Genomic DNA, 57,671 nt, shown 5'->3' with positions numbered 1-57,671 from the left:
AGTCACAAAAAAATGAAGAAGGATTGTAACAGGAGGAAATTATGAAGCAAAAAAATGTGTGGAGATATGGACAGTCTATTGCTGGCGTCATTGGACTTGCCAGTCTGCTGTTACCGCTATATCAGGCGGAAGGAATCACTTATAACATGCCGATGCTTCTGCGCCTGGGGAAAAGCGCAGGAATACAGTACTGCATCATACTGGTGGCAGTGATCCTGCTGTCGTTGGCCGGAAATCTGCTGGTGACACTGTGGGAACACCGGACCACCGATCTGGCAGCGGGAATCATAAGGCTTGCCGCTGCGGTACTGCTGCTGGTGATACGGCTGGCATTCATGGAGCAGCTTACAGGCATCCCTCAAAGTGGATTATTGGATGGGGCGGGCCTTGGATTCTGGTTATTTCTGGCGATTCATACAGTATGTGGAATCTTTGGAATTGTGCCTGCTCGATCCGGAGCAAAATCTGCAGGCGTGAAAGAATCGGCTCCTATGTCTTCCGCGGATGCATCAGCAGAGGCGGAAAGGAAGAACGGTACGGTTGCCATACTGGAAGGTATCTACAAAGGAGAGGTGATTCCTCTGGAAGACATGCAGGCGCTGGTTGTCGGAAGAGATGCCGCTCAGTGCAATCTGGTGGTGGAAGGGGAGAAGGTAAGCCGGAAACATTGCAGTATTACCTACTGCGCAAGAACCGGTGGTTATCTGCTGTGCGATTATTCCTTTAACGGGACTTATTATCTGAATGGACAGAGACTTCCGAAGCATATGAATATGGAACTTCCGGAAGGGACAGAAATTTATCTGGGAGATAAGAGGAATATACTGCGTATGGGCAGATAGAGTGACAGAAAGGAAAGAGGCAGAATGATGAGGGATCCGGAGAGATTGTGTCTGGGATGATCTGAAGAAAGGGAGGTAAGGATCGTGATGAAGAAAGGAATTAAAGTACTTCTGTCACTGGCAGCTATTCTGTGTGCAGGAGGAATGATAATAGCTGGTCTGGGAGGAGCGGATCGGCAAAGCGTATCCTCCAATACATGTGTCGAGACTGTCCAAAATGAGAAAGAAAATGATACAGATAAGGAGGAGACCGTTGAACTGGAAAAAGTGGAGCTTCCGCTTTATGAGAATACCCTTCAGCCGGATACCTCAAGTGGTTCATATGTGCCGGGGGAAATCGTGGAAAGCAATGGAAGTCTGTACTATACCTGCGGGGATGCCGGCGTTACGGCTGTAGATCTGGACGGCACGAACAAGAGAACAATCGTAGATGTAATTGATGATAAAACAGGATATCTTATGATTACGGATCAATACATCTATGTGCGCTGTGACGGATATACGGTGAGACAATACAGTTTCGACGGCGAACTGATGGGGCAGGTTGGAGAAGTCCTGAATTGGGGGTATGTCTGTCACTGGTATTTTCAGGACGGATGCCTGTATTTTCAGGGAATGAGCTCGGATAATGAAATATATAGCGGGTTGTATCGGGTCGCTGTGGGCAGCGGTGATTATCCGGAGTGTGTGACAAAGAACTGTAAGAGTAATAGTGATACAGACGTGTATTTTTATGAAGACAAAATCTATTTTTTTGATAACGATATCAGCTTTTGCAGCATCAGAGATGACGGAACAGAAGAAACGGTTTTGAGAAAAAATAATGTAGAACCTGATAATGAGATTACACTGCATGGGGCGGAAACACAGTGGCTGACGCTGGGGCTGTATGCGCAGGACGGTCTGTATTATGCAGTGGATGGCGAAGATACGTATCGCAGACTGAATGTTCAGACCGCGGAGGATGAAATCTTACCATGGCAGTATATACAGGATGCAAGGCTGGGAGCTCTCATCGAGGGAGATTATATCTCGTACTGGGCTCAGGAAGACTATGTGCGATATATAAAAAGTTATCAGATCTCTACCGGAGAAGAGCGAAGTCTGAAAGAATTCGTGGAGCATCTCCCTAATAATCTGGTGGAGCGGGTGCCCTGCTATCTGGTGGAAGTTCCGGGTGCGACCAGAATCTATTATGTTGTGGAACTGGAAGGCGAGAAGGCATTCTATTCCATTACAGCAGACGGATCGGAAGAGAGAAAGCTGGATGCACTGGAAGAAACGATTCCGCATATATCGGCTGGTTACGGAGATTTTTGATTCCAGCGTGAATTGGCAAATAAAATCATAAAAACTTAAGAATATTCCGTCCATATATTAATATTTCCTTTTTATAATAATACACAGGAAAAAGAAAGGGGAATCAAGGTATGGAATATGTCTTAGGAGTATTGATGTACAGTCCATGTATCATATATCAGCTCATATTGATGCACAGGTATCTGAAAAAAGGAAAACAGAGTCCGGTAATATATTTCATCTGGGTAAATATCTTCCTGCTTTATCTGTATATGATATTTGAGGTGACCGGTATTGGAACACTGGGAGAACTTATTACAAATGGCACAAAATACATGAGCAGGAGTAATTTTATTCCATTTGATTCAGTGGGGATCAGTTTCTTTCTGAATATCATAATGTTCATGCCATTTGGATTCCTCGTTCCGTTTATCTGGAAGGAATACAGAAAAATAGGGAAAACAGCGGCAGTAGGAGCAATGTTTTCAATCATAATAGAAGTGTCACAACTCTTCAACTACCGAGTCACAGATATTGATGACCTGATAACAAATACATTTGGAACTATCATTGGATATCTTGTGTGGAAAACATTCGTACAAGTATTCGGATTACATTTGAAAACAGAAAATAAAAGTAAATGGGAACCGATCATATATGTAGTGCTGGCAATAACCGGTATGTTTATTTTTTTATAAATTGTAGAGGGGGACGGGGGATTTTTAAAAATCCCCCGTCCCCCTCTACAATTTATAAAAAATTCTGGAAATTTAATTGGCGTAAATTCTGGGTTTTTGGACAAAAGAAATAGATTATATAAGAAAAAATCGAAAAAGAATTGTATATGCATTTCAGAAAATATTAAAAAGGGACAGGTGAAATTGTCTATGGGGACGGAGGATTTTTAAAAATCCTCCGTCCCCATAGACAATTTCACCCCGCCTGAGTTACAATATCCAACAGACAATACTATGATTCAGACAAGGGAGTGTATGTTATGGGTGAACAGTTAACAAAAAATGATGTGGAGAAAATCAAGGAAGAGATTGAATATCGTAAGCTTGTAGTCCGCAAAAGAGAGCTTGAGGCTGTGAAAGAAGCCAGAGCGCAGGGGGATCTGAGTGAAAATTTTGAGTATAAGGCTGCAAAACAGGATAAGAACCGGAATGAGAGCCGGATTCGTTATCTGGAAAAAATGCTGAAGAATGCGAAGATTGTGTCGGATGTCTCCAACGCGGATGAGGTTGGAATTAATAATACGGTTGATGTGTATTTTGAAGATGATGATGAACTGGAAACCTATCGTCTGGTAACGAGTATTCGGGGAAACTCGCTGCAGGGGCTCATAAGTATTGAGTCCCCGCTTGGGAAGGCAATCAAGGGACATAAAGTCGGAGACCGTGTGTTTGTGAACACAAATGGAAATAACGGATATTATGTGACTATTAAGCGGATTGATAAATCTACGGATGATTCGAACGATACGATCAGAAAATATTAGTATGTAAAAAAGAAAAGGAAAGAAAATAAAGTGAAAAAACAATTATCACAAACTAACCCGATCACAGAAGGAGTGATCTGGAAACAGGTTTTGATTTTCTTTATTCCGATTGCGTTGGGAACGGTTTTTCAGCAGTTATACAATGTGGCGGATGCAGCAATTGTTGGCCGGTTTGTGGGGAAACAGGCTCTGGCCAGTGTAGGGGGATCGGCTGCAATGCTTACGAACATTGTAGTATACTTTTTCAGTGGACTTTCTACCGGTGCAGGAGTGATCATCTCTCAGTACTTTGGAGCAAAAAATCTGGAAAAACTACATAAAAGTCTGCATACAGCATATGCATTTTCAATCGTGATCAGCATGATGCTGGCGGTGATTGGCTGGTGTATCACGCCATGGATTCTTGAAGTAATGAAGACACCGGGCGATGTGATGACGGATTCGATTATATATCTCAGGATCTATTTCCTGGGATTGATTGCGACGCTCACATACAACATGGGATCAGCAATCATGAGAGCCGTCGGTGATTCCAGACGTCCGCTTTACTATCTGATCGTCTGTAGTGTGCTGAATGTTGTGCTGGATGTAGTTTTTGTAGTGTTTTTTCAGTTGGGGATTGCAGGAGCGGCGATTGCAACTGTCATATCACAGGCTGTCTGTGCGTTGATTGTCGCGAACACACTGATGAATTCTTATCCTGATATGAAACTGGTACCGGCAAGGATCGGGATTGACAGGAAAATTTTATGGGAAGAACTTCGGGTAGGACTTCCGGGAGGGCTGCAGTTTTGTATTTCCGGGGTAACCGGCATCATATTGCAGACTGCTATCAACAGTTTTGGAACGGATACAGCAGCGGCATGGGCCGCATATAATAAGATGGATATGATCTTCTGGACGGTCTGCAGCGCATTTGGAGCGACTGTCACAACGTTTGTGGGGCAGAATTATGGAGCGGGAAAGATGAAACGTGTCTTCCAAAGTATAAAAATATGCCTGGGTCTGGCGCTGATCGTCTGCGGTGCGGCACAGATGATGCTCCTCTGGTTCTGCCGGCCGATGTTCCATCTGTTTGTAACGGATGGAAATGTGATTGATATCGGTGTATATATGATTCATTACCTTGTCCCGATCTATATTTTATTTGTGTTTATGGAGATCCCTTCAGGGGCGCTCAGAGGACTGGGGGATGCAGCGATACCGACTGCCATCAATCTGGCGGGTGTTTTCCTGGTGCGTGTTCCGTGGATACTTCTGGTGCTTCCAAAGCATCATACGCTGGAGGTTGTGATGCTCTCTTATCCGATCTCCGGAATCGCATCCATGATACTGCTGATTGTTTATTATTTTATCCGGACGAGAAAAATAAAAACAGAAAACCGCGAAACGCTAAATTCGAAAGAAATATCAGAATGAATTTGCAAAATGTCTCAGAAGTAGTATAATGAATACTGTATATGAACCAGAACGGGGAGCCGGTACATGATCCGGCTGAGAGTAGGCTGAATGTGCCTTGACCCATAGACCTGATTTGGATAATGCCAACGTAGGGAAATATCGTGTATGGAATGACGGATATGCCTGTGACGGCATATCCGTTTTTTGAACTCAAATAATAAAAGCAAATAAGGAGGAATGGATGATGCTGGGAAATTGTATTGAAAATGTAAGAAGCACAGTACCACTGGTGCATAATATTACGAATTATGTGACGGTAAATGACGTTGCGAATGTGCTGCTGGCCTGCGGCGGAAGTCCGATCATGTCAGATGAGCCGGAGGATGTGGCTGATATTACATCGATCTGTGGAGGATTGAATATCAATATTGGAACTTTAGATCAGAGAAGTATCGAAGGAATGTTTGTGGCGGGAAAGAAAGCCAATGAACTGGGACATGTTGTCCTTTTGGATCCTGTTGGTGCCGGAGCAAGTGCACTTCGTACCAGTACAGCCATAAAATTAATGGATGAGATTCAGTTCGATGTGATTCGAGGCAATATCTCAGAGATCAAGACGCTGGTACAGGGAAGTGGAACAACAAAAGGTGTAGATGCGGATGTAGCCGATGCAGTAACGGAAGATACCCTTGACAGCGCTGTTGCATTCGTAAAAGAGTTTGCGAAAAAAGCAGGATGCATCGTGGCGATTACCGGAGCAATTGATCTGGTCGGTGACAAAGACCGGTGCTTCGTCATCCGCAATGGTCGTCCGGAGATGGGCAAAATTACCGGAACAGGATGTCAGCTGTCGGGTATGATGACGGCATTTGTAGTGGCAAATCCTCAGAATAAGCTGGAGGCAGCAGCGGCAGCTGTATGTACGATGGGGCTGGCAGGAGAGATCGGATGGAGCAGAATGCAGGAAGGTGACGGTAATTCAACATACCGCAACCGCATTATTGACGCAATCTACAATATGGATGCCAGAACGCTGGAAGAAGGTGCGAAATATGAAGTGCGATAAGAAGGACCTGCTATTATATGCAGTGACAGATCGTCACTGGCTGAATGGAGAAACTCTTTACAGCCAGGTGGAGAAGACGCTGGAAGGCGGGACAACGTTCGTACAGCTGAGAGAGAAGGAACTGGATGAAGAGAAGTTTCTGGAAGAGGCAAAAGAGATCAAGGAATTATGCAGACGCTATCAGGTTCCTTTTGTGATCAATGATAATGTGGATATTGCGCTGGCAATGGATGCGGATGGTGTCCATGTGGGACAGAGTGATATGGAAGCCGGAGATGTCCGTGCAAAGCTTGGACCGGATAAGATCATCGGAGTATCTGCACAGACTGTTGAGCAGGCATTACTGGCAGAAAAAAGAGGTGCGGATTATCTGGGTGTTGGAGCGGTTTTTCATACAGATTCCAAAGCGGATGCAGCAGACGTAAGTCATGAGACTCTGAAAGCGATCTGCGATGCTGTGAGCATTCCGGTGATTGCAATTGGTGGTATCAGTAAGGAAAATGTTTCAGAACTTGCGGGCACCGGAATATGCGGAATTGCCGTAATCAGTGCAATATTCGCACAAAAAGATATAAAAAACGCGACAAAAGAATTAAAATTATTGACAAAAGAAATGGTGGAAGCATGATAAAAGGAGCTGTATTTGATGTGGACGGAACACTTCTGGATTCCATGGAGATCTGGGAAGAGGTGGGAGTCCGCTACCTTAAGAATCAGGGGATCGAGCCGGAACCAGGATTAAGTAAACTTCTGTTCCCGATGACGGTGGAAGAAGCTGCCTGCTATATGAAAGAGAATTACCATCTGAGTCAGAGCGTGAATCAGATAATAGAAGGAGTCCTTCATACAGTTCGGGATTTTTATTATTATGAAGCGCCTCTAAAGCATGGCGTGGAGGAATTTCTGGAAGAGATGAGGCAAAGAAAGATCCCGATGGTGATTGCTACTTCAAGTGAAAGAGATCATATCGACGCGGCATTCCAAAGACTTGGGATTGCACATTATTTTGAAAGAATCTTTACCTGTTCCGAAGTGGGCGTCGGAAAAAGTCAGCCGCTTGTCTATCAGAAAGCTGCAGAGTATCTGGGAACAAAGCCAGGGGATACCTGTGTGTTTGAAGATGTGCTGCATGCGATCCGGACAGCAAAAAAAGCCGGATTCCATACGGTAGCTGTATATGACAGGTTCAGCGATGACGATCAGGAAGAGATAAAGAAAACTGCAGATCGTTATTATGCAGATCTGCGGATGGCTGAAGATTTCTGGAAAGAGATCTGACGGTCTACATGCGGCAGATTGGGGGCACCACCTTATGTCGCTTTATAAAATTAATGCGAAAGACGAAAGGAAGTAGAGATTATGAGAACAGCATTAACAATCGCTGGAAGCGATTCCAGCGGAGGCGCCGGCATCCAGGCAGATATCAAGACGATGATCACGAATGGTGTGTATGCCATGAGCGCGATCACTGCCCTGACTGCACAGAATACGACCGGCGTAACAGGAATCATGGAGGTGACTCCGGAATTTTTGGCAGAACAGTTGGACTGTATCTTTACAGATATCTATCCGGATGCAGTGAAGATTGGAATGGTTTCATCCAGTGAGTTAATCAAAATGATTGCAAAGAAACTAAAAAGTTACAATGCAAAGAATATTGTGGTTGATCCGGTTATGGTAGCGACCAGTGGATCCAAGTTGATCAGTGATGAGGCAATCGCTACATTAAAAGAATACCTGCTCCCGATGGCGGCGGTTTTGACTCCGAATATCCCAGAGGCAGAAGTTCTGTCGGGAATGCATGTAAAAACGGAAGATGATATGATATCCGCTGCGAAGTATATCAGTGAGACTTATCATTGTGCGGTATTATGTAAAGGCGGACATCAGTTGAATGATGCGAATGATCTGTTGTATCGCAATGGGGCATATCAGTGGTTTTATGGTAAACGAATTGATAATCCGAACACACATGGAACCGGATGCACACTTTCCAGTGCGATTGCATCAAATCTTGCAAAAGGATATGGTCTGGATGAGGCTGTGGAGCGCGCAAAGGACTATATTTCCGGTGCACTCGGTGCGATGCTTGATCTGGGACAAGGAAGCGGTCCGATGAATCATGGTTTTGATATCAGCAGTAAATATACGCAATTATGCGACGAAAAGGAGGAACGTTAATGATGGAAGAAAAGCGTACCTCTATCTTTGAAAATGGCCTGATCTGGTTTGGTGCAGGAGTATCCATTGCGGAGATACTGACAGGAACCTATCTGGCTCCGCTGGGATTTGGAAAAGGACTTCTTGCAATTGTTCTGGGTCATGTGATCGGATGTATCATGCTGTTTCTCGCAGGTGTGATCGGAGGAAAGGCAAGACGCAGCGCAATGGAAACGGTAAAGATGAGCTTCGGACAGAAAGGAAGTCTGCTCTTTTCTGTTTTGAATGTACTTCAGCTGGTCGGATGGACTGCAATTATGATCTATGACGGCGCACTGGCAGCAGACGGAGTGATCAGCACCGGCAGATGGGTCTGGTGTCTGGTGATCGGTGTACTGATCATTCTCTGGATCCTGATTGGCATTACGAATCTTGGAAAGGTAAATGTGGTAGCAATGACAGCACTGTTCATTCTGACACTTATCCTGTGTAAAGTCATCTTTTTTGGCGGTGGTGCAGTCGGAGTTGCATCAGACGAAAGTATGACGTTCGGTGCGGCAGTGGAGCTGTCTGTGGCAATGCCATTATCCTGGCTTCCGCTGATCAGTGACTATACCAGAGAGGCAAAAGAGCCGGTAAAGGCAACGGCTGTCAGTGCAGTTACATATGGAATCGTCAGCAGCTGGATGTATGTGATCGGTATGGGTGCCGCAATCTATACCGGAGAATATGATATTGCGCAGATTATGGTAAAAGCGGGACTTGGAATCGCAGGACTTTTGATTATCGTTTTCTCTACGGTTACAACAACGTTTCTGGATGCATATTCTGCCGGAATATCCAGTGAGTCTATTGTCTCAGTCTGGAATGGAAAGTATATTGCTGTCATAGTTACGGTCATCGGAACGATCGGGGCAATTATATACCCTATGGATAACATTACAGACTTTCTGTATCTGATCGGTTCTGTATTTGCACCGATGATCGCAATTCAGATTGCAGATTTCTTCCTGCTTAAGAAGGACGCAAGCAGTAGAACCGTAAATATCCCCAATATGGCAGTATGGGTGATTGGATTTGTTGTATATCGCTTCCTCATGCATGTTGATATGCCGGTTGGGAATACTCTTCCGGATATGTTGATTACCATCATTCTTTGTTTGATCGTAGACAGATGTACAAAAAAGGATGTGCAGGGATAACTTCTGATAAAGAGAAAAAGTGCGGATCATATATGGATCTGCACTTTTTAATTATATTAAATCTTTTGAAATTCAGAATCAAGCAATTGACCTTTTGCGGATAAGTGATGCAGAAGACTTGCTCTTTCTTTCGGTTTTTGATAATCTGGAAATAACAGAAAACGGACGTCAGACAGGAGGGGAACGGATGAATCAGAAGATGGTAAAGCTGTATACAAGACAGAACGATAAGACATTGTATCAGCTGGAACGAGACGGAAGGATTATCAATCACCGTGTCTATGTGGAGATGCATTTTGGGGATATTGCTCCGCTTTTTATGGAAAGTTATGACTGGTTTACACAAGAGGCGGCAAAGAGGGTGCCTAAGCCGGAGGATGTGCATGCACCAATCTGGTGCTCCATCAGTGTGGAGAATTGTCTGAAGCCGATTCCGGGAACGGTAGTGTATGAACTGGAAGTTCCGGAAGATCAGATCATATACTTTGATGATGTAAAATGGGACTATGTGCTGAACCGTATCTATCTTCCGAAGGATGCGGAGGATGAAAAAGCATATAAGCAACATCTCAAAGAGCTTGGGGTGGTAAATGGATTTGAATTCTTTGAAGGAAGATATAAGGGGATGTATCCGGAGGAAGTAAAAAGAATTCGGGAAAGCTGGAAGCGTGCGTTTGAGATTGATGAATGGACCATCTTTAATGTATGCGGCAATCTGTGGGAGATCAGGAAAGAGTGGGTCAGACGGATCGTAAGGCCGGGAGAAACGGTCGGAGAGAAAAAAGATTGTGATACATAACATGGGGAGTTTATGTCATAACTTCAAATTATGACTGGAAAAACGTATCTATATTATATATAATAGAATAACAGGTCAAAATACCAATGAAAAGGAGACGTATTCATGGAAATGTTATCAATTGAGAAAGAACTGCAGAGTAACTCTTATCCGGGACGCGGAATCATCATAGGAAAAAGCGCGGACGGAACCAAAGCGGTGACAGCATATTTTATCATGGGAAGAAGTGAGAACAGCCGTAATCGGATCTTTGTGGAAGACGGAGAGGGAATCCGTACGCAGGCATATGATCCGTCAAAGCTGACAGACCCAAGTCTTATCATCTATGCGCCGGTACGCGTATTGGGTAATAAGACAATTGTAACAAATGGAGACCAGACAGATACGATCTATGAAGGCATGGACCGGCAGATGACTTTTGAACAGTCATTGAGAAGCAGAGAATTTGAACCGGATGGTCCGAATTATACACCAAGGATCTCAGGTATTATGCATATTGAAAAAGGAAACTACAATTATGCCATGTCAATTTTGAAGAGTAATAACGGAAACCCGCAGAGCTGCAATCGCTATACATTTGCGTATGAGAATCCGGCAGCAGGAGAGGGCCATTTTATTCATACCTATCAGTGTGACGGCAATCCTCTTCCGAGCTTTGAAGGGGAACCGAAACTGATTGCGATTCCGGATGATATGGATGCTTTCACAGAGACGTTATGGAACAGTTTGAATGAAGACAACAAAGTGTCATTATTTGTTCGTTATATTGATATTGCAACAGGCACATACGAAACCAGGATTGTAAATAAGAATCAGTAAGGAGATCAGACATGAAAGAATTAGAATTAAAATATGGATGTAATCCAAATCAGAAACCATCAAAGATCTATATGGCTAACGGACAGGAGCTTCCGATTCAGGTACTGAACGGAAGACCGGGATACATCAATTTCCTGGATGCATTTAACGGATGGCAGCTGGTAAGTGAGCTTAAGAAAGCAACGGGACTTCCGGCAGCAACTTCATTCAAGCATGTATCACCGGCAGGTGCCGCAGTCGGACTTCCATTAAACGATACACTTGCCAAGATCTACTGGGTGGATGATCTTGGAGAATTATCCCCACTTGCCAGTGCATATGCAAGAGCCAGAGGAGCAGATCGTATGTCTTCTTTCGGAGATTTTATCTCTTTATCTGATGTATGTGACGTGGATACTGCAAAACTGATCAAGCGAGAAGTGTCTGATGGTGTGATTGCACCAGGATATGAGCCGGAGGCGCTGGAGATCCTGAAGCAGAAAAAGAACGGTAATTACAATGTGATCCAGATCGATCCGGATTATGTACCGGAGCCGCTGGAGCATAAGGATGTATTCGGAATTACATTTGAGCAGGGAAGAAACGAACTGAAGATCGATGATGACTTTTTTGCCAATATCGTAACAGAGAATAAAGATCTGACAGAACAGGCAAAGATCGATCTGGCGATTTCCATGATTACTTTAAAGTATACACAGTCCAATTCTGTGTGTTATGTAAAAGACGGACAGGCAATCGGTATCGGTGCGGGACAGCAGTCCAGAATCCACTGTACACGACTGGCAGGACAGAAGGCAGACAACTGGTGGCTGAGACAGGCACCGCAGGTAATGAATCTTCCGTTTGTGGATTCCATCAGACGTGCAGACAGAGACAATGCGATCGATCTGTATATCGGAGAGGACTATATGGATGTACTGGCAGACGGAGCATGGGAGAAGATCTTCAAGGAAAAACCGGAAGTATTTACAAGAGAAGCCAAGAGAGAATGGCTGGATCAGATGACAGATGTAGCTCTTGGATCAGACGCCTTCTTCCCGTTTGGTGATAATATTGAGCGTGCACACAGAAGTGGTGTAAAATTCATTGCACAGCCGGGCGGATCTGTAAGAGATGATAATGTAATTGAAACATGTAACAAATATGGAATGGTGATGTCCTTTACCGGAATCCGTCTGTTCCATCATTAGAGTTCAGAAAGTCTCAGAATAGATATGAGGGTGCAGGTGTGAATACTGCACCCTCTGTAATTAGAACACGAGTCCCGTATCTGATGTATTATGGGTTGTATATTGTGGAAAAAGCATATATAATAGATAGGGTGTAGATGCTGATTGTGCAAAAAAATCGGCAGATGTGTTAAACTGCATAAAGGAGATTAATCAATATGGGTAAATATTTTGGAACGGATGGGTTCCGTGGAGAAGCAAATGAAGTATTAACAGTAGAACACGCATTCAAGGTGGGAAGATTCCTTGGATGGTATTACGGACAGGATCATAAGGCAAAAGTAGTCATCGGAAAAGATACAAGAAGAAGCAGTTATATGTTTGAATATGCTCTGGTTGCAGGTCTTACAGCATCCGGTGCGAGCGCTTATCTGCTTCATGTAACAACAACACCAAGTGTGTCATATGTAACAAGAACTGAGAATTTTGACTGTGGAATCATGATTTCTGCAAGCCACAATCCGTTTTATGATAACGGAATCAAGGTAATCAACGGAAAAGGGCATAAACTGGAAGCAGAAGTCGAAGCAAAGATTGAAAGTTATATTGACGGAGAGATGGGAGAACTTCCGCTGGCTAAGAAGGAGAATATTGGCCGTACTGTAGATTATGCAGCAGGAAGAAACCGTTATATCGGTTATCTGATCTCACTTGCAACTCGTTCTTTTGAAGATATGAAGGTCGGGCTTGATTGTTCCAACGGAAGTGCATTTGCCATTGCAAAGAGTGTATACGATGCACTGGGAGCAAAGACGTATGTGATTAACTGCGAGCCGGATGGAACGAATATTAATACGAATTGTGGTTCCACACATATTGAGGTTCTGCAGCAGTACGTAAAAGATAATCATCTGGATGTAGGATTTGCTTTTGACGGAGATGCAGACAGATGTATTGCTGTTGATGAGAATGGAAATGTTGTTGACGGTGATCTGATTCTCTACATCTGTGGCAAGTATCTGAAAGAGAACGGACGTCTGAACGGTGATACAATCGTTACAACGATCATGTCCAATTTGGGCCTTTACAAGGCATGCGATAAAGTCGGACTGAAGTATGAGAAGACTGCTGTCGGTGATAAGTATGTATATGAAAATATGGTTCAGAATAACTATTCACTTGGCGGTGAACAGTCTGGTCATATCATTTTCAGCAAACATGCAACGACGGGAGACGGGATCCTGACCTCTCTCATGATCATGGAAGTCATTCTGGAGAAAAAGATAAGCCTCGCAAAGCTTGCAGAAGAAGTGACGATCTATCCGCAGCTTCTGAAGAATGTCCGTGTGGCAGATAAGAAGACCGCACGTGAGAATCCGGAAGTAGTAAAAGCGGTGGACGCAGTGGCAGAGGCGCTTGGAGATGACGGACGGATCCTTGTGAGAGAAAGCGGAACAGAGCCGGTGATTCGTGTTATGGTGGAAGCAGAAACAGATGAACTGTGTGCGAAATATGTAGATCAGGTAATCGACGTGATCAGAGATCAGGGATTGATTGTCGAATAGGGAATTCTGGTATAAAAAGAAATATGAGAAATAAAAAGCGGGTTGCACTCTAGACAGAGTGGAACCCCTTTCCTATAATTTCACTGGTATTGGATATCAGAAGAAATGCATCCGGTGTTGTGGCTTTGATAAAATTTCGAAGTTTTACAGCTTCTGTCGGACTTAATACGGTCAGGACGATGTATTTGTCTTCGCCGGAGAATGCTCCCTGTGCCAGAACGATCGTTGCACTTCTGTGCAGCTTATCTTTAATATAGGAACATATATCCTCAGGATTCGAGCATACAACGTTGAAGTATTTGGAGCGGTTCAGACTTTCGATGAAGCTGTCAATGAGCGTTGATCTCATGGTCAGTCCCAGGAAGGAGTACAGACCCGTCTGAATATCAAATACGAAGAAACCGGCAAGCGTGATTAAAAAGTCAGATAAAAGCAGAGCCTTTCCGATATCGACGCTGGTATACTTTTTCAATATCATGGCAATGACATCTGTTCCGCCGCTGGAAGCACCGATGTTGAACAGAATCGCGGAACCGAATGCAGGAAGCACGATGGCAAATATCAGTTCCAGAATCGGCTGGTCGGTCAGAGGTCCGTCCATCGGGCAGAGTCTTTCCAGCAAAGACAAAGACACAGACAATAAAATGCTGCTGTAGGCTGTCTTGATCGCAAACTTTTTGCCGAGAATGATGAATCCGAGCAGGAGAAGCAGCATATTAGCAATAAAAGTAAAGTCACTGGCTGAAAGTGGTGAAAATCTGGCGATCAAAACGGCCAGACCTGTGATGCCGCCAAACGTAAAGTTGTTGGCAAACTTGAAAAAATAGACACCTACCGCCATGATCAGTGTACTGACGGTAAGAAGAGCAAAGTTTTTTAATTTTGATTTCATAATAACATTCCCCAATGTAATTCTTTTGTAATGGAAAAACCATTCTTTTACCACATCCGATTGTAACGCTCACTATATGAAAAGTCAACGGAAATAATATAAGAAAAACCCGCATTATAACTATGCAATTCGCACATAATATTTTCTGTGGAAGGAGGAAATATGATGTATAAATATCTGCCGATTACAGATGTGTACGCAAGAGAAATCCTTGATTCCAGAGGAAATCCTACGATAGAAGTAGAACTGCTGGCAGGAGATGAATTCTGTGGAAGAGCAAGCGTTCCGTCGGGAGCATCTACAGGACAGCATGAGGCTGTGGAACTCAGAGACCACGAAAAACGATATGCAGGTCTGGGTGTTGAGCACGCTGCAGATCATGTCAACGCAAAGATCGCACCTGCAATCATCGGAATGAATGTATATGACCAGGCAGCATTGGATCAGATACTGATTCAGCTGGACGGAACGAAGAACAAGTCTAATCTTGGGGCCAATGCGATCCTGGGGGTATCGATGGCGGCCGCAAGAGCGGCAGCCACGGCTCTGGGAATGCCTGTGTATTCCTATCTGGGAGGTACCAATGCCAAGAGAATGCCGGTTCCGATGATTAATATCATGAATGGGGGCAAACATGCAGATAATACGATAGATATACAGGAATTTATGATCATGCCGACAGGAGCACAGTCGTATCGGGAAGGACTGCGGATGTGTGCAGAAGTATATCACAGATTAAAACAGCTGCTTAAAAGGGATGGATATTCGACTGCAGTTGGTGACGAGGGGGGATTTGCACCTGATTTGAAAGATGCGAAGGAAGTATTGCGGTATATTGTTGAAGCAGTAGGAGACGCAGGATATGAAGCCGGTGAAGATATGGTGATCGCGCTGGATGTAGCGGCAACAGAATTGTATGATAAGAACTTTAAGAAATATGTATTTGAGGGAGAAGGTAAGATGACGGGTAGAAAAGTGATCCGTTCTGTAGAGGAGCTGATTGACTATTATATCGATCTTACGGATGAATTTCCGATTGCCTCCATTGAAGATCCGCTGGACGAAGATGACTGGGAAGGATGGGAACTGCTTACAACCAGAATGGGGACGGATACGCAGCTGGTAGGAGATGATCTGTTTGTGACCAATACAAAAAGACTGGAAAAGGGGATTCGAAAAAATGTTGCCAATGCCATTCTGATCAAGGTGAATCAGATCGGAACACTGACGGAAGCATTTGATGCGATAACGATGGCCCAGAACGCCGGTTACCGTACGATCATTTCTCATCGCTCAGGAGAGACTTCGGATTCAATGATTGCAGATATAGCAGTTGCTTTTAATGCAGGACAGATCAAGACAGGAGCACCGTGCAGGTCGGAACGCGTGGAAAAATACAACCAGCTTCTGAGAATAGAGGAAAGACTTGCCGATGTTGCGGTGTATGAAAATCCATTTGCCGACGGGAGATAACAAATCGCTATAAAAAGATTATGCCACAATCCAAATTTGTCTTGCTATATCAGGCCTCCTGTGCTAGAATAAATGTGGTTTATCCGCAGGAGGTGTGAAAAGTGGAAATTTTAAAAATTGTTTTGATGATTATATTTGCAATAGACTGTATCGCATTGACAGCGATCGTATTAATGCAGGAAGGTAAGTCAGCGGGGCTTGGTACCATTGGTGGTATGGCTGACTCTTACTGGGGACAGAACAAGGGACGTTCTATTGAAGGTGCACTGGTGAAGTCTACAAAATTCCTTGCGATTCTGTTTATTGTACTGGCAGCAGTGTTGAATTTAAAAGTATTTGCGTAGGATTAGCATATTTTTAGGAAAATGGTGGGACACTCCTGTAAGGGAGTGTCTCTTTTGGTTAATGGGAGAAAAAGATAAGGGGGGACTGCGAAAGTATGGATAAGTTATATGAAAAACGAAAAAAAGTTGTCTATGACCTGATCTGTGACGACTTGTATGTACCCATGAAATTCAAGGAAATGGCCATTCTTCTGCAGGTCTCAAAAGAACAGAGGGATGATCTCAGAAAGATTCTTGAAGAATTGGAACTGGAGGGTAAGATCTATCTGTCCAAAAAAGGAAAGTACTGTAAGGGAGAGGCAAGGAGGCTGACAGGAACGTATCGGGCAAGCCTGAAAGGATTTGGCTTTGTTGTCATCGAAGGAGAAGACGCAGATGTATATATTGATGAAAAGGAAGACGGAGGTGCTCTGGACGGAGATAAAGTAGAGATTGTAATCATAAGGGAGCCGAAAGAACGCAGACGGGAAGGAAAAGTTGTACGGATTCTGGAACGGGGAGTTACAAAGGTCGTAGGGTTGTACCAGATGCGTCACGGGAAGAATTATGGCTTTGTGATTCCGGATAATCAAAGGATTGCACAGGATATCTTTGTGCCGGTTGAAAAGTCCAAAGGAGCAATGGATGGTCATAAAGTCGTGGTGGAATTGACTTCTTATGGTGAGCCTGGTAAGAAGCCGGAAGGAAAAGTGGTAGAGATCATTGGTCATGTCAATGATCCGGGAACGGACATTATGTCGATCGTGAAAGGATATGATCTGCCGGTAGGATTTTCGGAAAAGATCATGAATCAGGCCGATCGGGTTGCAAAGCCCGTAAGTGATGCAGACATGGCGGGGCGTAGGGATCTCCGGAACTGGCAGATGGTGACGATAGACGGCGAAGATGCAAAGGATCTGGATGATGCAGTGTCTGTGACGAGGGAAGAGGATGGATATCTTCTGGGCGTTCACATTGCAGATGTAACAAACTATGTGCAGGAGAACAGTGCGCTTGACCGGGAGGCAAAAGAGCGGGGGACCAGTGTATATCTGGTAGACCGCGTGATTCCCATGCTTCCACACAGGCTTTCGAATGGGATCTGTTCTCTGAATGAAGGAGAAGACCGGCTTGCACTCAGCTGTATCATGAAGGTAGATATGTCCGGACATGTAACAGACCATGAGATCGCAGAGACGGTGATCTGTGTGGATCGTAGAATGTCTTATACCAGTGTGAAAAAGATACTGGAAGACGAGGATGTGCAGGAAATCGAGAGATATCAGGAGTTTGTACCGATGTTTCGTCTCATGAAAGAATTGTCGGGGATCATCCGGGAGCGCAGAAAACGGAGGGGCTCTATTGATTTTGATTTTCCGGAGACCAAGATGATTCTGGATGAATCAGGGAAACCGATTGAAATCCGCCCTTATGACAGAAATGTGGCAACAAAGATCATAGAAGACTTTATGCTTCTGGCCAATGAAACGGTAGCTGAGGAGTATTACTGGAGAGAACTTCCGTTTGTATACCGTACACATGAAGCTCCGGATGAGGAAAAGATACGGGCACTTGCAACATTCATCAATAATTTTGGATATTCGATGCATGTGGGGACGAATGAGATCCGCCCGAAAGAAATTCAGAAATTGCTGGCGAAAGTAGAAAATACACCGGAAGAAGCACTGATCAGTCGACTGGCACTCCGCTCTATGAAGCAGGCAAGATACACGCCAGAGAATACCGGTCATTTTGGACTTGCAGCGAATTATTATACGCATTTTACCTCCCCGATCCGCAGGTATCCGGATCTTCAGATCCACCGGATCATCAAGGATAACTTAAGAGGCAGGATGACTCCGGAGAAAATGGAGCATTATCAGAGTATCCTTCCGGAAGTGACGAAGCATTCCAGCGAGATGGAACGGAGGGCCGATGAGGCGGAACGGGAAACGATCAAGCTGAAAAAAGTGGAATATATGCAGAAGCATATCGGAGAAGTATTTGAAGGAGTCGTATCCGGTCTTACCAAATGGGGAATGTATGTGGAACTTCCCAACACGATCGAAGGTCTGGTTCATGTTGTGAATATGACAGATGATCATTATGAATATGATGAAACACATTATCAGATGACAGGGATTCATACACATAAGGTGTATAAACTGGGTCAGAAGCTTAAAGTCAGAGTTACAGGTACTGACCGGCTGCTTCGGACAATAGATTTTGAGATTGCAGATGAAGGAGATATGAATTATGGCGAAAAGCAATGGTAAGATGGTTGCCAACAACAAGAAAGCATATCACGATTATTTTATTCTGGAAACGTATGAGACGGGAATTGCCCTGCATGGTACGGAGGTGAAATCCCTTCGAATGGGAAAATGCAGTATCAAGGAAGCATTTATCCGCATTGAAAATGGAGAAGTGTTCATCTACGGAATGCATATCAGTCCATATGAAAAAGGAAATATATTTAATAAGGATCCATTGAGGGTGCGTAAGCTCCTCTTACATAAAGCGGAGATCAACAAACTCATGGGCAAGACAAAAGAAAAAGGAATGGCAATTGTGCCGCTTAAGGTATACTTCAAAGGAAGTCTGGTAAAAGTAGAGATCGGACTGGCAAAAGGTAAGAAATTATACGATAAGCGTCAGGACATTGCGAAGAAGGATCAGCAGAGAGAAGCGCAGCGTGACTTTAAGGTCCGCAGCTTCGGTTAGGAGGATAAGATGGTACCAACGAAGAAAGAAGATCTGAGAAAACTGGTGACACAGACAACGATGGAAATATATGAAGAACTTACGCCTCAGCTGATTCAGCTGATTAATGAAACGAATCAGAATCCGTCACTTACAGAGGCGCAGAGGCAGGATGAGATATCGCTTCATATGATGGGATATGTCAAGTCCTGTACAAATGAGATCATGATTGAAGTACTGGCAGAGATTCTGGGATTGGAGGATTAAAAGATGGCATATTGTGTGAAATGTGGAAATAAAGTAGAGGACGGAACCAGGTTCTGTCCCAAATGCGGTGCTGAGATCCCGGTACAGACATCGCAGGAAAATGCCGGTGCAGGACAGAACACAGGACAGAATGCAGGAAATGGTTCTCAGGGAGGCTGCCGGCAGGGAAATACGCAGGAATATACCTATACGCAGAATACATATGAACAGAATACATATGGGCAGGGGCAGACACAGGAAGAATATTTTCCGCAGGAGGAAGTGCGACAGAATAAGGGGATGGGAATCCTGTCTTATTTTGGATTTCTGGTTCTGATTCCACTTCTTGCCGGGAATAAAAAGTCAGAGTATGTAAAACAGCACGTGAACCAGGGCGTTTCGCTGTTTGTGATCTCTGCGATTCTGGATCTGCTGGACGGTGAAGCTGTATTCGGATTGTATTCCTTTATCAACTTTGGAAATACAATGTTGTCCGGAATACTGGACGTTGCAGGCTTTGCAATTTTTATCATTGCGATCATGGGAATTGTGAGTGCATGCAAGGGGACGAAGAAAGAATTGCCACTGGTAGGAAATATTAAAATTTTCAAATAAATAATCCGGGATTTTTCGATTCATTAATTGATATAGTATGTGAAGTGAAAAAAGGACATTGTAATAGTATATTACAGGGTCCTTTTTTTTGTACTTTCTTATATTCTGAAGTATAGTTATATGTATAAAGGAATTTCAAGTGTAATAAAAAAACGAAAGAATTTATTAATAATATATTATAATTATTTTAAGAATTGTATTTTGGAATGAGGTGAATGGATTTTTTTTGTTTTATTGTGTAAACTCTCCCATCGAGTGGAATTCTAATGTGATATTTTCAGCGTTTGAATTTTACTTAATAGTAAAGAGGTCAAAACAGAGAAATGCGATCTGGTTTGGCTGGAAAGGAGAATGATTTGTCAGCTACATATGGATATATCCGTGTCAGTAGCCGTGATCAGAATGAAGATCGACAAGTAATTGCCCTGGAGGAGCAGGAGATTCCCAAACAGAATATCTTTATGGATAAACAGTCCGGAAAAGATTTTGAACGTCCTCAGTACAAAAGAATGGTATGCAGATTAAAAAAAGATGACCTACTGTATATTCATAGTATTGATCGACTAGGCCGAAACTATGAGGAAATTCTGGAACAGTGGCGTATCCTTACCAAAGAAAAAGGAATTGACATAGTCGTGTTGGACATGCCTCTTCTGGATACAAGACGAGGGAAAGATCTGATGGGAACTTTTTTAAGTGATATTGTTCTTCAGGTACTTTCTTTTGTGGCAGAAAATGAACGTAGCAACATTCGAAAGCGTCAGGCTGAAGGAATTGCAGCTGCAAAAGCAAGAGGAATCCGGTTCGGACGGCCGGAGATTCAGGTGCCGGAGTATTTTGGGCAAGTTGTAACGGCATGGGAGAAAAAAGAAATATTGCCGCAGCGGAGTCAGTGCGTTCTGGATAAACTGGAAAGGGGAAGTGTCTGACTGCGGTGTGGCAAACGACGACATTCACAGTCTTGAGAGGGAAAGCTTTGCAGATGCGTGGAAAGCAATTTCACGCTATACAAAAGAAGTACAGCTTTCAAAGAAGTGCAGCACCTGCCGATATCTTGGCATCTGTCCTGTCTGTGCCGCCGGAGCATACTGTGAGACCGGAGCAATTGATGGGGAACCGGAATATCTATGTGAATTCTGCCATTACTATTCAGCTCTTCTTCAAGAGGAACTTACACAGCTTAGGAAAGCGGAGGAATCACTATGAGCAGCGAAGCCTATTACCGGATTGCAGATATTGTATTACGCGTGGTATTTGATTTTGTTTTCCCGGCACAAAACAGTTATATGAGAGAGTTCCTTGTGGAGCCATGTGAACCCGACTATACATTAAGATTTTGCCAGACGGATAATATTCCTTCTTTCTTAGAGAAAACCCCTGTTTTTGTCGGAGAGATAGCCAAGTTCCATTACTATCAAAATCAGGAAGGGACGGAAGCCTGCTTTCATGTCCATGATGGATATTATCATGCCGTTACCATTCTGGGAACAGACAGTGGAGTCTGCCATTATCTGAGTGTGGAATGGCTGAAAGAGGAAATAGAACGGGGGAATCATCTGGAAAACTTTTTTGCATTGAAAAGCTGCTGATGAGATTTGATGCCATGATCCTGCACAGCTGTCATATACAAAAAGATGGGCAGGCGATTCTGTTCACAGCTCCTTCCGGTACGGGAAAATCAACGCAGGGAGATTTGTGGCGGATTTACAGAGGCGCAGAGATCATTAACGGAGACCGTACGATCATCCGCAAAAGAAACGGTACCTGGTATGCGTATGGTGCGCCGTTTTGCGGTACATCCAATATTCATCTGAATCGTCAGGCACCGATCAAAGCCATTGTCGTTCTACGGCAGGCACCAGAAGATCACGTAGAACTAATTTGCGGGCATCGAGCCTTTTCTGCAATTTACAGTGAATTAACAGTTAACAGCTGGAATGACGTATTTGTTCGAAAAGCCTTGAATTGGGTTACCGAATTATCGGAAGAAATAAAGATCTACCGTTTTCTGTGTACGAAAAATCCGGGAGCAGTAGATACGTTAGAGAGTGTTTTATATGAAGGATCTGCATTGAAGTCTGTGTAGATGATAGAAAGCGGAATATTATCCGCACAAAAAAGATGGGAGAATCAGAGACCATGAAAAGAAATAAAAATTTTATCCTCCGAAAGATCGCCGGGGAATCGATTATCGTTCCGACCGGGGAAGCTACTAAAAAATTTAATGGATTATTCTCGCCTAATCGCGTTGCAACATTTGTTTGGGAGCATATCGACGAAGTGGCTGATACAGAAGAAATGATCAGGCTTGTGTTAGAACATTTTGATGTAGATGAAGAAACTGCCAGAACGGATGTCGAGGGACTTATCAGAGAGCTGATATTAATGGGATTTGTAGAAGAGTAAAAACCGGGATGGCGGTAGAAAAGTTTCTTAAATATTTTATGGCTGACAACTCAATATACATGGAGATTGAGAAATGAGAGGGAACGACCTGACGGGAAAACGATTCGGAAAGTTAACGGTTCTGGAGCCGACACAACAATGTGTGCGGAATGCGGTAGTATGGCGCTGTCGCTGTGAATGCGGAAATGAAATTCTGGTGGAAAGCCGCCGGTTAAAGCCGGGCGTAATCTTCAGCTGTGGCTGTGAACCATCTGCCTACGATGGGGTCAAAGATTTAACGGGATATCATTTTGGGAAACTGCATGTCAAAGGCCGATCCGGCAATAAGGCAAAAGATGGAAATCCCCTCTGGCTCTGTCAATGTGAGTGTGGGAAAGAAATAGAGACAACAAAGCGGAGACTGATTACAGGCGGAGTGAGAAGCTGCGGCTGTGGGAAAAGACCGCCCTTAAAAGACTGGGTGGGAAAACGCTTTGGAATGCTTACCGTTCTTTCATACGTAGAAAAAGAAAAGGGATTTCATGTCTGGCACTGTCAGTGTGATTGTGGAAATACTGTGGATGTACGTCAGTCCAATCTGCAGAGCGGATGGACAACCAGCTGCGGCTACCAACGGAATCCTGCGAATCACATGCATTATGTGGACGGGACTTGTGTGGAAAAGCTTCAGACAGATACTATGTATAAGACCAACACAAGCGGAGTGCGGGGGGTGTACTATAACAAAAAACGTAATAAATGGATCGCACAGATTATGTTTAAAAAGAAATGCTATAATCTTGGCGGCTATAAGACGCTGGAGGAAGCTGCACAGATCCGTGCCATTGCAGAAGGAAAAATATTTGGAGATTTTCTGCAGTGGTATGAGATAGAATATCAGAAAAAAAGAAGAAAAAAACAGAGGAATAACTCATTTCTATACGTTAGGAAAAGAGTTGTTCCTTTTTTGTATAATATGGGAATTTCTTGTTGACAACTATAGTTGTCAATGCTATGATACATATGACAAGAAAAGTTGTCATAATGAAAAATAAAGTTGTCAATTTGACATTGCGTGAGGAGGTAGACGAATGGGATTGGAGAATCGCCTGAAAGAACACCGGGCCAGAATTAATGTGAATCAGACGACTCTTGGAAAGATGGCAGGAGTATCAAGGCAGACGATCAGTCAGATTGAGAGAGGAGATTATTCACCTTCAGTAACGCTGGCATTAAAGCTCGCAAAGATATTTCAGGTACCGGTAGAAGAGATATTCATATATGTAGAAGATGAGGAGAATAAAGATGAGTAGAGAAGTGAAAAAAGAAAAATCAAAGAAAATGAATTCTTATATTAAGATGCTGTTGTTTATGGCCCTGGGAGGTGTGATCGGAGGTGTCGGAGGATATGTGTCCATCTATTATGAAGATGGCGTTGCGGGAATGATGGGAGCATTATCTGGATGGATCACGAAGCATGTATTGATCATTATGGTTGTTCTGACTTTGATCGTCCTGATATTGTGTATACTCTGCTATTGGAAGAGTGGAATGATTATCCGCTCTATGGAAGGGCAGGAAGACGATGAACTGCAGGATCGTATGGATAAAAAGTTTGATTTCTGGGGAACCGTTGGAGTGATGGTTAGCAATATCGGTATGTGTCTGGGGATGATATTTCTGGCATTTTCTTTTCAACTGGACAGCAAAGGAGCTGCCGGCAGGATGCTGTACTGTGCAGTGCTGCTGATTGTATGCACTGCCATCTGTGGAATGTACCAGGTGGCTATGGTAAAGCAGATCAAACAAAAGGATCCGATGAAGAGAGGGGAGGCTTCAGATATTCATTTCCAGAGAGATTTCCTCGCAAGCTGTGATGAGGCAGAACGCAAAGTGATCTATATGGCAAGCTATAAGACGTTTATGTTGATGAAAACAATGCTGATGTTAGCTATAGTGATAGCAATGATCGGACATCTGATCTGGCAGACCGGACTGATTGCAGTCATACTTCTTGGAATTTGTTATGGACTTATGACGGTTACCTACGGGATCTATACAGTACGACTTCAGAAGTGCAGGCTGGATCTGTAGAAGAAGCAAACATATCTTTACAATTGGAACAGTAATATTAATCTTTGTGTTGCCCGGTATCATCCGGGCACATTTTTATGCTGCTCTCGATAAGATCAGCTTGTAAAAAAGCAGGAGAAGCATTATGATGAAAATACCATTTCCCGACAGGTCATCCGGCAACTACCATCTAATATTTCAAAAACGTATTCTATACATGCAAAATTTTGAAGAGAAATCCATCACAAAAACAAATGTCAAATTTATACATGAAAAAATCGAAGAAAAATACCATCAAGAAATCCAATATCAAGTCTATGCATGAAACTCAAAAAGAAAAATACCATCAAGAAATCCAATAATGAATCTATACATGAAAAGCCCCAGAAAAAATACCATCAAATATACGGAGGTTGATATATATGCTTGAACACAATCAATTTAAGGAATATTTAGTCAGGGAAATTGATGAACTGCAGGAAACCCAGAAGCAGTTGAAGGCCCGGTTGACCGGTGCACCGGAGGGAACGCTGAATCTTTTGCAAAAGAATCAAAATGTGCAATATTACATTTATAGGGAAGGCAGGAAGAGGCAGTATCTTTCCAAAAAGAAGAAAGATCTGGCGGCAGCACTTGCACAGAAAGCATATGACAGTAAAGTATTGTCTATCGTAGAGGCAAGATTAAAATATGGCAAACGCATGCTGGATGAATATCACGTGTCGATTGATGACATGTATCAGGCAATGCCTGCGGCGAGGCAGGCATTAGTTTCACCATGTATTCCGGCAGAAGAAGCATATGTCAGAGAATGGTATGAGAAGAATCCGGGCAGAGAAAATCCTTATCCGATTTTGCAGAAGATTTTTTCTGAGAGGGGTGAGCCGGTGAGGTCTAAGTCGGAAAAGATTCTTGCAGACTTATTTTACCGAAATCAGATTCCTTATGTCTATGAGCCGAAAGTATGGATGCAGGACGGTAGGATTGTATATCCGGACTTCCTGCTGTTGAATGTCAGAACCCGTAAGGCATACGTGTATGAACATTTTGGCATGATGGATAGTCCGGAATATTCCCAAAAAGCAAGTGAGAAGATCAATTATTATATGGAAAATGGATATCACTACGGAGATAGGTTTCTGTTCTCTATGGAAACAAGTAAGACTCCGTTGAATACAAAAACAGTGGAAAAGATAATTGTAAAATTTCTGATATAATATGAAATAAAAATAGGGTATATGAAAAAAACTGATGGAAGAGAAGTATTGTGAAAAGGGCCCGGTTTCTGATTCGTAACGGAAAAAAGATTGATTGCCAGAAAAGAAAATGGAATTATATATTTGCATGGTGGATGACCATGTATCCAATTCGCAGGTATATATTTTGGATGTGGTTTAAAATCAGAAAAATAAAATTGAGGATTCCTTCCGTGCTTTTTTGGCTGGCTATAGCAAAAGCCGCTGGCGGGCAACAGATAAGGTGTCTGGTGACTACCATCTTATATTTCAAAACGTAATCCATACATGCAAAATTTTGAAGAGAAATCCATCACAAAATCAAATGTAAAGTTTATACATGAAAAATTTGAAGAAAAATACCATCAAGAAATCCAATATCAAGTCTATGCATGAAATTCAAAAAGAAAAATACCATCAAGAAATCCAATAACGAATCTATACATGAAAAGCCCCGGAAAAAATACCATCAAATATACGGAGGTTGATATATATGCTTGAACACAATCAATTTAAAGAATATTTAGTCAGGGAAATTGATGAATTGCAGGAAACCCAGAAGCAGCTGAAGGCTCGGTTGGCTGATGCACCGGAGGGAACGCTGAATCTTTTTCCAAAAAAAAGGGTGCCGCAAACCATCTCAAAATCAGATGGTTGCGTCCCCTTTCCTAAAGAGAATCTGGTGCAGAGGATAACTTTGAAGAGCTATCCATGCTATTATTCAATGGTGATCATTTTAGGCTGATCTTCCGGCTTTTTGATCTCTTTCGGGAACTGCAGGCACAGGACACCGTCTTTAAATGCTGCCTTGATATCCTCCTGAGACAGTTCTTCTCCTACATAGAAGCTGCGGTTGCAGGTTCCGGTGTAGCGTTCTTTGTGGATGCATTTGCCTCTGGCTTCTTTTTCTTCCTTGGTCTCATTCTTGTGAGCTGTAATGGTAAGATATCCATCTTTGAGATCCGCTTTGATCTCTTCTTTTGCATATCCCGGAAGTTCCATCTCGATGATGTAATTGCCGTCTTTTTCATGGATATCGGTTTTCATTACCTGAACGGATGTGTTGTCATACCGACGGGTGAAGAATGGGTCATCGAACATCTCATCAAATAAATTATTAAATCCTCTGTTTGTAAGTAACATAAGTCATTCCTCCTTAAAATGTATCTGAATGTTTTAGTTGTTTTATTTGCTATAGTTATTATATAACATATATTGTTAGCACTGTCAATAGGTGAGTGCTAATTTTTTGAATAAATATGAGTGCTAATTTTTTTGATAAAAAAACAGAGGAAAATAAAGAAGAAAAATATGATATAATATGGAAGAGGTGATGAAGTAATTATGAATATCCGGGATTTGAAAGTATTTATAGTAGTAGCCGAGACACGCCATCTTACAAAAGCATCAAAACTTCTTTATATGACTCCGCAGGGAATCAGCAGAGTGATAAAGAATATGGAAAGCGAATGCGACTGTACGCTGTTTCTGAGAACCGGAAGCGGAATGGAACTATCGGAATGTGGAAAGCGTTTTCTGGAATATGCGAAAACCGAACTTGAGGAATATCATAACATGAGAAATGATATTCTGCGAATCAGACAGCAGGAGCATGGTGTGGTTGATCTGCTCTCTGCTTTTGGCATTCTTCGTCTTGTCACACCGGAATGCCTGCTGGATTTCAAAAGTAAATATCCGGAGATTGAGCTCCATTACAGAGAATGTCCGGACCTGCAGATCGAACGCTGGTTTCAGACAGGAGAGGGAAATGTGATGTTTACTCTGGCTCCGTGTGATGAAGAGCTGTATGAAGTGCTGGAACTGGAATCGTTTCCGGTCAAGCTTCTGGTCAATAAAAAACATCCCCTCAGTAGCAGAAGCTCTGTTACCATACAGGATCTGAAAGATGAACCATTATATATAGAAAGCCGGGAATTCAAGATTCATCATCTGATCGTTGATAAATGCCGCGAAGCCGGATTTGAACCGAATATCATGTTTGAGGCAAGCGGATTCAGTCTGTGCCACAAGATGGTCAGAGAAAATAAAGGGATCTCTGTTACGGTGGATTTTGTGTCGGATGATATGGGACATGATGATCTGGTGCTGATTCCGTTTTCAGACGGCATCTATGAATGGAAGATCTGTATGGTGACAAGAAAAAATGAATCGATAGGAAATGGTGTTGACATCTTTCAGAAACATGTAAAAAGCTGGATGGACAGAATTAATACAGGATCTATCACCAGATAATTGACAGATGGTAACAAAGTGTTGATAAGGCTCTGAAAATTTTACTTTTTCTACAAAAAAAGAAAAATTTTCAGAGCCGTTTTTTGTATTTATTTATAATTATAGTATATTTGAATATGTTTATAGATAATACTGATAAAGAAAAAGAAAGAAACTATGATAAAATATAAACAAATATATTGTAAGATCAGGAGGAAAAATGATGAATATTGGAGTAACAGAAATCAGCCCAAGAGCGGTACAGCAGGTGGCAGAGAAAAAATTTAAGGATGGTTATTATTGTTGTGAAGCACTGATCAGTGCAATTCGTGATGAATTTAAGCTTGATGTGCCGGAAGAGGTTATTGCAATGGCATCCGGTATGGCGGTAGGTGCAGGAAAGTCCGGATGTGTCTGTGGTGCATTTAACGGAGGAATTCTCGCATTGGGAATGTTTTTTGGAAGAACAGAGCAGGATGGTCCTACGAATCCGAAGAGTGTGAAATGTATGGAGCTGACCAAAGAACTTCACGACTGGTTCAAAGTGGCAAATCAGAAAAACGCAATCTGCTGCAGAGTTCTTACGAAGGAATTTGATAAAGGACGTGGAGAGCATAAAGAACAGTGCATTTTCTTCACAGGATTGTGTACATGGAAAGTGGCTCAGATTGTCTGTCGTGAACTGGGAATCAAAAATCTTGATGAGATCGATGAACCGGCACCGAGACGGGCGATTGCAGAGATCTGATCAGGGTTGTTGTGACAATTTTTATTGAGACAGAAAGGAATTCATCAATATGAAAGACATAATTAAAAAAGTTCCGATCCCTCTTTGTGGTGTTATGCTGGGATTGGCAGCGCTTGGCAATCTGCTGCAGAGCTATGGGGAAGGCATTCGTTCTGTGTGCGGTATTGTAGCGGCGTTCTTACTGATACTGGTATTGCTGAAACTGATCATGTTTCCGCAAATGATCAAAGAAGATATGCAGAATCCGATTATGGCCAGTGTATCCGGAACATTTCCAATGGCACTGATGCTCCTCAGTACTTATGTAAAACCGTTCATTGGACCGGCGGCAATGTATATCTGGTATTTTGCGATTCTTTTACATATCGTACTGATCGTTTATTTTACAGTGAAGTTTATTCTGAAGCTTCAGCTTCCGAAGGTGTTTGCAAGTTATTACATTGTATATGTCGGAATTGCAGTAGCGGCAGTTACGGCACCTGCTTATGAAAAGACCGGAATCGGATCAATCGCTTTCTGGTTTGGTTTTGTAACACTGATTCTTTTGCTTGTGCTTGTGACGATACGCTATGTCAAGTGTCCACAGGTTCCGGAGCCTGCACAGCCGCTGATCTGTATCTATGCGGCGCCTACAAGTCTCTGTATCGCAGGATATGTACAGTCTGTAATGCCAAAGTCAAGAGGATTTCTGCTGGCAATGCTTGCAGTAGCAACGGTTCTTTACCTCTTTTCACTTGTAAAGGCGATTGGATATCTGAAATTAAAATTCTATCCGAGTTATGCTGCATTTACATTCCCGTTTGTAATCAGCGCGATCGCTACGAAGCAGACGATGGCATGTCTGGCCAATATGGGAACACCGATGCCGGTGCTTCAGTACGTTGTACTTGTTGAAACGGTAATCGCAGTTGTATTTGTGGTATATACACTGATCAGATTCCTAGGATTTATATTTGCATCCAATAAATAAAGTACATTAGTAATTGAAAAGAGGGACGGCTGCAGAATGATATATTCCATTCTGCAGCCGTCCCATTATGTATTAACGTTCGTCTATGGCATGAAATTCGCTGTGTGTTCCTACATACTTATAAGCAGGACGAATGATCTTGCTTGCGTTGATCAGTTCTTCCAGACGGTGTGCACTCCATCCCGGCATACGTGCGATTGCAAAAATCGGAGTGAAGAGTTCCTGCGGAATACCCAGCATGGAATATACGAAGCCGCTGTAAAAGTCTACGTTTGCACATACGTTTTTAAAAAGCTTGCGATGTTCCATGATCATCTGTCCGGCCAGTTGTTCTACCAGTTCGTAGAGTGCGAATTCTTCCGTCAGTCCCTTTTCTTCTGCCAGAGCTTTTGCAAATTTTTTCAGAATGACTTCACGTGGGTCGGAAAGCGTGTAAACGGCATGTCCCATACCGTAGATCAGACCGGAATGGTCAAAGGCTTCCTTGTTCAGGATCTTCTGAAGATATGCAGACACTTCTTCTTCGTTGGTCCAGTCGCTGATGTGTGTTTTGATATCGGCAAACATGTTCTGGACTTTCAGGTTGGCACCGCCGTGGCGCGGTCCTTTCAGAGACCCGATCGATGCGGCAGTGGAAGAATATGTATCGGTACCGGAGGAGGTGACAACGTGTGTCGTGAAGGTTGAGTTATTACCGCCGCCGTGTTCTGCATGTAGAATCAGTGCAATATCCAGTACCTTTGCTTCCAGTTCTGTATACTGGCCGTCCGGACGAAGCATCAGAAGGATGTTTTCGGCCATAGACAATCCCTTTTGAGGGTTGCGGATCAGCAAAGTATCATCTTTACGAAAATGCCGGTAAGAATGATAGGAGTAGACCGCGATCAGAGGAAGCTTAGCGATCAGATCCAGGGACTGCCGAAGTACATTGGCAGGTGATATGTTTTCCGGATCAGAGTCATAGGTGTAGAGTGTAAGGATGCAGCGCTGCATGGCATTCATGATGTTTTCGCTGGATGCTTTCATGACAACATCTCTGAGAAAACGTCCGCTCAGTGTCTGCAGTTCGAACATGACATCCAGGAACATGTTCAGTTCTTCCTGATCCGGGAGTTTTCCGAACAGGAGCAGATAGATGGTTTCTTCAAAACCGTACTTTCTTCCACGCAGACCATTTATCAGATCTTTCACGTTAATTCCCTGGTAGTAGAGTTCACCGTCTGCCGGGATCATACGTCCGTTCACAAGGTTGTAGGCACAGACATCAGAGACTTCCGTAAGACCGGTCAGTACACCTTTTCCGGCAGAGTCACGGAGACCACGTTTTACGTCATACTCCAGATAAAGATTCGGATCGATCCGGTGGCTTTTCATAAGTACCTTCTCTAATTGTTCCATATTCACTTTCAGGCTTTCTGTCTGCTGCGATTCGTTTAGATTCATAATGTTGTTTTCCTGCATACTTGTTCCCTCATTTCAAAAATAATAAACGAAAAAACACCTATTACAATACGTCATCGTAATGGTGTTTTTTTAGTGGACCTGGCGGGAGTTGAACCCGCGTCCGAAAGCCCATCCATCGAAGCATCTCCCATCACAGTCATTATATTAACATTCCCTCCGTCCGTCACCTAATGACAGGTTACGGACTTTAGTAGCTTCATAAGTTCTTCCATTCCCTCAAAGCTTTGGAAACGAAGTGCTCCGCCTCGTTGAAGCCGGTGACCCAGGCAGCGGATGACCCGGGGCCGACTGCCGCCAAATTAGGCAGCGTACGCTAATTCTCTATTGTCTGCGTTTATATTTAATTGGAACTTTTATCGTAGTGTCCCGCTACGGATGGCTTCTCCAACTTCCAGACCCCCGTCGAAACCAGTACAAGCCCTGATATATGTGCTGTTGCTGGCTCGCAGACTGTCTTGCATCAGTTGAAATTAATTATATAGAATGAATGTTTTGTTTGTCAAGGTTTCTGCTTTATATTATTTCTTTTATTCTATTCACACAAATGACATATTTTCCTGTTATGATAGAAAAAATGAGACAATAGCGTCAATATGGAGGCGAATGACATGGATAAAGTAAAGATACTGGTGGTAGATGATGAAAGCAGAATGCGGAAGCTGGTTCGGGACTTCCTGGAAAGAGAAGGCTATACTGTTCTGGAGGCAGGCGATGGAATGGAAGCGATGGAGATATTCTATGAGGAAAAGGACATTGCACTGATCATTCTGGATGTAATGATGCCAAGGATGGACGGCTGGCAGACCTGCAGGGAGATCCGTGAATCTTCACAGGTTCCGATTATCATGCTGACTGCAAGATCAGAAGAGCATGATGAACTGCAGGGATTTAACCTCGGTGTGGATGAGTACATCTCAAAACCGTTCAGTCCGAAGATTCTGGTTGCAAGAGTCGGTGCGATCCTAAGAAGGGCTCATGCGATCGGATCAGAAGAAGAGCTGGATGCAGGAGGCATCGTGATCGACAAGGCGGCTCATCAGGTGAGAATCGACGGAAAAGAGATTGAACTTAGCTTTAAGGAGTTTGAACTGCTGACTTATTTTGTGGAAAATCAGGGGATCGCACTGTCCAGAGAGAAGATTCTGAATAATGTATGGGATTATGATTATTTTGGAGATGCGAGAACGATTGATACACATGTGAAAAAGTTAAGAAGTAAGCTTGGAGAAAAAGGAAATTATATTAAGACTATCTGGGGAATGGGATATAAATTCGAGGTGGAAGCATGATCTCTCTGAAAAAACGTATGGGCAGACATTCTGCAGGGCATTCGATCAAGCATCAGATGATCGCCGCTTTTGTGGGTTTGCTTGCCTGCATGATGCTGGCTCTTCTGGTTATCAATGGGAATTTCCTGGAGCCATATTATATCAGAAATAAACAGACACAGTTTATCGATATATACGGGAAACTGAATGAGGCAATTGAAAAAGGGACTCTGACTGATGAAAAAGTGGCGAACAGTCTGGTTCATCTTGCAGAAAAAAGTAATACTTCTTTTCTGATTCTGGACGAAAGCAGCGGAACGGTTTTTACAAATGTGTATGATAAGGATATGCTAAAGAATCAGATGTTTGGATATCTGCTTAATCAGGCACAAAAAGACAGTAAGGTTCTGAAGTCTACAGATGATTACCGGATCAGTCAGTCCTGGGATCCCTGGAACCAGAATTATTACATTGAGATGTGGGGATATCTCAGTGACGGGAGTCAGTTCCTGATTCGAAGCCCGTTGGAAGGAATCAGGGAAAGTGCGGCGATATCCAATCGTTTTCTGATTTATATCGGTAGTGTGCTGATTCTGTTGGCCGTAATCTTTATCTGGTATTTTTCCAAACGGATTACTGATCCGATCCATGAACTTGCCCTTTTGTCGGACCGCATGGCGAATCTTGATTTTGATGTAAAATATACCAGCGGAGGAAAGAATGAGATCGGAGAACTGGGCGAGAACTTCAACCGGATGTCAGAAAAGCTGGAAAGTACGATCTCAGAGCTGAAAAAAGCGAATAACAGCCTGAAAAAAGACATTGAGCAGAAAGAAAAGCTGGAACAGATGCGCAATGAATTTCTTGGCAATGTATCGCATGAACTTAAGACACCGCTGGCATTGATCCAGGGATATGCAGAGGGGTTAAAAGAGGGCGTCAACGAGGATGCACAGAGCCGTGAGTTTTACTGTGATGTTATCATGGATGAAGCAACAAAGATGAATCAGATGGTAAAAAACCTTCTGACGTTGAATCAGCTGGAATTCGGAGATGAGGATATCTCGTTTGAGCGGTTTGATCTGACAGAGCTGATCAGAGGAATTCTTCAGAGCATGGAGATTCTTGCACAGCAGGAGGAGGCAGAAGTCATCTTTCGCCAGGAAGCTCCGGTCTATGTATGGGCGGATGAATTCAAAGTGGAACAAGTGGTACGTAACTATGTAAGCAATGCATTTCATCATGTGAGCGGTGCGAAAGTAGTAGAGGTGAAGATCCTGACAGACGAAGAAAAGGCGAAGGTCACCGTCTTTAATACCGGTATGCCGATTCCGGAAAAAGATATCCCTCACATCTGGGATAAGTTTTATAAAGTGGACAAGGCACATACCAGAGCGTATGGAGGAAACGGAATCGGCCTTTCTATAGTAAAAGCAATCATGGAGTCTTTCCATCAGAAGTATGGAGTGAATAATTATGATAACGGTGTTGAATTCTGGTTTGAACTTGATGTAAAATAAAACAATACAGTACCAGATGAAGAAAGGCAGGTTAAGACATTGATTGCAATTATTGATTACGATGCAGGAAACATTAAGAGCGTGGAAAAAGCCATGCAGTTGTTGGGACAGGATGTGACGATTACAAGAGACAGAGAGACAATTCTTAATGCGGATAAGGTGATCCTTCCGGGAGTAGGAGCGTTTGGAGATGCGATGGAAAAGATCCATCAGTATGGGCTTTATGAAGTGATTCATGAGGTGGTCAGAAACCGTACTCCATTTCTTGGAATCTGCCTTGGACTTCAGCTTTTATTTGAACGAAGTGATGAGACACCGGGAGTTGAGGGACTTGGAATATTAAAAGGGGAGATCTTACGGATTCCGGATCAGGAAGGCCTTAAGATTCCACACATGGGATGGAACTCTCTGGAATTTCATAATCAGGGAAGACTGTTCCGGGGACTTCCGAAGGATCCATATGTATATTTTGTACATTCCTATTATCTGAAAGCAGAAGATGAAAGTATTGTAACCGCAACGACGCAGTACAGTACAAATATTCATGCTTCTGTGGAACAGGACAATGTGTTTGCGTGCCAGTTCCATCCGGAGAAGAGCAGCGATGTGGGAATTCAGATTCTGAAGAATTTTGTGGAATTATAGACGGAGGGGACAATATGCATACAAAGAGAATTATTCCGTGTCTGGATGTCAATAACGGACGTGTAGTAAAAGGCGTGAATTTTGTGGATCTCAGAGATGCCGGGGATCCGGTCGAGATTGGAAAGGCTTATGATAAGGCGGGAGCAGATGAACTTGTGTTCCTGGATATTACTGCATCTTCCGATGCAAGGGAAACTGTGGTAGACATGGTACGCAAGGTTGCGGAGACGGTGTTTATCCCGTTTACGGTTGGCGGAGGAATCCGCACGGTAGATGATTTCAAAGCACTTTTGAGAGAGGGTGCAGACAAGATATCAATCAACTCTTCTGCAATCAATACACCGAGGCTGATCTCAGATGCGGCAGAGAAGTTTGGCAGCCAGTGTGTTGTCGTTGCGATTGACGCAAAGAGGCGTGCGGACGGAAGCGGATGGAATATCTATAAGAATGGCGGCAGAATTGATGTGGGAATCGATGCGCTGGAATGGGCTGCAAAGGTGGAAAAGCTTGGGGCCGGAGAGATCCTTCTTACCAGTATGGACTGTGACGGTACAAAAGCAGGATACGATCTGGAACTGACCAGAGCGATTGCAGAAGCGGTGTCAATTCCGGTCATTGCATCCGGAGGCGCCGGAACGCTGGAGCATTTTTATGATGCACTGACGGAAGGAAAGGCGGATGCAGCACTGGCAGCGTCTCTGTTTCATTATAAGGAACTGGAGATCCGGGAAGTAAAAGAATATCTGAGAGGAAGAAACGTGTCTGTACGTTTATAGATATGAAGGGACAAAACGATGGCAGCAATTAATAATGACTGGCTGGAGGCTCTCCAGGGAGAATTTAAGAAGCCGTATTATAAAAAACTATATGAAACAGTAAATCAGGAATACAAAACGCATCAGGTGTTTCCGCCGGCAAATGATATATTTAATGCATTTCATCTGACTCCGCTCCATGAAGTGAAGGCAGTGATTCTGGGGCAGGATCCATACCATAATGTCGGACAGGCTCACGGATTGTGCTTTTCAGTTCAGAAGGGTGTGGATATTCCCCCTTCTCTTGTGAACATCTATCAGGAACTGCATGATGATCTGGGATGTACGATTCCGAATCATGGTTGTCTTACAAAGTGGGCCGGACAGGGAGTACTGATGCTGAATACCGTTTTGACGGTGCGGGCACATCAGGCTAATTCGCACCGTGGAATTGGCTGGGAGGAATTCACGGATGCTGCGATTATGGCACTGAATGGGCAGGATCGTCCGATTGTCTTTATCTTATGGGGTTCTCCGGCACAGCGGAAGGAACGGATGCTGACGAATCCGAACCATCTGATCCTGAAAGCACCACATCCGAGTCCGTTGTCTGCATACAGAGGTTTTTTTGGAAGTAAACCATTCAGTCAGGCAAATACGTTCCTGAAAGAGCATGGAGTGGAGCCGATTGACTGGCAGATTGACTAGAGGGGGAAGTTGTATGGAAAAGCAATATGATCTTGTAATCATCGGAGCAGGTCCCGGCGGATATGTGGCCGCAAAAAAAGCAGCAAAGCTGGGAATGAAGGTTGTGATCATTGACAAAGGAGAGATTGGCGGAACCTGTATCAACAGAGGCTGTATTCCGACGAAGGCACTTGTACATGCCGCAACCTTGTATCATGAGATGAAGGAATGTGAAAAATTTGGACTGACGGCGGAAAAGGTGGGATTTGATCTTCAGAAGATCTATGAGTATAAAGATGATTCTGCTGCAAAGATGCGGGAAGGACTTGAAAAAGAATTTGCTGATCTGGGAATCACATCGGTAAGAGGACGTGCAACCATCCAAAGCGACCGCAAAGTGAGAGTAGTCACGCAGTCTCAGGAAACGGTGTATTTTACAGGAAAATATATTTTGATCGCGACGGGTGCAAAGGCACGTATGGTAGATATTCCGGGAATGGAGCTTCCCGGTGTTATGACAAGTGAGGAGCTGCTTACATCCAATGAGAGCCGGTACAGGCGACTGCTGATCCTGGGAGGCGGTGTGATCGGGATTGAGCTTGCAACCGTGTTCAATGCTCTGGGGAGTGAAGTGACGATCGTAGAATTATCAGACCGTCTGCTTCCGAACATGGATGTGGAGTTTTCCGATACTCTGGAAGAGATACTGACCGGAAGAGGCATTCATATCTATAAGGAGAGTATTCTTGAAAAAGTAACGCAGAAAGAACAGGGCCTGGAATGCAGATATGTGTACCGGGGAATCAATCAGCATGAAGAAGTGGATGCGGTTCTGGTATCGGTAGGAAGAACAGCCAATACAGAAGGGCTGTTTGATCCGGATGTCCCGATCCGGACTGAGAATGGAAGAATTGTTGTAGATGACTTTTATATGACCAGTATGAAAGGAATCTACGCGATCGGGGATGTGATCGGAGGAATCCAGCTGGCGCATGTAGCGTCCGCGCAGGCTGCGTACGTGGTGGAACGTATGAATGATCTTCAGCCATCGGTGATCATCGAGATGGTGCCAAGCTGTCTGTTTACACCGATATCAATCGTTCCAAGCTGTCTGTATACAGATCCGGAGATTGCATCTGTGGGAATTACGGAAGAAAATGCAAGAAAGAAGGGAATTCCTCTTCGCTGTGGAAAGTATGTGATGGATGTAAACGGACAGGCGGTTATCTCACAGGAAAAGCATGGATTTATCAAGCTTTTATTTGCAGCGGACAGTGATGTGCTTCTTGGAGCGCAGATGATGTGTGAGCGTGCAACGGATATGATCGGCGAGATGGCGACTGCGATTGCGAATGGTCTTACGTCTGCTCAGCTGATGTATGCGATGCGGGCGCACCCGACATTCAATGAAGCGATCTCCTGTGCAGTCGAAAACAGCAGGGAAGATCAAAGGCGCTGGTAGTGAAATTCGAACATTGACAGAACATTGACATAACAATATATATTCTTGATTTTAAACAGCACTTCAGCTTATAATAATACAAGGACGATTATTGAAGTCAGAAGTTCCACCGTAAAAAGAAGTCCTATTATATTTGATGGAAAGGTCGCTGTAAAGACGGATTCCGCTGAGCGTGAAGGAATGAAGCATGTGGAGGATCCAAAAGCCTTATTTGCAGAAGTTTTTGCAGAGGGACAGAGTGATGTCTATGAGATTCAGAAGAAGTTTCGCATCTCCAGAATCTTTGACGGTGAGAACGAACTGATGGGAAAGCTTGCAAATAAGAAAAAGAAATAATCATATTTGAAATCGCGTATTATGAGGCAGGCATGGGGACCTGCCTTGTTTAATGCAACAGGAAATATTAATTACAGAGAGGGAAAAAGATGGGACGTATAAAATGTGTATTACTCACAGTCATTGTAGCGGTATTGGTGTTCGGCTGTGGAAAAAATCCTGCAAAGCAGGGAGTAGAATATCTGGAAGATGGAGAATATAAGAAAGCGATAGAACAGTTCGAGGAGGCAATAGAGAAGGAGAAAAACGTGGGAGACGCCTATCGTGGAATCGGAATCGCAAAGTGGGAGATGGAAGATTATGAAGGGGCGTGTGAGGCATTTAAAAACGCACTGGAGAATGATGCAAAAAAAACGGGCACGATCTATAATTTCCTTGGAAGCTGTGAAATGAAACTGGATCATCCGGAGAAGGCATTGAATTTTTACAATCTGGCGCTTGAGGATGAGGATAACAGTGAGGAGATGGAACAGGAGATCCGTTATAATATCATTGCAGCCTATGAACAGACAGGAGACTGGGAAAGTGTGAAGGTAAAGCTTGAGGAATATCTGGAAGATTATCCGGATGATGAGGATGCAAAAAAAGAAGCGGAATTTCTGGAGACAAGATAATTATGGCACATATGATTGATTTGGAAAAAGAAAAAGAGAAAGTGATTCTGGTGGGAGTAAGCTTATCCGATCAGGATGATACCCTGCAGTCTCTGGAGGAACTGAAGGATCTGGCATCCACAGCGGGGGCGGAAACGGTTGGAATATTGATTCAGAACAGGGAACAGATCCATCCGGGAACTTATGTTGGCAAGGGGAAATTACAGGAACTGAAGGATCTGATCTGGGAACTTGAGGCAACCGGAATTATCTGTGATGATGAATTATCACCGGCACAGATGAAGAATCTTCAGGATGAACTGGATGCGAAGGTGATGGATCGTACGCTTGTGATACTGGATATCTTTGCTTCGCGTGCATCCACCAGTGAGGGAAAGATCCAGGTAGAACTTGCACAGCTTAAGTATCAGCAGACCAGACTTACCGGGTGGGGAACTGCCATGTCCAGACTGGGTGGTGGAATCGGTACGAGAGGCCCCGGAGAAAAGAAGCTGGAGATGGATCGAAGACTGATCAAGAACAGGATTGCTCAGCTGAACCGCGAACTGAAGGATGTGAAAAGGCATCGGGAAGTGACAAGAGAGCAGCGTAGTAAAAGCCGTGTTCCGGTGGCGGCAATTGTGGGATATACGAATGCGGGAAAGTCTACGCTTTTAAATACACTGACAGGAGCCGGAATTCTGGCGGAAGATAAGCTGTTTGCCACACTGGATCCGACGACAAGGGAACTGAAGCTTCCAAGCGGTCAGTCGATTCTTCTTACGGATACCGTAGGTTTTATCCGCAAGCTTCCGCATCATCTGATCGAGGCTTTTCGCAGTACGCTGGAGGAAGCCAAATATGCAGACCTGATTCTGCATGTGGTAGATGCCTCCAATCCGCAGATGGATGAACAGATGTATGTTGTATATGAGACTCTGCAGAATCTGGGAGTGACAGATAAGCCGGTCATCACCGTATTCAACAAGCAGGATAAAGCAGAGAATGAATGGAATGTAAGAGATTTTCATGCGGATTATACTGTGAAGATATCTGCAAAGACGGGCGATGGAATTCAGGAGCTGTTAAAGACGATCGAGGCGGTACTCAGACAGCAGAAAGTTGCCATAGAAAGTTTATATTCTTATCAGGAAGCCGGAAAGATACAGCTGATTCGAAAGTATGGGGAACTTCAGGAAGAAGAATACAGAGAAGAAGGCATCTTTGTAAGGGCATATGTGTCCCCGGAACTCTATGAAAGAGTCAGAGTATCCCGGGGTGATTCCTGAAACAGTCGTTTGTAGGCTCTGGAAAATGTAGAATAATCCTTAAAGCCACAGTCGTAACACACCTGTGTAACGGCTTCACCGGATAAAATCAATTCTTTTGCGAGCAGGAGCCGCTTCTGGGAGATGTATTGTCCCAGCGTATAGCCGGTCTCCTGCTTGAATAATCTCATCATATAGTATTTGCTGATATAGAATCTGTCAGCAATCGCATCGATCGTGAGGTCTTCTCTCAGATTTTCATTGATATAAAAAAGAATGTCCTGAATCTTTGTATTGCAGATATCCGTATCAATGAACTCCAGCCGGTTTTTTCTTGCGGCGCGGTTCAGGTGGATCATGAATTCAAGAAACATGACCTGCCGATACAGATCTGCGGCATAGCCTTCGTCTGAAAAAGATGCTTCCAGACGGGTGATGGAACGCAGAAGAGAGCTTTTTTCGGGCGTAGCGATGCGAAGAACGTTGGAATGTTCAGATTCAGCTTTCTGAAAGCAATAACTCAGATCATAGGAATCAGTCTGGTAGGCATCTATAAAATTGGGAGAGATGTAGACGATGATCCGTTCATATGGAACTGTGTTGTCAACGGTCAGACGATGGATATCATTATGTTTGACCAGTACGATATCGTAAGGTTTCAGCTCATATGATTTTCCTTCAATCGTATAGACGACATGCCCACGGATGAAGATGGTGATCTTGTCGAAATCGTGGTAATGATATTCTACCTCCCGGGTTTCTTTGTCTGTCAGATGAAATAACCGGAACTCGCTGTTCAGATATCCTTTTTTGCTGTACTGGTCCATGGGAATGCTCCTTTCGATGTCTGGGATGCTTCTTTTTTACTTTCTTCATAGTATCGCAAAACAGCATTATTTGCAATATTATCAGCATTATTTGCCTTGAAACGGGAAATGTTGCCTGATATCATGTAATTAGATGATCAGGGAATACTGCGCCGGCAGGAGACTGAGACGATGGAGGTATGTTATGAAGGTTGTATTAGAGAGATATCATGGACTTGGCAATGATTATATTGTATTTGATCCGAATAAAAACGAACTGAAACTGACACCGGAAAATGTAAAAATGATCTGTGACCGTAACGAGGGAATTGGGGCAGACGGTATCCTGGAGGGACCGATTCTTCAGGAGAAAGGAATGTATGTAAAGGTATGGAATCCGGACGGAAGTGAATCAGAGACCAGCGGAAATGGAGTTCGTATCTTTGCAAAATATCTGAAAGATGCATCTTATGTTCAGAAGAAGAATTTTAAATTATATACCGGCAACGGACCCGTTGAAGTAACCTTCTTAAACGAGGATGGAAGCCGTCTCAGAGTGTCTATGGGAAAACTTTCTTTCTGGAGCGATGATATTCCGGTGACCGGAGAGAGAAGAGAAGTGATCAATGAAGATATGGTGTTTGGAAGAACACTGTATCCGGTTACCTGTGTATCGATCGGTAATCCGCATTGTGTGATCCCGATGCGGGAGATCTCAAAACCTCTGGTATGCAAGATCGGTGATTATTCCGAGATTGCAAGATATTTTCCAAACCGTATCAACACGCAGATCATGAAGGTGATCGATAAAGAGCATATTGCGATTGAGATCTACGAAAGAGGAGCCGGCTATACAAGGGCATCCGGAACGGGAGCATGTGCGACGGCAGGGGTTGCATATAAGCTTGGAATGACGAATAATAAAGTGATCGTCCATATGCCTGGCGGAGATCTGCAGGTGGAAGTGGAGGATGACTGGAGCGTCTACATGACCGGCGATGTGTTCTATGTTGCAAAAATGACATTGAGTAATGAATTTGCAGAGAAACTCAGGACATTATAAAGTCCGGGCATTATATTTCCTGTCAAAAGAATATCGTGATCATATAATATGAATAAAACCGGCAGTGTTTCAGCCATCATAAGAGTGGCATACATCGCCGGTTTTTTTCTGTATTCCGGGGATGAGGAGGGGACGACCAGAATCTGTCATTGTGGTCGGAAAAAGAAAATGTTAAAATAGACCTGATCTTGTATGTTTTCAGGAGGAGTTTTATGCCGTTACAATTTATTTTCGGACCTTCAGGTTCAGGAAAATCAACATATCTATACCAGCATGTGATCGAGGAATCCATGCGTTTTCCGGAACGTAATTATATTGTTCTTGTGCCGGAGCAGTTTACCATGCAGACGCAGAAAGATCTGGTGATGATGCATCCGAGGCATGGGATTATGAATATCGATGTACTGAGCTTTGGGAGACTGGCATATCGTGTGTTTGAAGAGACGGGAGGAGAGACACTTCCGGTTCTGGACGATGAGGGAAAAAACCTGATCCTTCGTAAGATTGCAGCAGATTATGAGGAAGAATTAAAAGTCCTGCGCGGCAATATGAAGAAGCTTGGTTATATCAGTGAGGTAAAATCTGTTATCTCTGAATTTACTCAATATGATATTCGGGAAGAAGAGCTGGAACATATGATGGAGTCTGCAGGGAAAGATTCCAGATTATACTATAAATTAAATGATATCCGCATCCTTTACAGAGGATTTCAGGATTATCTTGAGAAAAAATATATTACGAAAGAAGAACTTCTGGATGTACTGAGCCGCGTGGTGGAACGGTCAGATATCCTGAAGAACAGTACGGTGGTGCTGGATGGGTTTACGGGATTTACACCGGTTCAGAATCGTCTGCTCCTGCAATTGTTCATACATTGCCGTAAGGTGATGATCACGGTGACAATGGATGAACGGGAAAATCCATATTCTTACCGCCATCCATATCAGCTGTTTGCACTGAGTAAGCAGATGGTGACGACTCTGATACAGCTTGCAAAAGAAAAGAAGATAGCAATAGAAGATCCGGTCTGCTTATATGACAGACCCGTATATCGTTTTCGTGAAAATGAGCCGCTTGCGTTTCTTGAGCGCAATCTGTTCCGTTATGACAGCGATATTTACGAAAAGCCACAGGATTCTGTCAGGATCCATGTTGCGAGAAATCCAAAAGAAGAAGCGGAAGCTGTGGCGGAGGGAATCCGGAGACTGGTGAGAAAGGAAGGACTCAGATATCGTGATATCGGTGTGATCGTCAGCAATATGGATGTATATGGAGATTATCTGGAACGGGCATTTTCCATGTATGAGATTCCGGTATTTATGGATCATAAGAGAAGTATTCTGCTGAATTCGTTCGTGGAATATCTCCGAAGTCTTCTGAATATGGCAGAGCAGAACTTTTCGTATGAAAGTGTCTTCCGGTTTTTACGCACGAATCTGGCGGGGTATACTTTTGATGAAGTGGATGAACTGGAAAATTATGTGATCGGTCTGGGAATTCGCGGATATAAAAACTGGCAGAAAAGATGGATCCGCCGGTTGAAGGGAATGAAAGAAGAAGAACTGGAACACCTGAATCATTCCCGTGTAATGCTGGTTGAAAAGGTGGATGCACTGATGTATGTGCTGAAGCAAAAGCAGAAAACAGTACGTGATATTACATTGGCAGTCTATGAATTTATGGTGAAAGAGAACCTTCAGGACAGACTGGCTCGTCAGGAAGAAGCGTTTCAGGAAGCCGGAGAACTGGCCCTGGCAAAGGAATATGCGCAGGTCTATCGGATCGTGCTCGAATTATTTGACAAGTTTGTAGAACTTCTGGGGGATGAGAAGGTTTCTCTGGATGAATATTGTAAATTGCTGGATGCCGGCCTTGAAGAAGCCCGTGTGGGAGTGATCCCGCCGAGCACTGATCAGGTAGTGGCAGGAGATATGGAGCGGACCAGGTTAAAAGATATTAAGGCCCTGTTCTTTGTTGGGGCGAATGACTCCCAGCTTCCGGGATCTCTGCTTCGGACGGGACTTTTGTCTGAGAGGGACCGGGAGAAGTTTGCCATAGAGAAGTTGCCGCTGTCTCCTGGAGGAAAAGAAAAAGCGTATGTACAAAAGTTTTATCTTTATATGAATCTGACCAAACCTTCGGAAAGACTGGAGATCTATTACAGTAAGGTATCCTCGGAGGGGAAGAGTATGCGTCCTTCTTATCTGGTACAGGAACTGAAAAAGCTGTATCCGCTTCTTGTGCAGGAAGAGGAAGAAGACAAAACGCTGACAGATCATGAATTTACGGAAAAACAGGGAATCGAATACCTGATCCGGGGATTCCAGGGAGGATATGAGGCAATGGATCAGGTGTGGCAGGAGCTGTACACCTGGTATAAAAAGAATCCAAAGTGGCAGCAGAAGGTAGATGAGCTTCTGAATGCCGGATATTACAGGTGTCCGGCAGACGGACTGACAGAAGCCGTTGCAAAGAAGCTGTATGGAGAGCATTTTGAAACCAGTATTACACGCATGGAAAAATATGCTTCCTGTGCATATGCGCATTTTCTGGCATATGGATTGCAGCTGAGTGAGCGTCAGGAATATGAGTTTCAGGCAGTTGATCTGGGAAATGTCTGTCACAGTGCACTGGAACAATATTCCAGAAGGGCAGCAGCGCAGCCGGAAGGGTGGATCGGCATATCTGAAGAAAAGAGAAAACAGCTGATCGATGAGAGTGTGGATGTGGCGATTACAGATTACGGAAATTCTGTACTCTATAGTTCTGCAAGAAATGAATACATGATCATGCGTATGAAACGGATGCTGGAGCGTACCGTATGGGCTCTGACAGAACAGCTTAAGGCAGGAGATTTTCGTCCGGAGGCTTATGAGATGCGGTTTTTGGGCGGTAAGATCGACCGGATTGATACATGCGAGGATGGAGATAAGATCTATCTGAAGGTTATGGATTACAAGACCGGAAGCAAGTCATTTGATGTGGTGGCGCTGTATCATGGGCTTCAGCTCCAGCTGATGGTTTATATGGAGGCAGCGGTGCAAAATGAGAGCAGGAGACATCCTGAGAGGGAAATCATTCCGGCCGGTGTGTTTTACTACCGGATACAGGATCCGCTGGTGGAGCAGCAGGAAGAACAGCTGGAGAAAGCAATTTTAAAAGCATTAAAGCCGGATGGAATCATTAATCTGAGTGAAGATTCGCTTGCACATCTGGAACATCGAAAAGAGGGAGAATCGCTTGCGGTTCCGGTCAGATACAATAAAAACGGAAGTCTGGCAAAAAGTTCCAGAGTGGCTTCGGACGAAGAGTTCCGGGCGATGATGTCATATGCAGTGCAAAAGGTTGAAGAATCCAGGAGAAAGATATTAAGCGGAGATACGATGCCTTCCCCTTATCTGAGAGGTCAGGAGACGGGATGTGATTACTGCCCGTACAGGCATGTGTGTGGATTTGACCGGAAGATTCCGGGATATGAATACCGTGACATTGGTAAAACGAGTAAGGAAGAGGCAATGGCCACTATGATCAGAGCGCGGCAGGGACAGCAGGAGAAAGGAGACGGACAGGCATGAGTATGACTTGGACAAAAGAACAGCAGAAGGTCATTGACCTGAGAAACCGGAATATACTGGTCTCTGCCGCAGCCGGTTCGGGAAAGACGGCCGTGCTGGTAGAACGTATCATAGCGATGCTTACCAGAGACCGGGAGCCGGTTGATGTAGATCGCCTGCTGATTGTGACATTTACTGAGGCGGCTGCTGCGGAGATGAAAGAAAGAATCCGGAATGCCATTGAGAAAAAACTGGAGGAATGTCCACGGGATGAACACCTTAAGCAGCAGGCAACACTCATTCACAATGCGCAGATCACTACAATTCACAGCTTCTGTCTGTCAGTGATCCGGGATCATTTTCCTGCGATCAGTATTGACCCGGGATTCCGGGTTGGAGAAGAGGGGGAATTAAAACTTCTTCGCCATGATGTTCTGGAAGAGATACTGGAAGAAAAATATCAGGAAGCGGATCAGCGATTTCTGGATTTTACAGATGCTTATGGCGGCGGAAAGAGTGATAAAAAGATCGAGGAGCTGATTCTGAAGATCTATGAATTTTCCAGAAGCTATCCGGATGCTGACGGATGGCTGGATTCCTGTGTAAGAGCTTATGAGGTGGAGACGGTATCGGAGCTGGAGAATAGCCCGGGCATCCGGACAGTGATGAACAACGTAAGAAGTTATCTGGAAGATGCGAAAGCTATGGTGGAACAGGGACTTTTGATATGCCAGTCAGAAGACGGACCGGCGGTTTATGAGAATGCTCTTCTCAATGACCATCAGCTGGTCGAAGAACTTCTTAGTATAGGAGAATATAGGCACCTGTCAGAAAAAATGCAGAAGATCAGCTGGGTGAGACTGGCTCCGCTTCGGGATAAGAGTGTGTCTGAAGAAAAAGCAGAACAGGTAAAACTGATTCGTGAAGAGGTAAAAGGTGTGGTGAAAAGTCTGGCCCAGCAGTATTTTTATCAGGATCCACAGGTGATGATCCGCGATCTGAAAGCATGTTATCCTGCGGTACTTGAACTGACCGGTCTGGTGAAACAGTTTGCAGAGCAGTTTGAGCAGAAGAAGCGGGCTCAGAATATGATCGATTTTTCGGATATGGAACAGTATGCACTTCAGATACTGACCCGAAAGACAGAGGAAGGTCTGGTGCCTTCTGTAATTGCGGAAGAATACCAGCAGCAGTTTGTGGAAATCATGATTGATGAGTATCAGGACAGCAATCTGATTCAGGAAACGATATTGAACAGTATCTCAACCTGCAGATCGGGCCGATATAATGTATTTATGGTTGGAGATGTCAAGCAGAGTATCTATCGGTTCCGGCTTTCCAGACCGGAATTGTTCCTTGAGAAATTTAACACCTATGATGTAGAAGACAGCCTGACACAGAGGATTGATCTTCATAAAAATTTTCGAAGCCGCAAAGAGGTGCTTGAAAGTGTAAACGATATCTTCCGTCAGATTATGACAAAAAATCTGGGTGGGATCATATATGACGATCAGGCGGCATTGTATCCGGGTGCAGAGTATCCCGCAGGAGAACATCTGGATACGGAAGTTCTGGTGATTGACCGTGATGTTGATGCATGGGAAGAGGAGCTGGAGACAGAATCTGCAGCATCAGATACGGATAACCGGAATATGTCCGCGAGAGAATTAGAGGCAAGGGCGATTGCAGGACGGATCCGGACCCTGATTCGGGAACAGAAGGTGGTAGACAAGAGAACAGGAAAGCTTCGTCCGGCAAGGTATTCTGATATTGTAATTCTTACCAGAAGTATTCGTGGATATGCAGACGTATTTACTGAAGTGCTCAGCCGTGAAGGGATTCCGGCATGTGCAGGCACCAGAGAAGGATATTTTGGAACACAGGAGATCGGAGCGATTCTGGATTACCTGCGTGTTCTGGATAATCGGATGCAGGATATTCCGTTTGCGGCAGTTCTGTCTTCTCCGGTCGGGGGCCTGTCAGAGGAAGAACTGGCAGTCATAAGAAGCTTTGACAGAGATGTGCCTTTCTATCAGGCCGCGTCAGAGTACCGGGTGAATGGTACACAAAAACAGATCCGGGAAAAGCTGGATAGATGTCTGGGGCAGATGGAGCGGTTCAGGAAAGTCGTTCCATATACGCCTATGCATGAGCTTTTGTGGAAGATACTGGAAGAAACCGGGTATGGAGACTTTGTATCCGCTATGCCGGGAGGAAGCCAGAGGCGCGCGAACCTTGAGATGCTGATTGAGAAAGCCAGAGCCTTCGAAAGTACCAGCTATAAAGGATTGTTCCATTTTATAAGATACATCGAACAGCTTCAGAAGTATGATGTGGATTATGGTGAGGCAAGCATGGAAGATGAACAGTCGGATACGGTGCGGATTATGACGATCCATAAAAGTAAGGGACTGGAGTTCCCGATCGTGATCGTGGCAGGTATGGGAAAACGCTTTAATCTTCAGGACGCCAGAAGCAGTGTGGTATTGCATGCCGGGCTGGGAATCGGGCTGGATGCGGTGGATCTGGAACGCAGAACAAAAAGTCCGGGAATCATAAAAAAGGTAATTCAGAAAGAGGAAGTACTGGACAGTCTGGGAGAGGAGCTTCGTGTTCTTTATGTTGCTTTTACCAGAGCTAAAGAAAAGCTGATTCTTACAGGAACACTTTCCCATGTGAAAAAGAAAATGGAAGATTACGGAATGGCCCGCTGGCAGGAAGGAAAAGAACTGACATTTGAACGTCTGAGTACGGCATCTTCTTACTGGGACTGGGTGCTTCCGGCGCTTCTGAGACTGAAGACGGACAGTCCGATTACATTTCAGATTCTGACGATAGAGGACATAGTTGGAGAAGAGGTAGAAGAAGAAGCTGCTGCGAGGATGACGAAAGAGGTGTTGGAACACTGGGATACGGACAGAGTATATGATCAGGAGGTCGCCTGGAAGATACAGGAACAGTTCAGTTATGAATATCCGTACGCAACCGGCTCTTCGCAGAAAATGAAATATACAGTCTCTGAATTAAAGAAACGGGCTTATGCAATGGAACAGGCGGCAGAAGCCGATGAAGAACAGGGAGAGCTTCTGTATGAGGAGCCGGAAGCAGTTCCTCTGATTCCGGGATTCCTTCAGGAGGAAGAAGAACTGACCGGTGCTTCCAGAGGTACGGTTTACCATCGCGTGATGGAACTGCTGGAGTTTTCTGAAGTATACGACGAGGCGGCGCTGAATCAGCAGCTGAAACGATACGTAGAAACGGGGAAGATGACGCAGGATATGGCAGATTGTATCAGAGTGAAAGATATTCTGTACTTTTTGAATACGAAGACGGGACAGAGAATAAGATACGCTGCCGGCCGGAAACGATTGCGAAAGGAGCAGCCATTTGTACTGGGAGTGGATGCGGATGAACTGTATCCGGGAGAGAAAAGTGGAGATCTGATTCTGGTACAGGGAATCATCGATGTATATTTTGAAGAAGATGATGGACTGATAGTTCTGGACTATAAGACTGATAAAATCTATGATGCGAAAAAACTGGCAGACAGGTATCGAGCACAGCTGGATTACTATGCAAAGGCACTGACACAGATGACCGGAAAGCCTGTAAAGGAAAAGATCATCTATTCATTTACCATGAAAAAAGAGATATTTCTATAAAAAAAGGACAGGATGAAAGAATTCGGATTCATCCTGCCCTTTTTTTGATGTAACAGAGGGCGCAATCTATATATAAATATTTTCTCAAAGAAAATATAATATATGTTGACAAAATATATTATACGACATATAATATAGCTAACAAAATAATATTATTTGAATATGTAATATGTAATATGTTTTGAAAGAGCAGCATAATCTGAGAAAGGAGTGAGCTTATGGTATTCAATGCCGGAGCTGCCCTGTTGGATGCGATTGTACTGGCAGTTGTGTCCCGGGAAGTGGAAGGAACGTATGGATATAAGATTACGCAGGATGTAAGACGGGCGATAGATGTATCTGAATCGACGTTATATCCAGTGCTCAGAAGGCTTCAGAAGGATGAATGTCTGGAAGTGTATGACCGGCAGTTTGACGGTCGGAACCGCAGGTACTATAAAGTTACAGAACGGGGAAGAGCACAGTTGAATTTATATGAGTCAGAGTGGAAAAACTATACAAAGAAGATTAATGAGTTGTTTGAGGGAGGTGCAGATGCATGACTCGCGTAGAATTTATGACAGAACTGGCAGCACTGCTGCAGGATGTACCGGAATATGAACGTGTGGATGCAATGAAATATTATAATGATTATTTTGACGATGCAGGAGAAGAAAATGAACAGGAGGTGATCCGCGAGCTGGAAAGTCCTGCAAAGGTTGCGGCCAATATTAAGGCGGATATAAGCGGACAGGCAGAGAATACTGTGGAGAATCCTGTGGTGGAGTATCCGAAGGAATCAAAAGAGAGCGAAGAGAAAGCGCAGGAAGGATATCAGTATCAATATCAGGAGGCGGAACAGGATCAGAGAACAAGCCGGCCGGATGCAAAGACAAGCAGGGGACTGAAGATTCTTCTGATCATTGCGATCATTCTCGTTGCGGCACCAGTTGCCATACCGCTGCTTTTGGGAATTGCGGCAGTAATATTAGGGGGTCTGGCAGCAGTATTCTGTATCTTTATTGCAATTGTGGTTGCATTTGCCGCAATTACAGTTGCAGGAGTGACACTGATATGTACCGGTATCTTCAGCATGATTCCGACGATCGCAGTAGGGCTTGCTCTGTTTGGAACAGGGCTTATCCTGACGGTAATCGGTGTGATTGGGACGATTGCCGGGTTCAGACTCTGTACAATTGTATTTCCGGGCATCATCAGGGGAATTGTGTGGTTGTGTCGTCTGCCATTTCACAGAAAGGCGGTGGCTTAAGTTATGAAAAAAGGGTGGAAAATATTCTGGATCGTATGCGGTGTTACCGCGGCAGTAGGACTTATATGCTGTATTGTTTCGCTTATGATGGGAGTTACAACAGAGATGATTGAAGAACGGTTTCCGAACGGGATCGGTTGGATCAAAGAAGATGATCACAGGGACAGCGACGACAACGATGGTGCCGGATCCGACACAGAATCAGATATTTTGGCATCTGATTCCGTGCAGAGATACAGCAATATCAGGGAGATTGAAGGCGAATTATTTGCCGGTAATATAGTGGTGACAGTTGTGGATGATACAGAGATTACCGTAGAGACAAAGGGAGTCAGTGAACGGCTTGGATTTTATTCTTATGAGGAAGATGGAACGTTATATCTGGAGACAAAGAAGAATCTGAAGCAATGGAGTAATATGAATGTAGGGACAATTACTGTCTCTATTCCGCGGGATATGATTTTTGAAGAGGTTTCTCTGGATATAGGAGCAGGAAAGATGGAGCTGGAATCCATCTGTGCCAACAGCTTTTCCGTTGATGCCGAAGCCGGTGAAGTCAATATTCAGTATTTTGATGCCCGCGATGCAGAGATTAGCTGTGGAGCAGGAAGTGTTACAGCATATGGAAGAATATCAGAAGAGATGGATATGGAATGCGGGATCGGTCAGATCAGTCTCACAATGGACGGATGTGAAAATGATTACAATTATGATATAAGCTGTGGAGTCGGAGAGATTGTATGCGGAGACAGACACTATTCGGGAATCGGTCATGATGATTATGTCAATAACGGAGCCGGAAAAGAGATGAGCCTGGAGTGTGGAATCGGACAGATCAAGATTGATTTTCGGGAAATAGAAGAAAGTCATCACGGATTATAAGGCCAGGGTATTCATGTACAGAGAAAAGAGGAGAAAACAATATGGAACAGAAACGATTATATCGATCAAGAGACAACAGGATGATCTGTGGAGTATGTGGAGGATTAGCGGAGTATTTTAATGTGGATCCAACATTAGTCAGACTTGCAACAGTGCTGGTTGCATGCATGGTGGGATCGGGAATTCTCGCATATATCATTGCGGCGATTATTATTCCGGATCAGCCGTTCTGATAAAAGCGAGAAGCGTCAGACTATACAGGAGTCTTTGGAAGATGAGGTAATAAGACCTGGATATCTTCCAAAGGCTCTTTTTGTATATTCTTCAGGAAAAAGGAAATACTTACTTAAAACGAAAGGGGTATCAATATGGCAGCAAATAAAGAAAAGCCCGTCAAACTGGATGAACTGACGCAGGAAGAAAAGATGAAATATGAAATTGCAGATGAACTGGGACTGTTGGATCTGGTCCTTCAGGAAGGATGGAAGTCTCTTTCGTCAAAAGAAACCGGAAGAATCGGAGGGTTGATGACGAAGAGAAGACGGGAAATGCAAAATCATGACAAAAATATTACGAATGTTAATTAGTGTGAATATTTAATCCAAATAGTTGAAAACAGAATATTCATTTGCTATAATCGAAAAACTGGTAATACTATTGGCAGGTGAAGATATGGACAACAGGATTAATATATTGGACATGGAGATAGAAGCCTGTTCTGCAAAGGAAGCTATGAAAAGATCCATGGAATATCTGGTATCCGATCCCGTAAATATTGTGGAGTTTGTAACGATAGACAGTCTGATGCGGATGGACGATCTGCCGGAATTAAAGGAGAAAGTTGGAGAATTCGACCTGGTTCTGGCCGGAAATAAGACGATTCTGGAGGCGGCTGATATTTCGGATCGCAAGTACCTTCAGGAGACGGGAAAACAGGTATTTCTTAAAATGTTTATGAGATATCTCCATAAGAATCATAAGAGAGTGTATCTTCTGGTTGAGTCGGAAGAAGAAGGACAATCGGTTTATAATTGTCTGCAGCATTCTTATGGAGGAATGCAGATCATCGGGCTGGCAAAGGTCTCTGCACAGAATCGGGCAGATGATATGCTGGTAAATGCGATTAATGGTGGAGAGGTTGATTGTGTGATTTCAGCACTGTCTTCGCCGCTTCAGGAAGAGTTTATTGTCAGGAACAGACAGCTTCTGGATATCAGAATATGGATGGGAGTGGGAAAGTCGGTTTCGTTTACCGGAGATGTATCTCTTGGACATGGGCCGATCGCTCAATTTTTTTTACGTCATATTCTGAAGCGAGAACTGGAAAAGAGAAAAAGAACAGATTCAATTTCAGGCTGAATCATAAGAAAAAAATAAGAAATTACTTTTCGTCACTATGTACATGCTGAAAAACATGTATTTTCTGTGAAAACATGAGGAAATCAACAAAAAAGTTTGATTTCCTCTTTATTTTTTTGGTAATATATATTAGTATAATACATGAAAATCCGCATTTCGCACGAAAGGCACTTTGTTTCGTTGTGAAAAGTGCATATTGAAAAGAGTGGAGGAGATAGATATGATATCTAATCAAATACTTCAAAGTACAATTGAAGGATTGAAAGGAATTACAAGGATTGATTTCTGTGTAATGGATACGGACGGGAAATCCCTTGCAAGTACGTTTCCGGATGAAGAAAATTATGCAGGAGAAGTAGTTTCTTTTGTGGAATCTCCGGCAGACAGTCAGGTCGTGCAAGGATATCAGTTTTTTAAGATTTTTGATGAGCATCAGCTGGAATACATTCTTCTTGCAAATGGTGGCAGTGATGATGTCTACATGGTTGGAAAGATTGCAGCTTTCCAGATCCAGAATCTTCTGGTTGCTTATAAAGAACGATTTGATAAAGATAATTTTATAAAAAATCTGTTGCTTGATAATCTGCTTCTGGTAGATATATATAATCGTGCCAAAAAATTACATATTGACACAGAAGTAAGACGTGTTATCTTTATTATTGAAACAAAGCATGAAAAAGACAGTAATGCGCTGGATAATGTCCGTAACCTTCTGGGAAATCGTATCAAAGATTTTGTGACTGCTGTTGATGAGAAGAATATTATCGTTGTAAAGGAACTGGAGCCGGGTGACGGTCATGTAGAACTGGAAAAGGCAGCTCAGAATATGTATGAGCTTTTGAAAGAAGATGGGGAAGAGGATATTCTGATCGCGTACGGAACAGTTGTAAATGATATTAAGGAAGTATCAAAGTCATACAAGGAAGCAAAGCTTGCACTGGATGTTGGCAAGATCTTCTTTGGAGATCGGAATGTGATCGCATACAGTGCGCTTGGGATCGGGCGCCTGATCTATCAGCTGCCGATTCCTCTCTGTAAGATGTTCATACGTGAGATTTTTGAGGGGAAATCTCCAGATGACTTTGATGAGGAGACATTGACGACGATCAATAAGTTCTTTGAGAACAACCTGAATGTGTCAGAGACATCCAGACAATTGTATATTCATCGTAATACGCTGGTTTACCGACTGGATAAGCTCCAGAAGAGTACCGGTCTTGATCTGCGTGTGTTTGAAGATGCCATTACTTTTAAGATTGCGCTTATGGTTGTAAAATATATGAAGTATATGGAGTCGTTGGAGTATTAATAATTAGGAGGACAGTATGATTGAACTAAGAGACGTGAAGAAAGAGTACTCAAAAGGGGTTGCAGCACTCAATGGCATAAACCTGAAGATCGAACAGGGAGAGTTTGTGTTTATTGTAGGTGACAGTGGATCCGGGAAGTCGACATTGATCAAGCTTATCATGAAAGAGCTGGAGCCTACGTCCGGAACGATTATTGTAAATGGATGTAATCTGAACAGAATGAAACATCGCCAGATTCCGATGTATCGAAGAGGAATCGGAGTTGTATTTCAGGATTTCAGACTTTTGAAAGATAGAAATATCTATGAGAATATTGCATTTGCACAGAGAGTTACTGAGACATCGAGCCGTGTGATCAAGAAAAAGGTACCGGCTGCGTTGTCACTGGTAGGACTGGCTCAGAAGTATAAGTCCTATCCGAAGGAGCTTTCCGGTGGCGAGCAGCAGAGAGTAGCGATTGCAAGAGCGATTGTAAATGAACCGACGATTTTGCTGGCAGATGAGCCTACAGGTAATCTGGATCCGACAAATTCATGGGAGATTATGAAGCTTCTGGAGGAGGCGAATGACAGAGGGACAACAGTTCTGGTAGTTACACACAACCAGGAGATTGTAAACGAGATGAAGAAGCGCGTCGTTACGATGAAGAAGGGAGTCATTGTAAGCGACGAGAAAAAAGGTGGGTATAATAATGAGAATTAGTACGTTGGGATATTCAATGAAACAAGGGGTAAAGAACATTAAGAGAAACAGTATGTTCTCAATCGCATCTATTGCGACGATGGCAGCATGTATCTTTTTGTTCGGCTTGTTTTATTCTATTGTAGTGAACTTTAACTACATGGTGGAAAAGGCAGAAGAAGGGGTTGCCATAACCGTATTTTTCGAAGAAGGATTGTCAGACAGTGAGAAAAAAGAGATCGGAAAAGCCCTGGAGAAGACGGATGGAGTTCTGGAAGTAAACTATGTAAGTGCAGATGAGGCATGGGACAGTTTCAAGGATGAATACTTTGGAGAATCCGCTGATCTGGCAGATGGTTTTAAAGATGATAATCCGCTTGCCAATTCTGATAACTATGAAGTATATATGTCAGACGTGTCCAAGCAGAAAGAGGTCGTGTCTTATGCGGAGAGTCTGGATGGAGTGCGTAAGGTAAAGAGATCCGATGTTGTGGCTAAGACGCTTACCAGTGTAAATAAACTGGTGGGATACGTGTCAGCAGTCATTATTGCGATTCTTCTTGCTGTATCGATCTTCCTGATCAGTAATACGGTAACGATGGGAATTACTGTCAGACGGGAAGAGATTGCAATCATGAAGTATATCGGGGCAAAAGACGGATTTGTCAGGGCGCCGTTCGTGATAGAAGGTCTGATCATTGGAGCTGTGGGAGCACTGATCCCTCTGGTTTTATTGTTCTTCCTGTATGATAAGGCGATTACCTATATTATGACAAAGTATAGTCTGTTGAGTAATATTGTGGAGTTTCTCCCGGTTACAAGTGTATACAGGACATTACTTCCGGTCGGAGTCCTGCTGGGTGTCGGAATTGGTTTCCTGGGAAGTTTCTTTACGATCCGCAAGCACTTAAAAGTGTAACAGGTATATTCCGGAAAGGAGATACATATGATACGAAGAAAGAGGATGATCAGTTTTCTGCTGATTCTGGCGCTTTCTCTTGGTACTGTGATGCAGGCGGACGCCACGGAGATAGACGATACGAAAAAGAAAGCGGAGGAATTAAAAAAGAAGAAGCAGGACGCGGAAAACGAAAAAGCATCTCTGGCAGAACAGCTGGAATCTGTAGTGGCAGAGATGGAGGATACAAAAGGTAAAATTGAAGAAAAAGAAAATGAGATAAGTACAAAAGAAGAAGAACTGATTCAGGCTAAGATTGATGAAAACGATCAATACGAAAGCATGAAGAAAAGAATTCGTTATATGTATGAAAGCGGAAACTCCCAGTTTATTGAAATACTCTGTGAATCGAAAAATATCAGTGACTTTTTGAATAAAGCGGAATATATATCAACGATCTCGTCTTATGACAGGGAAATGCTGGTGGAATTTCAGGAGATTGTTCAGCAGGTAGAAGAACAGGAGACTTCTCTTCGGGAGGAGTACGATGATCTTCAGACGATGCAGGATGATCTGATCGAGAAACAGGAGAATGTAAAGGAACTGATTGCCAGCAAGGAAGAGGAAATCGGGCAGATTGAAAGTGATCTTGGAGATACGCAGGATAAACTTGCGGAACTGGAGGCTGCTGCGGCAGAAGCGCTGCGTAAGCAGCAGGAACAGCAGCAGGCGGCAGGTGGTTCCGGCGGAACTGCGGGAGGATCGGTCATAACCGGTAACGGTACATTTACACATCCGTGTCCCGGATACAGTTACATATCCAGTAATTTTGGATACAGGGAACAGCCTTTGCCCGGAGCGAGTACCAATCACAAGGGAATTGATTATGCGGCTGCAACAGGAACACCGATCTATGCTGCGGCAGGCGGAACTGTAGTTTCTGCGGGATATTCCGGAAATGCAGGAAATATGATTGTAATTAACCATGGAAATGGGCTGACCACTTATTATATGCATTGTCATCAAATATTTGTCAGCGCGGGGCAGACCGTGAGCAAAGGACAGAATATTGCTACGGTTGGAACCACTGGTAATTCTACCGGTCCGCATCTTCATTTTCAGGTGAATTTAAACGGAATGCCGGTGAATCCGGCGAACTATTTTTGAGAGATAAGGTCATAGTCGTATGAAAGAGAAAAAAAGTTTTTTCAAGGGGGCGCTTTTTGGCGCCCTTGCTATGTTATTGATTGCAGCATTGGCTGCCTGTGGAATAAAAGCAGGTAAAAAGGAAGCGGTTACTGAGACAACGGAGACAAAGATATCTGAACTCAAGACACTGATTGATCAGAATTATCTTGGTGATGTTGATGAAGATGAACTGGAAGAAGGAATCTATAAAGGGTATATCAGTGGGCTGGATGACCCGTATTCCGTCTATTATGACGAGGAAGAGACCCAGGCGCTTTATGAGTCGACTCAGGGAGAGTACAGCGGGATCGGAGCTGTTCTCAGTCAGAATATGGATTCCGGTGTGATTACGCTGGTGCAGATCTATGAAGATTCTCCGGCCATGAAAGCCGGCCTTCAGGATAATGATATCTTATATAAGGTTGAAGGAGAGGAAGTGACCGGTCAGGATCTTACGGAGGTTGTCAGTAAGATCAAAGGGGAACAGGGAACAGAGGTAAACCTTACGGTGCTTCGTGGTGAAGATGCAGAAGAGATTACGGTAACAGCAGTCAGAGATAAGATACAGGCGCAGACGGTACAGTATCAGATGCTGGAAGACAATATCGGCTACATTGCAGTGTCTGAATTTGATGCAGTGACCTATGATCAGTATAAAGCAGCTTTGGAAGATCTGGAAAATCAGGGAATGAATGGCCTGATCGTTGATCTTCGGAATAACCCGGGAGGCTCTCTGAGTACCGTATGCGATATGGTAGATCTTATGGTTCCCGAAGGACTGGTTGTATATACGGAAGATAAGAATGGAAAGCGAAGCGAGATGACCTCCGATGAGGAGCATCAGTTTAAGCAGCCGCTGGTTGTTCTGGTCAATGGATACAGTGCCAGCGCATCTGAGATCTTTTCCGGAGCGATACAGGATTATGGAACAGGAACGATCGTTGGAACTCAGACCTATGGAAAGGGCGTTGTTCAGCAATTGTTCGACCTGGATGACGGAACCTGTGTAAAGCTTACGATTGCCGAATATTTTACTCCAAAGGGACGCAGTATCAACGGCAAGGGAATTACTCCGGATGTGGAAGTGGAACATGAACGAGATGAGAATCATCCGGAAGCTGATAATCAGCTTGATAAAGCGATAGAGGTCATTCAGGGACTTCGATAAAATAAAGTAAAATTGGTCACTTGTAAAAGTTAATTCCACTTTGTAAGACTTACTTCCACCTTGTAGGATTAAATTCCACTGGGTGGAAGTTTTTTGTTACAAAAATAGTGGTATTTACGTCAAAAAGCATCTATA

General features: G+C 43.7%; 60 protein-coding genes, 1 other RNA gene and 1 riboswitch. Of the genes, 56 read left to right on the top strand and 5 right to left on the bottom strand.

The genetic code is table 11. From position 1 onward, the window contains the following. Positions 1 to 41 precede the first annotated feature (41 nt). The 14 genes from ABE547_RS02090 (at position 42) to glmM (ending at position 13,823) form a co-directional block, all read left to right on the top strand. Positions 42 to 842 (top strand): FHA domain-containing protein, encoded by an 801-nt coding sequence (locus ABE547_RS02090; RefSeq protein ID WP_347377210.1) that lies wholly within the window; start codon positions 42 to 44, stop codon positions 840 to 842. 87 nt (positions 843 to 929) lie between these two features. Further along, complete coding sequence (locus tag ABE547_RS02085) at positions 930 to 2,162, top strand: DUF5050 domain-containing protein (protein ID WP_347377209.1); 1,233 nt, start codon at positions 930 to 932, stop codon at positions 2,160 to 2,162. Positions 2,163 to 2,272: 110 nt separating this feature from the next. Beyond that, positions 2,273 to 2,839 carry a VanZ family protein gene (locus ABE547_RS02080; RefSeq protein ID WP_347377208.1) on the top strand — a complete coding sequence of 189 codons (567 nt, stop codon included), beginning with the start codon at positions 2,273 to 2,275 and terminating at the stop codon, positions 2,837 to 2,839. Positions 2,840 to 3,138: 299 nt separating this feature from the next. Next, positions 3,139 to 3,642 carry a transcription elongation factor GreA gene (greA, locus tag ABE547_RS02075; protein WP_347377207.1) on the top strand — a complete coding sequence of 168 codons (504 nt, stop codon included), beginning with the start codon at positions 3,139 to 3,141 and terminating at the stop codon, positions 3,640 to 3,642. A gap of 30 nt (positions 3,643 to 3,672) precedes the next feature. Next, positions 3,673 to 5,061: an MATE family efflux transporter gene (locus ABE547_RS02070; protein ID WP_347377206.1), complete on the top strand. Its 1,389-nt coding sequence runs from the start codon at positions 3,673 to 3,675 to the stop codon at positions 5,059 to 5,061. A gap of 42 nt (positions 5,062 to 5,103) precedes the next feature. Further along, positions 5,104 to 5,216, top strand: a riboswitch (TPP riboswitch). Between the two features lie 71 nt (positions 5,217 to 5,287). After that, a complete protein-coding gene (gene thiM / locus ABE547_RS02065) occupies positions 5,288 to 6,109 on the top strand; it encodes a hydroxyethylthiazole kinase (RefSeq protein WP_347377434.1) in 822 nt (273 codons plus the stop codon). Next, entirely contained in the window at positions 6,096 to 6,737 is a 642-nt protein-coding gene (thiE, locus tag ABE547_RS02060; RefSeq protein WP_347377205.1) for a thiamine phosphate synthase, read from the top strand. The genes thiM and thiE overlap by 14 nt, the downstream gene beginning before the upstream one ends. Next, a complete protein-coding gene (locus ABE547_RS02055) occupies positions 6,734 to 7,387 on the top strand; it encodes an HAD family phosphatase (protein ID WP_347377204.1) in 654 nt (217 codons plus the stop codon). Before thiE ends, ABE547_RS02055 begins: the two co-directional genes overlap by 4 nt. 81 nt (positions 7,388 to 7,468) lie before the next feature. Further along, entirely contained in the window at positions 7,469 to 8,290 is an 822-nt protein-coding gene (gene thiD / locus ABE547_RS02050; protein ID WP_347377203.1) for a bifunctional hydroxymethylpyrimidine kinase/phosphomethylpyrimidine kinase, read from the top strand. Between the two features lie 2 nt (positions 8,291 to 8,292). After that, positions 8,293 to 9,471: a putative hydroxymethylpyrimidine transporter CytX gene (gene cytX / locus ABE547_RS02045; RefSeq protein WP_347377433.1), complete on the top strand. Its 1,179-nt coding sequence runs from the start codon at positions 8,293 to 8,295 to the stop codon at positions 9,469 to 9,471. Between the two features lie 187 nt (positions 9,472 to 9,658). Continuing rightward, complete coding sequence (locus ABE547_RS02040) at positions 9,659 to 10,270, top strand: DUF3841 domain-containing protein (protein ID WP_347377202.1); 612 nt, start codon at positions 9,659 to 9,661, stop codon at positions 10,268 to 10,270. Positions 10,271 to 10,375: 105 nt separating this feature from the next. Continuing rightward, positions 10,376 to 11,089, top strand: a complete 714-nt coding sequence (locus tag ABE547_RS02035) for an IMP cyclohydrolase (RefSeq protein ID WP_347377201.1) — start codon at positions 10,376 to 10,378, stop codon at positions 11,087 to 11,089. 11 nt (positions 11,090 to 11,100) lie between these two features. Beyond that, positions 11,101 to 12,279 (top strand): phosphoribosylaminoimidazolecarboxamide formyltransferase, encoded by a 1,179-nt coding sequence (locus ABE547_RS02030; RefSeq protein ID WP_347377200.1) that lies wholly within the window; start codon positions 11,101 to 11,103, stop codon positions 12,277 to 12,279. Positions 12,280 to 12,476: 197 nt separating this feature from the next. Continuing rightward, complete coding sequence (gene glmM / locus ABE547_RS02025; protein ID WP_347377199.1) at positions 12,477 to 13,823, top strand: phosphoglucosamine mutase; 1,347 nt, start codon at positions 12,477 to 12,479, stop codon at positions 13,821 to 13,823. A 49-nt stretch (positions 13,824 to 13,872) separates the two neighbouring features. Here glmM and ABE547_RS02020 read toward each other — a convergent pair whose 3' ends face one another. Continuing rightward, positions 13,873 to 14,715 carry a YitT family protein gene (locus tag ABE547_RS02020; protein WP_347377198.1) on the bottom strand — a complete coding sequence of 281 codons (843 nt, stop codon included), beginning with the start codon at positions 14,713 to 14,715 and terminating at the stop codon, positions 13,873 to 13,875. A gap of 165 nt (positions 14,716 to 14,880) precedes the next feature. Here ABE547_RS02020 and eno point away from each other — a divergent pair, with 165 nt between their 5' ends. The 16 genes from eno to ABE547_RS01940 all read left to right on the top strand — a co-directional run bounded on the left by eno (position 14,881) and on the right by ABE547_RS01940 (position 26,513). Beyond that, entirely contained in the window at positions 14,881 to 16,188 is a 1,308-nt protein-coding gene (eno, locus tag ABE547_RS02015; protein ID WP_347377432.1) for a phosphopyruvate hydratase, read from the top strand. A gap of 101 nt (positions 16,189 to 16,289) precedes the next feature. Then, positions 16,290 to 16,532: a preprotein translocase subunit SecG gene (secG, locus tag ABE547_RS02010; protein WP_235250605.1), complete on the top strand. Its 243-nt coding sequence runs from the start codon at positions 16,290 to 16,292 to the stop codon at positions 16,530 to 16,532. 95 nt (positions 16,533 to 16,627) lie between these two features. Continuing rightward, positions 16,628 to 18,787: a ribonuclease R gene (rnr, locus tag ABE547_RS02005; RefSeq protein ID WP_347377197.1), complete on the top strand. Its 2,160-nt coding sequence runs from the start codon at positions 16,628 to 16,630 to the stop codon at positions 18,785 to 18,787. After that, positions 18,768 to 19,235, top strand: a complete 468-nt coding sequence (gene smpB / locus ABE547_RS02000; protein ID WP_235250607.1) for an SsrA-binding protein SmpB — start codon at positions 18,768 to 18,770, stop codon at positions 19,233 to 19,235. The genes rnr and smpB overlap by 20 nt, the downstream gene beginning before the upstream one ends. 9 nt (positions 19,236 to 19,244) lie before the next feature. After that, positions 19,245 to 19,481 (top strand): hypothetical protein, encoded by a 237-nt coding sequence (locus ABE547_RS01995; protein ID WP_347377196.1) that lies wholly within the window; start codon positions 19,245 to 19,247, stop codon positions 19,479 to 19,481. Between the two features lie 3 nt (positions 19,482 to 19,484). Next, a complete protein-coding gene (locus ABE547_RS01990) occupies positions 19,485 to 20,075 on the top strand; it encodes a zinc-ribbon domain-containing protein (protein WP_347377195.1) in 591 nt (196 codons plus the stop codon). 356 nt (positions 20,076 to 20,431) lie between these two features. Continuing rightward, positions 20,432 to 21,004 carry a recombinase family protein gene (locus ABE547_RS01985; protein WP_347377194.1) on the top strand — a complete coding sequence of 191 codons (573 nt, stop codon included), beginning with the start codon at positions 20,432 to 20,434 and terminating at the stop codon, positions 21,002 to 21,004. A gap of 7 nt (positions 21,005 to 21,011) precedes the next feature. Next, entirely contained in the window at positions 21,012 to 21,281 is a 270-nt protein-coding gene (locus tag ABE547_RS01980; RefSeq protein WP_347377193.1) for a hypothetical protein, read from the top strand. After that, positions 21,278 to 21,664: a hypothetical protein gene (locus ABE547_RS01975; protein WP_347377192.1), complete on the top strand. Its 387-nt coding sequence runs from the start codon at positions 21,278 to 21,280 to the stop codon at positions 21,662 to 21,664. Before ABE547_RS01980 ends, ABE547_RS01975 begins: the two co-directional genes overlap by 4 nt. After that, entirely contained in the window at positions 21,664 to 22,161 is a 498-nt protein-coding gene (locus ABE547_RS01970) for a hypothetical protein (RefSeq protein ID WP_347377191.1), read from the top strand. The genes ABE547_RS01975 and ABE547_RS01970 overlap by 1 nt, the downstream gene beginning before the upstream one ends. A gap of 53 nt (positions 22,162 to 22,214) precedes the next feature. After that, the gene (locus tag ABE547_RS01965) at positions 22,215 to 22,481 is read left to right on the top strand and encodes a PqqD family protein (protein WP_347377190.1); all 267 of its coding nucleotides are present in this window, start codon (positions 22,215 to 22,217) and stop codon (positions 22,479 to 22,481) included. A gap of 73 nt (positions 22,482 to 22,554) precedes the next feature. Next, entirely contained in the window at positions 22,555 to 23,454 is a 900-nt protein-coding gene (locus ABE547_RS01960; protein WP_347377189.1) for an AP2 domain-containing protein, read from the top strand. Between the two features lie 103 nt (positions 23,455 to 23,557). Continuing rightward, on the top strand, positions 23,558 to 23,773 hold the full coding sequence (locus tag ABE547_RS01955) for a helix-turn-helix transcriptional regulator (RefSeq protein WP_347377431.1): 216 nt from the start codon (positions 23,558 to 23,560) through the stop codon (positions 23,771 to 23,773). After that, the gene (locus tag ABE547_RS01950; protein WP_347377188.1) at positions 23,766 to 24,554 is read left to right on the top strand and encodes a DUF3169 family protein; all 789 of its coding nucleotides are present in this window, start codon (positions 23,766 to 23,768) and stop codon (positions 24,552 to 24,554) included. Before ABE547_RS01955 ends, ABE547_RS01950 begins: the two co-directional genes overlap by 8 nt. A 401-nt stretch (positions 24,555 to 24,955) precedes the next feature. Then, on the top strand, positions 24,956 to 25,750 hold the full coding sequence (locus ABE547_RS01945) for a hypothetical protein (protein WP_347377187.1): 795 nt from the start codon (positions 24,956 to 24,958) through the stop codon (positions 25,748 to 25,750). 511 nt (positions 25,751 to 26,261) lie between these two features. Then, positions 26,262 to 26,513, top strand: coding sequence for a hypothetical protein (locus tag ABE547_RS01940; protein ID WP_347377186.1), 252 nt, complete (start codon positions 26,262 to 26,264; stop codon positions 26,511 to 26,513). On the opposite strand, the gene ABE547_RS01935 is transcribed toward ABE547_RS01940, so the two are convergent. Continuing rightward, positions 26,486 to 26,911, bottom strand: a complete 426-nt coding sequence (locus ABE547_RS01935) for an Hsp20/alpha crystallin family protein (protein WP_347377185.1) — start codon at positions 26,909 to 26,911, stop codon at positions 26,486 to 26,488. The two genes, ABE547_RS01940 and ABE547_RS01935, sit on opposite strands and share 28 nt — an antisense overlap. Before the next feature lie 201 nt (positions 26,912 to 27,112). Between ABE547_RS01935 and ABE547_RS01930 the strand changes: the two genes are divergently transcribed. The 3 genes from ABE547_RS01930 to ABE547_RS01920 all read left to right on the top strand — a co-directional run bounded on the left by ABE547_RS01930 (position 27,113) and on the right by ABE547_RS01920 (position 29,718). After that, entirely contained in the window at positions 27,113 to 28,021 is a 909-nt protein-coding gene (locus ABE547_RS01930; RefSeq protein WP_347377184.1) for a LysR family transcriptional regulator, read from the top strand. A 202-nt stretch (positions 28,022 to 28,223) separates the two neighbouring features. Further along, positions 28,224 to 28,748: a C-GCAxxG-C-C family protein gene (locus tag ABE547_RS01925; RefSeq protein ID WP_347377430.1), complete on the top strand. Its 525-nt coding sequence runs from the start codon at positions 28,224 to 28,226 to the stop codon at positions 28,746 to 28,748. Between the two features lie 49 nt (positions 28,749 to 28,797). Beyond that, positions 28,798 to 29,718 carry a TDT family transporter gene (locus ABE547_RS01920; RefSeq protein WP_347377183.1) on the top strand — a complete coding sequence of 307 codons (921 nt, stop codon included), beginning with the start codon at positions 28,798 to 28,800 and terminating at the stop codon, positions 29,716 to 29,718. Between the two features lie 72 nt (positions 29,719 to 29,790). Here ABE547_RS01920 and ABE547_RS01915 read toward each other — a convergent pair whose 3' ends face one another. Then, entirely contained in the window at positions 29,791 to 31,161 is a 1,371-nt protein-coding gene (locus ABE547_RS01915) for a citrate/2-methylcitrate synthase (protein WP_347377182.1), read from the bottom strand. Between the two features lie 91 nt (positions 31,162 to 31,252). Then, positions 31,253 to 31,603, bottom strand: a transfer-messenger RNA (tmRNA) gene (gene ssrA / locus ABE547_RS01910). A 187-nt stretch (positions 31,604 to 31,790) separates the two neighbouring features. On the opposite strand from ssrA, the gene ABE547_RS01905 reads away from it, so the two are divergent. The 9 genes from ABE547_RS01905 to hflX all read left to right on the top strand — a co-directional run bounded on the left by ABE547_RS01905 (position 31,791) and on the right by hflX (position 39,737). Continuing rightward, the gene (locus ABE547_RS01905) at positions 31,791 to 32,471 is read left to right on the top strand and encodes a response regulator transcription factor (protein WP_347377181.1); all 681 of its coding nucleotides are present in this window, start codon (positions 31,791 to 31,793) and stop codon (positions 32,469 to 32,471) included. Then, positions 32,468 to 33,970: a HAMP domain-containing sensor histidine kinase gene (locus tag ABE547_RS01900; RefSeq protein ID WP_347377180.1), complete on the top strand. Its 1,503-nt coding sequence runs from the start codon at positions 32,468 to 32,470 to the stop codon at positions 33,968 to 33,970. The genes ABE547_RS01905 and ABE547_RS01900 overlap by 4 nt, the downstream gene beginning before the upstream one ends. A 39-nt stretch (positions 33,971 to 34,009) precedes the next feature. After that, positions 34,010 to 34,615, top strand: a complete 606-nt coding sequence (gene hisH, locus ABE547_RS01895; RefSeq protein ID WP_347377179.1) for an imidazole glycerol phosphate synthase subunit HisH — start codon at positions 34,010 to 34,012, stop codon at positions 34,613 to 34,615. A gap of 14 nt (positions 34,616 to 34,629) precedes the next feature. Beyond that, on the top strand, positions 34,630 to 35,391 hold the full coding sequence (gene hisF / locus ABE547_RS01890; protein ID WP_347377178.1) for an imidazole glycerol phosphate synthase subunit HisF: 762 nt from the start codon (positions 34,630 to 34,632) through the stop codon (positions 35,389 to 35,391). An 18-nt stretch (positions 35,392 to 35,409) separates the two neighbouring features. Next, positions 35,410 to 36,078 carry a uracil-DNA glycosylase gene (locus tag ABE547_RS01885; RefSeq protein WP_347377177.1) on the top strand — a complete coding sequence of 223 codons (669 nt, stop codon included), beginning with the start codon at positions 35,410 to 35,412 and terminating at the stop codon, positions 36,076 to 36,078. A gap of 13 nt (positions 36,079 to 36,091) precedes the next feature. Next, positions 36,092 to 37,519: a dihydrolipoyl dehydrogenase gene (lpdA, locus tag ABE547_RS01880; RefSeq protein ID WP_347377176.1), complete on the top strand. Its 1,428-nt coding sequence runs from the start codon at positions 36,092 to 36,094 to the stop codon at positions 37,517 to 37,519. A gap of 45 nt (positions 37,520 to 37,564) precedes the next feature. Continuing rightward, complete coding sequence (locus ABE547_RS01875) at positions 37,565 to 37,855, top strand: hypothetical protein (RefSeq protein WP_347377175.1); 291 nt, start codon at positions 37,565 to 37,567, stop codon at positions 37,853 to 37,855. A gap of 89 nt (positions 37,856 to 37,944) precedes the next feature. Beyond that, on the top strand, positions 37,945 to 38,469 hold the full coding sequence (locus ABE547_RS01870; protein WP_347377174.1) for a tetratricopeptide repeat protein: 525 nt from the start codon (positions 37,945 to 37,947) through the stop codon (positions 38,467 to 38,469). Positions 38,470 to 38,471: 2 nt separating this feature from the next. Beyond that, positions 38,472 to 39,737: a GTPase HflX gene (gene hflX, locus ABE547_RS01865; RefSeq protein ID WP_347377173.1), complete on the top strand. Its 1,266-nt coding sequence runs from the start codon at positions 38,472 to 38,474 to the stop codon at positions 39,735 to 39,737. On the opposite strand, the gene ABE547_RS01860 is transcribed toward hflX, so the two are convergent. Beyond that, a complete protein-coding gene (locus ABE547_RS01860; protein ID WP_347377172.1) occupies positions 39,701 to 40,543 on the bottom strand; it encodes an AraC family transcriptional regulator in 843 nt (280 codons plus the stop codon). The two genes, hflX and ABE547_RS01860, sit on opposite strands and share 37 nt — an antisense overlap. Positions 40,544 to 40,727: 184 nt before the next feature. Between ABE547_RS01860 and dapF the strand changes: the two genes are divergently transcribed. The 14 genes from dapF (at position 40,728) to ABE547_RS01790 (ending at position 57,536) form a co-directional block, all read left to right on the top strand. Further along, the gene (dapF, locus tag ABE547_RS01855; RefSeq protein ID WP_347377171.1) at positions 40,728 to 41,585 is read left to right on the top strand and encodes a diaminopimelate epimerase; all 858 of its coding nucleotides are present in this window, start codon (positions 40,728 to 40,730) and stop codon (positions 41,583 to 41,585) included. Between the two features lie 212 nt (positions 41,586 to 41,797). Further along, positions 41,798 to 45,160, top strand: a complete 3,363-nt coding sequence (locus ABE547_RS01850; protein WP_347377170.1) for a PD-(D/E)XK nuclease family protein — start codon at positions 41,798 to 41,800, stop codon at positions 45,158 to 45,160. Next, positions 45,157 to 48,801, top strand: a complete 3,645-nt coding sequence (addA, locus tag ABE547_RS01845) for a helicase-exonuclease AddAB subunit AddA (RefSeq protein ID WP_347377169.1) — start codon at positions 45,157 to 45,159, stop codon at positions 48,799 to 48,801. Before ABE547_RS01850 ends, addA begins: the two co-directional genes overlap by 4 nt. A gap of 218 nt (positions 48,802 to 49,019) precedes the next feature. Then, positions 49,020 to 49,343 (top strand): PadR family transcriptional regulator, encoded by a 324-nt coding sequence (locus ABE547_RS01840; RefSeq protein ID WP_235249686.1) that lies wholly within the window; start codon positions 49,020 to 49,022, stop codon positions 49,341 to 49,343. After that, complete coding sequence (locus ABE547_RS01835; RefSeq protein WP_347377168.1) at positions 49,340 to 50,050, top strand: hypothetical protein; 711 nt, start codon at positions 49,340 to 49,342, stop codon at positions 50,048 to 50,050. Before ABE547_RS01840 ends, ABE547_RS01835 begins: the two co-directional genes overlap by 4 nt. A 3-nt stretch (positions 50,051 to 50,053) precedes the next feature. Next, complete coding sequence (locus tag ABE547_RS01830; RefSeq protein WP_347377167.1) at positions 50,054 to 50,932, top strand: DUF4097 family beta strand repeat-containing protein; 879 nt, start codon at positions 50,054 to 50,056, stop codon at positions 50,930 to 50,932. Between the two features lie 41 nt (positions 50,933 to 50,973). Next, positions 50,974 to 51,165 (top strand): PspC domain-containing protein, encoded by a 192-nt coding sequence (locus ABE547_RS01825; RefSeq protein ID WP_235249683.1) that lies wholly within the window; start codon positions 50,974 to 50,976, stop codon positions 51,163 to 51,165. Between the two features lie 135 nt (positions 51,166 to 51,300). After that, entirely contained in the window at positions 51,301 to 51,519 is a 219-nt protein-coding gene (locus ABE547_RS01820; RefSeq protein ID WP_235249682.1) for a small, acid-soluble spore protein, alpha/beta type, read from the top strand. A gap of 85 nt (positions 51,520 to 51,604) precedes the next feature. After that, a complete protein-coding gene (locus tag ABE547_RS01815; protein WP_235249681.1) occupies positions 51,605 to 52,291 on the top strand; it encodes a WecB/TagA/CpsF family glycosyltransferase in 687 nt (228 codons plus the stop codon). A 220-nt stretch (positions 52,292 to 52,511) separates the two neighbouring features. Beyond that, a complete protein-coding gene (locus ABE547_RS01810) occupies positions 52,512 to 53,600 on the top strand; it encodes a helix-turn-helix domain-containing protein (RefSeq protein ID WP_347377166.1) in 1,089 nt (362 codons plus the stop codon). 16 nt (positions 53,601 to 53,616) lie between these two features. Further along, the gene (gene ftsE, locus ABE547_RS01805) at positions 53,617 to 54,303 is read left to right on the top strand and encodes a cell division ATP-binding protein FtsE (RefSeq protein WP_347377165.1); all 687 of its coding nucleotides are present in this window, start codon (positions 53,617 to 53,619) and stop codon (positions 54,301 to 54,303) included. Then, complete coding sequence (gene ftsX, locus ABE547_RS01800; RefSeq protein WP_347377164.1) at positions 54,293 to 55,201, top strand: permease-like cell division protein FtsX; 909 nt, start codon at positions 54,293 to 54,295, stop codon at positions 55,199 to 55,201. Before ftsE ends, ftsX begins: the two co-directional genes overlap by 11 nt. 27 nt (positions 55,202 to 55,228) lie before the next feature. Then, complete coding sequence (locus ABE547_RS01795; protein ID WP_347377163.1) at positions 55,229 to 56,347, top strand: peptidoglycan DD-metalloendopeptidase family protein; 1,119 nt, start codon at positions 55,229 to 55,231, stop codon at positions 56,345 to 56,347. A gap of 19 nt (positions 56,348 to 56,366) precedes the next feature. Beyond that, positions 56,367 to 57,536, top strand: a complete 1,170-nt coding sequence (locus tag ABE547_RS01790; RefSeq protein ID WP_347377162.1) for a S41 family peptidase — start codon at positions 56,367 to 56,369, stop codon at positions 57,534 to 57,536. Positions 57,537 to 57,671 lie beyond the last annotated feature (135 nt).

Source organism: Dorea sp. YH-dor226 (assembly GCF_039832105.1).
Taxonomy (GTDB): Bacteria; Bacillota; Clostridia; order Lachnospirales; family Lachnospiraceae; genus Dorea_A.
The sequence above is the reverse complement of the archived record's forward strand: the minus strand, read 5'-3'. Positions and strand labels throughout refer to the sequence as shown.

Coding starts and splice junctions, on each gene's coding strand:
- ABE547_RS02090 (WP_347377210.1), top strand. CDS start 42: ATGAAGCAAAAAAATGTGTGGAGATATGGACAGTCTATTGCTGGCGTC.
- ABE547_RS02085 (WP_347377209.1), top strand. CDS start 930: ATGAAGAAAGGAATTAAAGTACTTCTGTCACTGGCAGCTATTCTGTGT.
- ABE547_RS02080 (WP_347377208.1), top strand. CDS start 2,273: ATGGAATATGTCTTAGGAGTATTGATGTACAGTCCATGTATCATATAT.
- greA (WP_347377207.1), top strand. CDS start 3,139: ATGGGTGAACAGTTAACAAAAAATGATGTGGAGAAAATCAAGGAAGAG.
- thiM (WP_347377434.1), top strand. CDS start 5,288: ATGCTGGGAAATTGTATTGAAAATGTAAGAAGCACAGTACCACTGGTG.
- thiE (WP_347377205.1), top strand. CDS start 6,096: ATGAAGTGCGATAAGAAGGACCTGCTATTATATGCAGTGACAGATCGT.
- ABE547_RS02055 (WP_347377204.1), top strand. CDS start 6,734: ATGATAAAAGGAGCTGTATTTGATGTGGACGGAACACTTCTGGATTCC.
- thiD (WP_347377203.1), top strand. CDS start 7,469: ATGAGAACAGCATTAACAATCGCTGGAAGCGATTCCAGCGGAGGCGCC.
- cytX (WP_347377433.1), top strand. CDS start 8,293: ATGGAAGAAAAGCGTACCTCTATCTTTGAAAATGGCCTGATCTGGTTT.
- ABE547_RS02040 (WP_347377202.1), top strand. CDS start 9,659: ATGAATCAGAAGATGGTAAAGCTGTATACAAGACAGAACGATAAGACA.
- ABE547_RS02035 (WP_347377201.1), top strand. CDS start 10,376: ATGGAAATGTTATCAATTGAGAAAGAACTGCAGAGTAACTCTTATCCG.
- ABE547_RS02030 (WP_347377200.1), top strand. CDS start 11,101: ATGAAAGAATTAGAATTAAAATATGGATGTAATCCAAATCAGAAACCA.
- glmM (WP_347377199.1), top strand. CDS start 12,477: ATGGGTAAATATTTTGGAACGGATGGGTTCCGTGGAGAAGCAAATGAA.
- ABE547_RS02020 (WP_347377198.1), bottom strand. CDS start 14,715: ATGAAATCAAAATTAAAAAACTTTGCTCTTCTTACCGTCAGTACACTG.
- eno (WP_347377432.1), top strand. CDS start 14,881: ATGTATAAATATCTGCCGATTACAGATGTGTACGCAAGAGAAATCCTT.
- rnr (WP_347377197.1), top strand. CDS start 16,628: ATGGATAAGTTATATGAAAAACGAAAAAAAGTTGTCTATGACCTGATC.
- smpB (WP_235250607.1), top strand. CDS start 18,768: ATGGCGAAAAGCAATGGTAAGATGGTTGCCAACAACAAGAAAGCATAT.
- ABE547_RS01995 (WP_347377196.1), top strand. CDS start 19,245: ATGGTACCAACGAAGAAAGAAGATCTGAGAAAACTGGTGACACAGACA.
- ABE547_RS01990 (WP_347377195.1), top strand. CDS start 19,485: ATGGCATATTGTGTGAAATGTGGAAATAAAGTAGAGGACGGAACCAGG.
- ABE547_RS01975 (WP_347377192.1), top strand. CDS start 21,278: ATGAGCAGCGAAGCCTATTACCGGATTGCAGATATTGTATTACGCGTG.
- ABE547_RS01970 (WP_347377191.1), top strand. CDS start 21,664: ATGAGATTTGATGCCATGATCCTGCACAGCTGTCATATACAAAAAGAT.
- ABE547_RS01965 (WP_347377190.1), top strand. CDS start 22,215: ATGAAAAGAAATAAAAATTTTATCCTCCGAAAGATCGCCGGGGAATCG.
- ABE547_RS01960 (WP_347377189.1), top strand. CDS start 22,555: ATGAGAGGGAACGACCTGACGGGAAAACGATTCGGAAAGTTAACGGTT.
- ABE547_RS01950 (WP_347377188.1), top strand. CDS start 23,766: ATGAGTAGAGAAGTGAAAAAAGAAAAATCAAAGAAAATGAATTCTTAT.
- ABE547_RS01945 (WP_347377187.1), top strand. CDS start 24,956: ATGCTTGAACACAATCAATTTAAGGAATATTTAGTCAGGGAAATTGAT.
- ABE547_RS01940 (WP_347377186.1), top strand. CDS start 26,262: ATGCTTGAACACAATCAATTTAAAGAATATTTAGTCAGGGAAATTGAT.
- ABE547_RS01935 (WP_347377185.1), bottom strand. CDS start 26,911: ATGTTACTTACAAACAGAGGATTTAATAATTTATTTGATGAGATGTTC.
- ABE547_RS01930 (WP_347377184.1), top strand. CDS start 27,113: ATGAATATCCGGGATTTGAAAGTATTTATAGTAGTAGCCGAGACACGC.
- ABE547_RS01925 (WP_347377430.1), top strand. CDS start 28,224: ATGAATATTGGAGTAACAGAAATCAGCCCAAGAGCGGTACAGCAGGTG.
- ABE547_RS01920 (WP_347377183.1), top strand. CDS start 28,798: ATGAAAGACATAATTAAAAAAGTTCCGATCCCTCTTTGTGGTGTTATG.
- ABE547_RS01915 (WP_347377182.1), bottom strand. CDS start 31,161: ATGAATCTAAACGAATCGCAGCAGACAGAAAGCCTGAAAGTGAATATG.
- ABE547_RS01905 (WP_347377181.1), top strand. CDS start 31,791: ATGGATAAAGTAAAGATACTGGTGGTAGATGATGAAAGCAGAATGCGG.
- ABE547_RS01900 (WP_347377180.1), top strand. CDS start 32,468: ATGATCTCTCTGAAAAAACGTATGGGCAGACATTCTGCAGGGCATTCG.
- hisF (WP_347377178.1), top strand. CDS start 34,630: ATGCATACAAAGAGAATTATTCCGTGTCTGGATGTCAATAACGGACGT.
- ABE547_RS01885 (WP_347377177.1), top strand. CDS start 35,410: ATGGCAGCAATTAATAATGACTGGCTGGAGGCTCTCCAGGGAGAATTT.
- lpdA (WP_347377176.1), top strand. CDS start 36,092: ATGGAAAAGCAATATGATCTTGTAATCATCGGAGCAGGTCCCGGCGGA.
- ABE547_RS01870 (WP_347377174.1), top strand. CDS start 37,945: ATGGGACGTATAAAATGTGTATTACTCACAGTCATTGTAGCGGTATTG.
- hflX (WP_347377173.1), top strand. CDS start 38,472: ATGGCACATATGATTGATTTGGAAAAAGAAAAAGAGAAAGTGATTCTG.
- ABE547_RS01860 (WP_347377172.1), bottom strand. CDS start 40,543: ATGGACCAGTACAGCAAAAAAGGATATCTGAACAGCGAGTTCCGGTTA.
- dapF (WP_347377171.1), top strand. CDS start 40,728: ATGAAGGTTGTATTAGAGAGATATCATGGACTTGGCAATGATTATATT.
- ABE547_RS01850 (WP_347377170.1), top strand. CDS start 41,798: ATGCCGTTACAATTTATTTTCGGACCTTCAGGTTCAGGAAAATCAACA.
- addA (WP_347377169.1), top strand. CDS start 45,157: ATGAGTATGACTTGGACAAAAGAACAGCAGAAGGTCATTGACCTGAGA.
- ABE547_RS01840 (WP_235249686.1), top strand. CDS start 49,020: ATGGTATTCAATGCCGGAGCTGCCCTGTTGGATGCGATTGTACTGGCA.
- ABE547_RS01835 (WP_347377168.1), top strand. CDS start 49,340: ATGACTCGCGTAGAATTTATGACAGAACTGGCAGCACTGCTGCAGGAT.
- ABE547_RS01830 (WP_347377167.1), top strand. CDS start 50,054: ATGAAAAAAGGGTGGAAAATATTCTGGATCGTATGCGGTGTTACCGCG.
- ABE547_RS01825 (WP_235249683.1), top strand. CDS start 50,974: ATGGAACAGAAACGATTATATCGATCAAGAGACAACAGGATGATCTGT.
- ABE547_RS01820 (WP_235249682.1), top strand. CDS start 51,301: ATGGCAGCAAATAAAGAAAAGCCCGTCAAACTGGATGAACTGACGCAG.
- ABE547_RS01815 (WP_235249681.1), top strand. CDS start 51,605: ATGGACAACAGGATTAATATATTGGACATGGAGATAGAAGCCTGTTCT.
- ABE547_RS01810 (WP_347377166.1), top strand. CDS start 52,512: ATGATATCTAATCAAATACTTCAAAGTACAATTGAAGGATTGAAAGGA.
- ftsE (WP_347377165.1), top strand. CDS start 53,617: ATGATTGAACTAAGAGACGTGAAGAAAGAGTACTCAAAAGGGGTTGCA.
- ftsX (WP_347377164.1), top strand. CDS start 54,293: ATGAGAATTAGTACGTTGGGATATTCAATGAAACAAGGGGTAAAGAAC.
- ABE547_RS01795 (WP_347377163.1), top strand. CDS start 55,229: ATGATACGAAGAAAGAGGATGATCAGTTTTCTGCTGATTCTGGCGCTT.
- ABE547_RS01790 (WP_347377162.1), top strand. CDS start 56,367: ATGAAAGAGAAAAAAAGTTTTTTCAAGGGGGCGCTTTTTGGCGCCCTT.